58 protein-coding genes, 1 tRNA gene and 1 pseudogene (2 of these 60 cut by a window edge) are annotated in these 54,716 nt (G+C 64.9%); 10 read left to right on the forward strand and 50 right to left on the reverse strand.

Features of this window, described 5'->3' with window-relative positions; translation table 11 throughout:
• The 4 genes from QM701_RS22045 to QM701_RS22060 all read right to left on the reverse strand — a co-directional run.
• On the reverse strand, positions 1-535 hold the 5' portion of the coding sequence (locus QM701_RS22045; RefSeq protein ID WP_415169137.1) for a saccharopine dehydrogenase family protein. 545 nt of this gene lie to the left of the window's left edge; 535 of the gene's 1,080 nt are visible here — the first part of the coding sequence; the start codon lies at positions 533-535; the stop codon falls past the left edge of the window.
• A 36-nt stretch (positions 536-571) separates the two neighbouring features.
• Entirely contained in the window at positions 572-2,011 is a 1,440-nt protein-coding gene (locus QM701_RS22050; protein ID WP_415169138.1) for a coniferyl aldehyde dehydrogenase, read from the reverse strand.
• On the reverse strand, positions 1,998-2,357 hold the full coding sequence (locus tag QM701_RS22055) for a hypothetical protein (RefSeq protein WP_415169139.1): 360 nt from the start codon (positions 2,355-2,357) through the stop codon (positions 1,998-2,000). The genes QM701_RS22050 and QM701_RS22055 overlap by 14 nt, the downstream gene beginning before the upstream one ends.
• Positions 2,358-2,806: 449 nt before the next feature.
• Positions 2,807-3,196 carry a nuclear transport factor 2 family protein gene (locus tag QM701_RS22060; RefSeq protein WP_415169140.1) on the reverse strand — a complete coding sequence of 130 codons (390 nt, stop codon included), beginning with the start codon at positions 3,194-3,196 and terminating at the stop codon, positions 2,807-2,809.
• A 79-nt stretch (positions 3,197-3,275) separates the two neighbouring features.
• Here QM701_RS22060 and QM701_RS22065 point away from each other — a divergent pair, with 79 nt between their 5' ends.
• From QM701_RS22065 to QM701_RS22075, 3 genes are read left to right on the forward strand one after another with little or no spacing between them, the layout of a single operon-like run.
• Positions 3,276-3,425 carry a hypothetical protein gene (locus QM701_RS22065; protein WP_415169141.1) on the forward strand — a complete coding sequence of 50 codons (150 nt, stop codon included), beginning with the start codon at positions 3,276-3,278 and terminating at the stop codon, positions 3,423-3,425.
• A 44-nt stretch (positions 3,426-3,469) separates the two neighbouring features.
• Positions 3,470-4,183, forward strand: a complete 714-nt coding sequence (locus QM701_RS22070) for a DsbA family oxidoreductase (protein WP_415169142.1) — start codon at positions 3,470-3,472, stop codon at positions 4,181-4,183.
• On the forward strand, positions 4,180-5,007 hold the full coding sequence (locus QM701_RS22075) for a DUF72 domain-containing protein (protein WP_415169143.1): 828 nt from the start codon (positions 4,180-4,182) through the stop codon (positions 5,005-5,007). Before QM701_RS22070 ends, QM701_RS22075 begins: the two co-directional genes overlap by 4 nt.
• A gap of 169 nt (positions 5,008-5,176) precedes the next feature.
• Here the strand turns inward: QM701_RS22075 and QM701_RS22080 are convergent, their stop codons facing one another.
• From QM701_RS22080 to QM701_RS22115, 8 genes and pseudogenes are all read right to left on the reverse strand, one after another.
• A complete protein-coding gene (locus QM701_RS22080; RefSeq protein WP_415169144.1) occupies positions 5,177-8,284 on the reverse strand; it encodes a UvrD-helicase domain-containing protein in 3,108 nt (1,035 codons plus the stop codon).
• A 101-nt stretch (positions 8,285-8,385) separates the two neighbouring features.
• A complete protein-coding gene (locus QM701_RS22085; RefSeq protein ID WP_415169145.1) occupies positions 8,386-9,036 on the reverse strand; it encodes a membrane integrity-associated transporter subunit PqiC in 651 nt (216 codons plus the stop codon).
• Entirely contained in the window at positions 9,033-10,718 is a 1,686-nt protein-coding gene (locus QM701_RS22090) for an intermembrane transport protein PqiB (protein ID WP_415169146.1), read from the reverse strand. The genes QM701_RS22085 and QM701_RS22090 overlap by 4 nt, the downstream gene beginning before the upstream one ends.
• A complete protein-coding gene (locus QM701_RS22095) occupies positions 10,715-11,338 on the reverse strand; it encodes a paraquat-inducible protein A (RefSeq protein WP_415169147.1) in 624 nt (207 codons plus the stop codon). Before QM701_RS22095 ends, QM701_RS22090 begins: the two co-directional genes overlap by 4 nt.
• Positions 11,335-11,961: a paraquat-inducible protein A gene (locus QM701_RS22100; protein WP_415169148.1), complete on the reverse strand. Its 627-nt coding sequence runs from the start codon at positions 11,959-11,961 to the stop codon at positions 11,335-11,337. Before QM701_RS22100 ends, QM701_RS22095 begins: the two co-directional genes overlap by 4 nt.
• A 90-nt stretch (positions 11,962-12,051) precedes the next feature.
• Entirely contained in the window at positions 12,052-12,753 is a 702-nt protein-coding gene (locus tag QM701_RS22105; protein WP_415169149.1) for a putative bifunctional diguanylate cyclase/phosphodiesterase, read from the reverse strand.
• Between the two features lie 178 nt (positions 12,754-12,931).
• Positions 12,932-14,269: pseudogene (locus QM701_RS22110) on the reverse strand (diguanylate cyclase domain-containing protein); the annotation flags it as partial.
• Between the two features lie 29 nt (positions 14,270-14,298).
• Positions 14,299-16,362, reverse strand: coding sequence for an HDOD domain-containing protein (locus QM701_RS22115; RefSeq protein ID WP_415169150.1), 2,064 nt, complete (start codon positions 16,360-16,362; stop codon positions 14,299-14,301).
• A gap of 544 nt (positions 16,363-16,906) precedes the next feature.
• On the opposite strand from QM701_RS22115, the gene QM701_RS22120 reads away from it, so the two are divergent.
• Together QM701_RS22120 and QM701_RS22125 are read left to right on the forward strand one after the other, a co-directional pair.
• Complete coding sequence (locus tag QM701_RS22120) at positions 16,907-17,197, forward strand: hypothetical protein (RefSeq protein ID WP_415169151.1); 291 nt, start codon at positions 16,907-16,909, stop codon at positions 17,195-17,197.
• A 221-nt stretch (positions 17,198-17,418) separates the two neighbouring features.
• On the forward strand, positions 17,419-17,928 hold the full coding sequence (locus QM701_RS22125) for a universal stress protein (RefSeq protein ID WP_415169152.1): 510 nt from the start codon (positions 17,419-17,421) through the stop codon (positions 17,926-17,928).
• Between the two features lie 39 nt (positions 17,929-17,967).
• Here the strand turns inward: QM701_RS22125 and lysS are convergent, their stop codons facing one another.
• Together lysS and prfB are read right to left on the reverse strand one after the other, a co-directional pair.
• Positions 17,968-19,473, reverse strand: coding sequence for a lysine--tRNA ligase (lysS, locus tag QM701_RS22130; RefSeq protein ID WP_415169153.1), 1,506 nt, complete (start codon positions 19,471-19,473; stop codon positions 17,968-17,970).
• Between the two features lie 47 nt (positions 19,474-19,520).
• Positions 19,521-20,625, reverse strand: a protein-coding gene (gene prfB, locus QM701_RS22135; protein ID WP_415169154.1) for a peptide chain release factor 2 whose coding sequence is annotated in 2 segments (ribosomal slippage) — positions 19,521-20,543 and positions 20,545-20,625 — 1,104 coding nt in all. Because the reading frame shifts where the segments join, the coding sequence is not laid out codon by codon here.
• 143 nt (positions 20,626-20,768) lie between these two features.
• On the opposite strand from prfB, the gene QM701_RS22140 reads away from it, so the two are divergent.
• Positions 20,769-20,987 carry a hypothetical protein gene (locus QM701_RS22140; RefSeq protein WP_415169155.1) on the forward strand — a complete coding sequence of 73 codons (219 nt, stop codon included), beginning with the start codon at positions 20,769-20,771 and terminating at the stop codon, positions 20,985-20,987.
• Positions 20,988-20,993: 6 nt separating this feature from the next.
• Here QM701_RS22140 and QM701_RS22145 read toward each other — a convergent pair whose 3' ends face one another.
• Positions 20,994-21,893: a recombination-associated protein RdgC gene (locus QM701_RS22145; RefSeq protein ID WP_415169156.1), complete on the reverse strand. Its 900-nt coding sequence runs from the start codon at positions 21,891-21,893 to the stop codon at positions 20,994-20,996.
• Between the two features lie 125 nt (positions 21,894-22,018).
• Between QM701_RS22145 and QM701_RS22150 the strand changes: the two genes are divergently transcribed.
• Complete coding sequence (locus tag QM701_RS22150; RefSeq protein WP_415169157.1) at positions 22,019-22,471, forward strand: hypothetical protein; 453 nt, start codon at positions 22,019-22,021, stop codon at positions 22,469-22,471.
• A 21-nt stretch (positions 22,472-22,492) separates the two neighbouring features.
• On the opposite strand, the gene dnaQ is transcribed toward QM701_RS22150, so the two are convergent.
• Genes dnaQ through QM701_RS22165 form a run of 3 tightly spaced genes read right to left on the reverse strand, consistent with a single transcriptional unit; the run spans position 22,493 to position 24,426 of the window.
• Entirely contained in the window at positions 22,493-23,224 is a 732-nt protein-coding gene (gene dnaQ, locus QM701_RS22155) for a DNA polymerase III subunit epsilon (RefSeq protein ID WP_415169158.1), read from the reverse strand.
• A gap of 22 nt (positions 23,225-23,246) precedes the next feature.
• Positions 23,247-23,708, reverse strand: coding sequence for a ribonuclease HI (rnhA, locus tag QM701_RS22160; RefSeq protein ID WP_415169159.1), 462 nt, complete (start codon positions 23,706-23,708; stop codon positions 23,247-23,249).
• Positions 23,698-24,426 (reverse strand): class I SAM-dependent methyltransferase, encoded by a 729-nt coding sequence (locus QM701_RS22165; protein ID WP_415169160.1) that lies wholly within the window; start codon positions 24,424-24,426, stop codon positions 23,698-23,700. The genes rnhA and QM701_RS22165 overlap by 11 nt, the downstream gene beginning before the upstream one ends.
• Positions 24,427-24,453: 27 nt before the next feature.
• Here QM701_RS22165 and gloB point away from each other — a divergent pair, with 27 nt between their 5' ends.
• Complete coding sequence (gene gloB, locus QM701_RS22170; protein ID WP_415169161.1) at positions 24,454-25,218, forward strand: hydroxyacylglutathione hydrolase; 765 nt, start codon at positions 24,454-24,456, stop codon at positions 25,216-25,218.
• Positions 25,219-25,234: 16 nt separating this feature from the next.
• Here the strand turns inward: gloB and QM701_RS22175 are convergent, their stop codons facing one another.
• Positions 25,235-27,136 (reverse strand): AsmA-like C-terminal region-containing protein, encoded by a 1,902-nt coding sequence (locus tag QM701_RS22175; protein ID WP_415169162.1) that lies wholly within the window; start codon positions 27,134-27,136, stop codon positions 25,235-25,237.
• 59 nt (positions 27,137-27,195) lie between these two features.
• Between QM701_RS22175 and QM701_RS22180 the strand changes: the two genes are divergently transcribed.
• Positions 27,196-27,271, forward strand: a tRNA-Asn gene (locus tag QM701_RS22180).
• Here QM701_RS22180 and QM701_RS22185 read toward each other — a convergent pair.
• The 23 genes from QM701_RS22185 to QM701_RS22295 all read right to left on the reverse strand — a co-directional run bounded on the left by QM701_RS22185 (position 27,230) and on the right by QM701_RS22295 (position 46,060).
• Complete coding sequence (locus tag QM701_RS22185; protein ID WP_415169450.1) at positions 27,230-28,810, reverse strand: recombinase family protein; 1,581 nt, start codon at positions 28,808-28,810, stop codon at positions 27,230-27,232. The genes QM701_RS22180 and QM701_RS22185 overlap by 42 nt on opposite strands.
• A gap of 2 nt (positions 28,811-28,812) precedes the next feature.
• Complete coding sequence (locus QM701_RS22190; protein ID WP_415169163.1) at positions 28,813-29,304, reverse strand: hypothetical protein; 492 nt, start codon at positions 29,302-29,304, stop codon at positions 28,813-28,815.
• A gap of 251 nt (positions 29,305-29,555) precedes the next feature.
• Complete coding sequence (locus tag QM701_RS22195; protein ID WP_415169164.1) at positions 29,556-30,548, reverse strand: tyrosine-type recombinase/integrase; 993 nt, start codon at positions 30,546-30,548, stop codon at positions 29,556-29,558.
• A gap of 642 nt (positions 30,549-31,190) precedes the next feature.
• Positions 31,191-33,938, reverse strand: coding sequence for a toprim domain-containing protein (locus QM701_RS22200; protein WP_415169165.1), 2,748 nt, complete (start codon positions 33,936-33,938; stop codon positions 31,191-31,193).
• 239 nt (positions 33,939-34,177) lie between these two features.
• On the reverse strand, positions 34,178-34,438 hold the full coding sequence (locus tag QM701_RS22205) for a hypothetical protein (RefSeq protein WP_415169166.1): 261 nt from the start codon (positions 34,436-34,438) through the stop codon (positions 34,178-34,180).
• The gene (locus QM701_RS22210) at positions 34,435-34,845 is read right to left on the reverse strand and encodes a hypothetical protein (protein ID WP_415169167.1); all 411 of its coding nucleotides are present in this window, start codon (positions 34,843-34,845) and stop codon (positions 34,435-34,437) included. The genes QM701_RS22205 and QM701_RS22210 overlap by 4 nt, the downstream gene beginning before the upstream one ends.
• Positions 34,842-35,729 carry a DUF5131 family protein gene (locus QM701_RS22215; protein ID WP_415169168.1) on the reverse strand — a complete coding sequence of 296 codons (888 nt, stop codon included), beginning with the start codon at positions 35,727-35,729 and terminating at the stop codon, positions 34,842-34,844. The genes QM701_RS22210 and QM701_RS22215 overlap by 4 nt, the downstream gene beginning before the upstream one ends.
• Positions 35,726-36,955 carry a phosphoadenosine phosphosulfate reductase family protein gene (locus tag QM701_RS22220; RefSeq protein WP_415169169.1) on the reverse strand — a complete coding sequence of 410 codons (1,230 nt, stop codon included), beginning with the start codon at positions 36,953-36,955 and terminating at the stop codon, positions 35,726-35,728. Before QM701_RS22220 ends, QM701_RS22215 begins: the two co-directional genes overlap by 4 nt.
• Positions 36,952-37,332 carry an ASCH domain-containing protein gene (locus QM701_RS22225; protein ID WP_415169170.1) on the reverse strand — a complete coding sequence of 127 codons (381 nt, stop codon included), beginning with the start codon at positions 37,330-37,332 and terminating at the stop codon, positions 36,952-36,954. Before QM701_RS22225 ends, QM701_RS22220 begins: the two co-directional genes overlap by 4 nt.
• Positions 37,329-39,140, reverse strand: coding sequence for a DNA cytosine methyltransferase (locus QM701_RS22230; protein WP_415169171.1), 1,812 nt, complete (start codon positions 39,138-39,140; stop codon positions 37,329-37,331). The genes QM701_RS22225 and QM701_RS22230 overlap by 4 nt, the downstream gene beginning before the upstream one ends.
• Positions 39,137-39,952 carry a hypothetical protein gene (locus QM701_RS22235; protein ID WP_415169172.1) on the reverse strand — a complete coding sequence of 272 codons (816 nt, stop codon included), beginning with the start codon at positions 39,950-39,952 and terminating at the stop codon, positions 39,137-39,139. The genes QM701_RS22230 and QM701_RS22235 overlap by 4 nt, the downstream gene beginning before the upstream one ends.
• On the reverse strand, positions 39,952-40,284 hold the full coding sequence (locus tag QM701_RS22240) for a hypothetical protein (protein ID WP_415169173.1): 333 nt from the start codon (positions 40,282-40,284) through the stop codon (positions 39,952-39,954). Before QM701_RS22240 ends, QM701_RS22235 begins: the two co-directional genes overlap by 1 nt.
• A complete protein-coding gene (locus tag QM701_RS22245) occupies positions 40,284-41,396 on the reverse strand; it encodes a reverse transcriptase domain-containing protein (RefSeq protein WP_415169174.1) in 1,113 nt (370 codons plus the stop codon). Before QM701_RS22245 ends, QM701_RS22240 begins: the two co-directional genes overlap by 1 nt.
• A gap of 215 nt (positions 41,397-41,611) precedes the next feature.
• Complete coding sequence (locus QM701_RS22250; RefSeq protein WP_415169175.1) at positions 41,612-41,989, reverse strand: four helix bundle protein; 378 nt, start codon at positions 41,987-41,989, stop codon at positions 41,612-41,614.
• A gap of 26 nt (positions 41,990-42,015) precedes the next feature.
• On the reverse strand, positions 42,016-42,510 hold the full coding sequence (locus QM701_RS22255) for a hypothetical protein (RefSeq protein WP_415169176.1): 495 nt from the start codon (positions 42,508-42,510) through the stop codon (positions 42,016-42,018).
• Positions 42,511-42,533: 23 nt separating this feature from the next.
• On the reverse strand, positions 42,534-43,154 hold the full coding sequence (locus QM701_RS22260) for a hypothetical protein (RefSeq protein WP_415169177.1): 621 nt from the start codon (positions 43,152-43,154) through the stop codon (positions 42,534-42,536).
• A gap of 91 nt (positions 43,155-43,245) precedes the next feature.
• Positions 43,246-43,470 (reverse strand): hypothetical protein, encoded by a 225-nt coding sequence (locus QM701_RS22265; RefSeq protein WP_415169178.1) that lies wholly within the window; start codon positions 43,468-43,470, stop codon positions 43,246-43,248.
• A 70-nt stretch (positions 43,471-43,540) separates the two neighbouring features.
• Positions 43,541-43,744: a hypothetical protein gene (locus QM701_RS22270; RefSeq protein ID WP_415169179.1), complete on the reverse strand. Its 204-nt coding sequence runs from the start codon at positions 43,742-43,744 to the stop codon at positions 43,541-43,543.
• Positions 43,745-43,837: 93 nt separating this feature from the next.
• Complete coding sequence (locus tag QM701_RS22275) at positions 43,838-44,305, reverse strand: hypothetical protein (protein ID WP_415169180.1); 468 nt, start codon at positions 44,303-44,305, stop codon at positions 43,838-43,840.
• Positions 44,302-45,123 (reverse strand): tyrosine-type recombinase/integrase, encoded by an 822-nt coding sequence (locus tag QM701_RS22280; RefSeq protein ID WP_415169181.1) that lies wholly within the window; start codon positions 45,121-45,123, stop codon positions 44,302-44,304. Before QM701_RS22280 ends, QM701_RS22275 begins: the two co-directional genes overlap by 4 nt.
• Positions 45,123-45,317: a hypothetical protein gene (locus tag QM701_RS22285; protein WP_415169182.1), complete on the reverse strand. Its 195-nt coding sequence runs from the start codon at positions 45,315-45,317 to the stop codon at positions 45,123-45,125. Before QM701_RS22285 ends, QM701_RS22280 begins: the two co-directional genes overlap by 1 nt.
• On the reverse strand, positions 45,310-45,771 hold the full coding sequence (locus QM701_RS22290; protein WP_415169183.1) for a phage regulatory CII family protein: 462 nt from the start codon (positions 45,769-45,771) through the stop codon (positions 45,310-45,312). Before QM701_RS22290 ends, QM701_RS22285 begins: the two co-directional genes overlap by 8 nt.
• Before the next feature lie 127 nt (positions 45,772-45,898).
• Positions 45,899-46,060, reverse strand: a complete 162-nt coding sequence (locus QM701_RS22295) for a ribbon-helix-helix domain-containing protein (RefSeq protein ID WP_415169184.1) — start codon at positions 46,058-46,060, stop codon at positions 45,899-45,901.
• A 115-nt stretch (positions 46,061-46,175) separates the two neighbouring features.
• Between QM701_RS22295 and QM701_RS22300 the strand changes: the two genes are divergently transcribed.
• Entirely contained in the window at positions 46,176-46,889 is a 714-nt protein-coding gene (locus QM701_RS22300) for a hypothetical protein (RefSeq protein ID WP_415169185.1), read from the forward strand.
• A 19-nt stretch (positions 46,890-46,908) separates the two neighbouring features.
• Here the strand turns inward: QM701_RS22300 and QM701_RS22305 are convergent, their stop codons facing one another.
• The 8 genes from QM701_RS22305 to QM701_RS22340 all read right to left on the reverse strand — a co-directional run.
• A complete protein-coding gene (locus QM701_RS22305) occupies positions 46,909-47,316 on the reverse strand; it encodes a hypothetical protein (RefSeq protein ID WP_415169186.1) in 408 nt (135 codons plus the stop codon).
• 94 nt (positions 47,317-47,410) lie between these two features.
• The gene (locus QM701_RS22310; RefSeq protein WP_415169187.1) at positions 47,411-47,932 is read right to left on the reverse strand and encodes a hypothetical protein; all 522 of its coding nucleotides are present in this window, start codon (positions 47,930-47,932) and stop codon (positions 47,411-47,413) included.
• 3 nt (positions 47,933-47,935) lie between these two features.
• Positions 47,936-48,427, reverse strand: coding sequence for a hypothetical protein (locus QM701_RS22315; protein ID WP_415169188.1), 492 nt, complete (start codon positions 48,425-48,427; stop codon positions 47,936-47,938).
• A gap of 3 nt (positions 48,428-48,430) precedes the next feature.
• Entirely contained in the window at positions 48,431-51,835 is a 3,405-nt protein-coding gene (locus tag QM701_RS22320) for a host specificity factor TipJ family phage tail protein (RefSeq protein ID WP_415169189.1), read from the reverse strand.
• The gene (locus QM701_RS22325; protein ID WP_415169190.1) at positions 51,832-52,227 is read right to left on the reverse strand and encodes a hypothetical protein; all 396 of its coding nucleotides are present in this window, start codon (positions 52,225-52,227) and stop codon (positions 51,832-51,834) included. Before QM701_RS22325 ends, QM701_RS22320 begins: the two co-directional genes overlap by 4 nt.
• Positions 52,224-52,730, reverse strand: a complete 507-nt coding sequence (locus QM701_RS22330; RefSeq protein ID WP_415169191.1) for a DUF1833 family protein — start codon at positions 52,728-52,730, stop codon at positions 52,224-52,226. The genes QM701_RS22325 and QM701_RS22330 overlap by 4 nt, the downstream gene beginning before the upstream one ends.
• Positions 52,730-53,068, reverse strand: a complete 339-nt coding sequence (locus tag QM701_RS22335) for a hypothetical protein (protein ID WP_415169192.1) — start codon at positions 53,066-53,068, stop codon at positions 52,730-52,732. The genes QM701_RS22330 and QM701_RS22335 overlap by 1 nt, the downstream gene beginning before the upstream one ends.
• A gap of 1 nt (position 53,069) precedes the next feature.
• On the reverse strand, positions 53,070-54,716 hold the 3' portion of the coding sequence (locus QM701_RS22340; RefSeq protein WP_415169193.1) for a phage tail length tape measure family protein. Its footprint extends 513 nt past the window's final position; 1,647 of the gene's 2,160 nt are visible here — the last part of the coding sequence; its start codon lies off the right edge, out of view — the gene reads right to left on this strand; the stop codon is at positions 53,070-53,072.

Below are 54,716 nucleotides of genomic sequence, written 5' to 3' on the forward strand. Positions count from 1 at the left end.
CGACCGAGGTCTTGGCGGTGCCGGGCGAGAAGCCCGAGCGCGAGTCGAAGCCCAGCGCGAGATGCGTGGCATCCGGCAGCGCCTCTTTCAGCGCGGCGGCCACGCAGTCGGTGGGGATGACGTCGAAGCCCACGCCAGGGCACAGCACCACGCCGGCGTCCCGTGCGCGGGCATGGAGCGACTGCGCGTGCTCGAACACGGCAATCTCGCCGGTGATGTCCAGGTAATGCGCGCGGGCGCGCAGGCAGGCTTCCATCATCGGCGCGGCGGTGGCCGAGAACGGGCCGGCGCAGTTCAGCACCAGCGCATGGCCCTGGATCTGCTCAGTCAACCGCCCCACATCATCAAGGCCGAAAGCACGCGCCTCCAGCCCCAGCGTGCGTGCCAGCGCCTCGACGCTTTCGCGCCTGCGGCCCGCCAGTACGGGCTTGAGCCCGCGCCGCGCCGCTTCGCGGGCGATCAGTTCCCCGGTGTAGCCATTCGCACCATAGATCATCCAGCGCATGGATGTGGGGCTGGCATTGTGCTCACTCATTGCGTCGCTCCTGTTTGGGTGATGGATATCTGATCTTCATGGCGATGACGCCTTGTTTCTTCCCAACGTGAGCGAGATGGCCATGTCGGCGAGCTTCCCGAAGGGCGCATGCAGTAGGCCGGGGAAGTTCCAGCGGCCCTGCACGAAGACGCCCTTGGCATGGCTCATCGCACGGAAACCCTCGATGCCGTGGTAGGCTCCCATGCCGCTCGGGCCGACGCCGCCAAAGGGCAGATCGTCCTGCGCCACGTGCATCAAGGTGTTGTTGATGCCTACGTTGCCCGACGTGGTGCGCGCCAGCAGCCGGGCGCAGTCGCCGTCCTCGGCACCGAAGTAGTAGAGCGCGAGCGGGCGGGGCCGCGCGTTCACATGGGCGATGGCCTCGTCGATGGTGCCGTAGGTGCGCACAGGCAGGATAGGGCCGAAAATTTCCTCCTGCATGAGGGGAGCTTCGTCGCCCGCGTTGACGACGAGCGTTGGCACCAGAGTGCGCTCTCGCCCAGGCATGTGGGCGGGGCGTTCTCCCACCTCAATCACACGCGCGCCATTGCGGCGTGCGTCATCGACGAGCCAGCGCAGCCGGTCGTAGTGGCGGTCGCTGACGATGGTTGTGTGGTCGCGGCTGGCGGGACCGTCCGGGTAGAAGCGATGTACCGTGGCGGTGTATTGGGCGATAAAGGTGTCCAGGTCGTCCTCGTGCACCAGGGCGTAGTCCGGCGCCACGCAGGTCTGGCCGGCGTTGGACAGCTTGCCGTACACCAGACCCTGCATCGTGCGGTCGTTGACATGGCCGCGCGCCACGATGGCGGGGCTCTTGCCGCCCAGTTCCAGAGTCACGGGCACCAGGTTGTCGCTGGCGGCGCGCATCACCTTGCGGCCGACCTGCGTGCTGCCCGTGAACAGCAGGTGGTCGAACGGCAGTGCGCTGAACGCGGCGCCGACCTCGGGGCCACCCAGCACTACGGCCACCTCATCTTCCGCGAAAGCCTCGGCCAGCATATGCCGCAGCGCCTCGCTGGTACGCGGGGTCAACTCCGAGGGCTTGAGCATGGCGCGGTTGCCCGCCGCCAGCGCGGTGGCCAGCGGCACCAGTGTGAGGGAGATGGGGTAGTTCCACGGCGCCATCACGCCCACGACGCCCAGCGGCTGGTATTCGACGTAGGCGCGCGCCGCGCGGTAGAAGAAATGCACGTGGCGGCGCTCGCGCCTCATGAAGCGGCGCAAGTGGCTGGAGAGGTAGTCGATGGCCTGGACGACGCAGGCCAGTTCCATGATGTCGGTCTCGTGGCGCGAGCGGTTGCCGAAATCGGCGCTGACCGCGTCCTTCAGGGCCTCACGGTGCGCGAGCACGGCGGCGCGCAGCCGGGCGAGCCGGGCCTTGCGCAGCGGCAGGTTCGGTGGGCCGTCGTGGAGGAAGGTGCTGCGCTGCCGGCCCAGGAGGGCGGCCATGCGGGTGCTGTCTTCATCGAGCGTCATGGTGTCCTCCGACGGCTACGGCTTCAGCGGCTTGGGCGTGTACGACGGGCAGCTTGAGCACATAGCCCCAGAAGTGGTCGGCGAACGACTGGCCCAGCAGCGAGAGCTCCCCCCAGTTCGACGCACCCGGCTGGTTGGTGACGACGGACAGGCCGGTCTCGTTGTAGCTGTCGTTGTCGCAGTAGTGGTAGGAATAGGCGGTCAGGGCGACCACGCCCCGGCCCGGCCACACCTCAGGTACATCATAGTCACCGATCTTGATGGCGGTGGTTTCGGCCGCCTGTGCGAATGTGGTCGCGACCAATAGGCATGCGCCGAAGACGGGGGCCAGGGAAGTGCCCTTCATAGGGTTACCTCAGAGATGAAATGACATCACCGCAGAGCATAAGTTTGAAGTTAACTTCAAGGTCAACCCCCCTCTGTGTTGGCTCACGCTCAATGGAGCATTCCGCCTCAGGGATGTGCCGCCACGGGGTCAGGTCGGTCTGCGAGATGAGACGGCAGGCGGAAGTGCCAGCGCCCGCCGGAAGGGAGACTCAAAATGGTGATTGAGGCCGAGGCGCTGGCCGCTTGACCTGCGTAGAAGGCAAGCACCCCGGCTTAAACCGGGGCGCTTCGCTTTTTGTAGTGGCTCATCGAGACGAAGGAATAACAGCCATCGGCACCGCGCCCAGGCCGTTCCGTCCTGGGCGCGGCGAATACAAAATCCGGGCGCGGCGGTGGCCGCGCCCGGTGTTGAGGTCCAACGGCAAGATCAAGCTGCCCTGTGAGACGTGATCTCACAAGCAGCCCACATCATTTCATGCTGCCTATCTCGCGGTCGGACTCTGCGCCTTCGAGCATCAGCGTGGTTTCTTCGATGCACGCAAAGCGCCCTTCGGCATCCAGTTCCGCAAACAGATACACCTCCTGCACGACCTGGGTTCCGTCGCGCTTGGTGACGTGGACACGATGGCGGTCTGCATAACGGTTGCCGTCGCGCAACTCGTCCAGCACCTCGATGTGCGCCGATGCCACGACTTCGCGGAGCTTGCGCGCATGGCGGGTGAATGCCTCGCGGTCATCCCAGTGCCCGTTGGTGCGCTGCCGGTAGTCGGGACTGAAGTGGCGATCAAGCACGTCTTCGAGCGCGAGTTGCTGCTGGTTGAGGATTTCATCCAGAGCTGAGCGGATGTCGGTCTGCATGTCGGTTGTTCTTGACTGTGAATCGAACCGACATTGTAGGCAACCCAAGATGGCGTTGGTACGGTATTACGGAACCAAAATGATGGGCGAGATTCTCACGATCGCCCGGCGCAACGGATTCAATCTGCCGGTGGCGGCCATCCATGATCTGGACGATGCTGCCAAGGCAACGGGCGTCAGACACGGTGCAGGGAAGGTGCCGCCGGGCGGCGGCAATGGTGAATCCTGAACCCGGTTCAGATTCCGGTTTTCTGCATGATAGGAGAAGCAATCATGAAGATCGATATTTGGTCGGACGTCATTTGCCCGTTTTGCTACATCGGCAAACGCAAGCTGGAGGCGGCGCTGGAGCAGACCGGCATCACGGCGCAAACCGAATGGCACAGCTTCGAACTGAATCCTTCTGCACCCCGGTCGTATGGAATGCCGCTGCCGGACGTGATGGATCATCTGTATGGCTTTGGCCGCCAACGCGCGCTTGGCATTCTGAATCATGAGGAACAGGAAGCGCGCCGCATGGGATTGGATTTCCAGTGGCGTATCGCCAAGCCGGGCAACACCTTCGATGCCCATCGCCTGATTCATTTGGCCAGGCACGACGGAATCGGCGACAAGGTCAAGGAACGCTTTCTGCGCGCCTATTTCACCGAAGGGCAGGAAATCGGCGATCGGCAGGTGCTGCGTGCGCTGGCGCTCGAGACGGGGTTGGCGGCCACGGACGTGGATGCGGTGCTGGCCAGCGACCGCTTTGCCGACGAGGTGCGTGCCGATGAGCGGCAGGCGGCCGAATTGGGGATTCGCGGAGTACCTTACTTCGTGATCGACGGGCAGGTATCGGTGTCTGGAGCGCGCGACGTGGAGGAGTTCGTGCGCGTCTTGCGCGAACAGGCGCCGATCGCTTCGGACGCAGCCTCGGATACGGAGCCGGATACCGCGTCGGATGGGGCAGCAATGTGCGGAGACGGCTTTTGCAAAGTCCGTAAATGAAGACGCCGCTTCCGGCAGACGGACGCGAGGCGCCCGCGCCGGGGGAGATCCCGGTCCTCGGCGTCCGGGAATTTCAATCCGAATTCCCGGCCTCGCCGATACGTATCGGATGTGCCGGATGGGGGCTGTCGGCCAGGGTAGCGGCGCGATTTCCCGCGCAGGGCAGCCATCTTGAGCGGTATGCGCGGGTCTTCTCTGCGGTTGAGATCAACTCGTCGTTCTATCGTCCGCACCAGCCGAAAACTTATGCCCGGTGGGCGGCGAGCGTGCCCGATGCATTCCGGTTTTCGGTCAAGATTCCGCGAAGGATCTCGCACGAACTCAGGTTGCGCGACGCGGATGCCGCCGTTGGCGAATTCGTGCAAGAGGTCGCGCCTTTGGGCGAAAAACTAGGGTGCCTGTTGCTGCAGTTGCCACCCAGCCTGGCGTTGGACGAGGCCGCGGCACGAAAATTTTTTTCGCTGCTGCATAGCCTCACGGACGCACGTGTCGTCTGCGAACCGCGCCACGCGACGTGGTTTACCGAGGAAGGTGCGGAAACGATGAAAAATGCCGGGGTCGCCTGTGTGCGCGCCGACCCGCCGCCGGTTGCCGGCGTCGAACCGGCGGGTGACCTGGGTACGCTGTACATCCGGCTGCATGGTTCGCCGGAGATCTATTACTCCGCATATGACGAACCGTTCATCGAAGCGGTGGCCGCGCGGATCATCGTCGCTCGAAATTCGAATACCGAGGTCTGGTGTATTTTCGACAATACCGCGCGCGGCGAGGCGGTTCCCAACGCGCTGACGCTGATGGAAAAACTAGAAAAAACGGCCTGGTGAGACAAGCTCGCCGAAGAGCTCTTGGTATGCGTGCCGGCAGTCATTGCCGAAGGTATGGGCGGACCTGTGTTGATGATGGCGCGGGAGTGATTCGGGCTTCTTCGTAGGCTTTCGCTCACATCGAACGCTGTAGCAGCCGGCCCACGGCAAGCGCATGGCATGGCGCGCTTCAGAACAGCTTGTACTGCTGCTGTTCCGCGCGCGCCTTGCGCGGCGGGGCGTCCTGCGTGCGCAGCAATTCCGGCGCGATGTCATCCAGGAAAGGCGAGGGCGGCGGCGTGCGGCGCTGGCCGCGCCAGGCGCGTTCGCGGGCGCGGGTGAGGAACAGCCGGTCCTTGGCGCGGGTCAGGGCGACATAGAACAGGCGGCGTTCCTCGGCCGCCGCGCCGGGGTCGGCCTCGCCGGCGGCGTTCCATGAGAAGGGCACCAGCCCGTCCTCGACGCCGACCACGAATACCACCGGGAACTCCAGTCCTTTGGCGGCGTGCATGGTGAGCAGCGAAGCGCGGTCGGCGCGGGCGTCCCAGAAATCGGCCTCGGTGGATAGCGCGACCCGTTCACGCAGTTGCGTTTCGTCCGCCGCGTCGGCGGCGAGCGCACCGAGCCACCGGCGGGCTTCGGCCAGCGCTGCCTGGCCGGCGGCGTCCTGCTCCGGGCGCAATTGTTCGGCCGCGGCGGCAATGCGGGAGGGCAGGACGGCGGTCTGTCGTTCGCCGTCCTGCCCGGCCAGGGCGTCGAGCAGCGCCGTCACCAGCGGCTGGTTGGCGATGGGCGCGGGCGAGCTTTTCTTGTACGGGATGCCGGCCCGGTCGAGGGCGTCGCGCAGCGCGGCGGCCTGCGCGTCGGTGCGGTAGAGCACGGCGAAGTCGGCGAAGCCGAGCCCGCCGCCATCGCGGGCGGCGCCCTTGCGGCCGGCGGCGAGCATGTCGTGGCCGCCGAGCAGGCTTTCGATCGTGGCGGCGACGAAGTCGGCTTCGGCCCGTTCGTCCGCGGCGGCGTACAGGATCAGCGGCTCGCGCATCGGCCGGGTGACGTCGTCGGGCGTGCCGTTGCCGATGACCTGCGCGGCGGCGCCGACGATGCTGCCGGTGGAGCGGTAGTTGCGCCCGAGGCGCAGCGTGCGGGCGCCTTGGAAATCCTGGCCGAAGCGGGCGAAGCAGCCGGCGTCGGCGCCGCGGAAGCCGTAGATCGCCTGGTTCGGGTCGCCGATGGCGCAGAGGCTCGCGGCGTCGGGCGCGAGCAGTTGCAGCAGCCGGTACTGGCGCGCATCCACGTCCTGGAACTCGTCGACGCAGATGTGGCGGAAGCGTCGCCGCCAGCGGGCCGCGACGGCCGGGTCGTTTTCGAGGATGTCCACCGGCAGCCCGACTAGATCGTCGAAATCCACCCACTGGCCGGCCTGGCCGAGCCGGCGGCAGGTGGCCAGCGCGGCGGCGCTTTCCTCATCGGCCGGTGGCGCGCCGGTGCGCTTGAGCAGCGACACGGTTTTCAGCAGGCGCATCGCCTTGGCGTGGCTGAGATCGAGGTCGGCGGCGAGCGCGGCGGCGCGTTCGCGCTCGTCGGCGATGCGGAAGTCCGCCGGCAGGCCGGCGGCCGCGCCTTCGGCGTGGAGGAAGGCCAGCCCGAGGGAATGGAAGGTGTGGATCGCGCATTCGCCCGCGCTGGCCGGGATCAGCGCGGCCAGCCGCGCGCGCAGTTCCTCGGCGGCGCGGCGGGTGAAGGTGATGGCGAGGCAGGCCTGCGCCGGTTCGCCGCCTTCGAGGATCAGGTGCGCGAGGCGGTGGGTGAGCATGCGCGTCTTGCCGGAGCCGGGGCCGGCGGCGACGATCAGCGGACCGTCCACCGTCGCCGCGGCGCGGGCCTGATCGGCGTCGAGCCCGGCGAGCAGGCCGGCGTGGCCGGAGGGCGCGGGCGCCGTCGGCGGCATGGGCTCCGCTGGCGCTTCGGCTACCTCGGGGACCGGCGCCGGCGCGGCCTGCGGGGACGGCGGCAAGGGCAGGTCGAACAGCAGGTCGCCGTGGCTGAGGCGCTTCAGTTCGCCGTCCTCGAACAGGCGGATGACGCCGTATTCGCCGTCGTAGCCGGCCTGCCGGATGACGCGGCCGGCGCGCAGCCGGGCGACCGCCTCGCCGAACAGCGCGTTCACCCGGCGGATGTCCTCGACCGGCGTTTCGCCGAGGATGGCGAAATCCGGCCCGAGCGCGGCCGAGAGGCGGTCGTAGGCATGCGCCACGCGGCGCGAGGCGACACCGCTGTCGAGGATTTCGGCGAGCATTTCGGGCAGCGGCACGAGGCTGCTCACCGCGCCGGCGGTCGGCGGCGGCAGACCGGCCGCGCGGTCGGCCAGCGCCTCGACCCGGTGCGCGACGCCGACGGTCAGCGGCTTGCCGCACACCGGGCAGCGTCCGCCGCGGGCGAGGGTTTCCACCGGGTCGAGGCACACGCCGCAGGCGCGGTGGCCGTCCAGGTGGTACTTGCCTTCCTCCGGGAAGAATTCGACGGTGCCGACGTAGCCGTCGCCGGTCTCCAACGCCCGGCGCATGGCGAAGAAGTCCGGCGCGCCGGCGAAGCGCGTCGCCTCGCGGCCGAGCTTGGCCGGCGAATGGGCGTCGGAGTTCGAGATCAGGCGGTAGCGGTCGAGCGAGGATACCCGCCAGTTCATTTCGGGGTCGGACGACAGGCCGGTTTCCACCGCGAAAACGTGGCCGGCCAGGTCGCCGTAGCATTCCTGGATCGAATCGAAGCCCGACTGCGAGCCGAGCGCGGCGAACCACGGCGTCCAGATGTGCGCCGGCACGAGGTAGGTGTCCGGCCCGGATTCGAGCGCCACTTCCAGCAGATCGCGCGAATCGAGGCCGAGGATGGGCCGGCCGTCGGAAGCGATGTTGCCGATCCGCGCGAGGCTGGCCGCCAGCCGGTCGGCGCCGGCGAAATCGGCCAGATAGATCAGGTGGTGGATCTTGCGCGTGCGCTCGCCCTTCTTGTAGATGGTCGAAATCTCGGTGGAGAGCATGAAGCGCACCGGCGTCCGGCAGGCCGGCGGCAGGGTCGCCAGCACCTCGGCTTCGAGGTCCGGCCGCAGGGCGAACAGGCCGTTGCCGGCGGGCACGAGCTTGTCCTTCATCTCGGCCAGCCACGCCGGGTGCACGCAATCGCCGGTGGCGACCACCGCGATGCCCTTGCGCGCCGCCCACCAGGCGAGGTGTTCCAGGTCGAGGTCGCGGCTGGTGGCGCGGGAATGGCGGGAATGTACGTGCAGGTCGGCGTGGAACGTCATGACGAAGCTGGCCTCGTTTGTTCGATTCCCCGAATTATAGGGGCCAGTCCACTGCCCAAAGCCGCGCCGCCGTGCCGGACGGCGGACGTTTCAGGATGCCGCTAACCGGCAGCAGGCCCTGCGTCCTTGGTGGCCGCGCCGTTTCCCGAGCATGCCGCGGCGCGCGAGCGTTCCCAGTTGCGCGCGTCCGCGGCGATTCTTTCCGCTAGCGCGGCGACGAGGCGCTGCTGCCCCAGCACCAGTTCCGGATAGCCGCCCGCAGCGGCAGCTTCGAACTGGCCGCTGCATACCAGCCGGGCATCGGCCGCTTCGCCCGCGAAGCCCAGGGCCCAGTCCGCGTCGAGGCTGACTTTGCTGCCGGGCCAGGCGTCGAGCCGGCGGATCTGCACCTTGAGCCTCAACACGGGTTTGTTCGCCGGTTTGGCGAGGCCGGCGACGTCCCGGGTTTGCAGGCGATGCACGAGTTCGGCCGACAGCGCGTTGCGCACTTCCTCGCCCAGCGGCCCGGCCCAGCGTTCGCCGTCGAGCACGGCGACGCCGGTCGGACCCTGGCGTACCACCAGCTGCGGCTGGTCCAGCTGGGCCGGAATGCCGACCGCCAGGACGTCGATCGCGAATCCGGACGGAGGCTGGCCGGCCGTCGTCCGATTCTCCAGGACCGGCAGCAGGGTGTGGTAGTGCACCGGCGCGGAGGCGCAGGCGCCCAGGGCGAGCGAAACGGCGGTCAGGCCGTGTAGGATCGGGCGGTTCATCGTGATGGCTCCTGCACCGGGTCCTGCGCCGGCGGTTGGGCTGGTGATTGGACTGGCGACGGGGCCGGCATGGCGGCGCGGTCGTCCGGGCGGCCGCGCAGCAGGGATTCCGGATGGCGCCCGAGGAAATCGGTCAGCACGCGCAGCGAGCGGGCGGCGCGCTGCACTTCCTGCAGCGTCTGGCTCAGGTCGTGCTGCAGCGGCGCATCGTCGGCCAGCGCGCTTTCCGCCGTGCCGAATGTCTGCTGCGCGCGCTGCAGGGTCTTCGAGGCTTCCGGCAGGACGTCGCCGTCCAGCTGCTTGAGCGCCTTGTCCAGACTCGCCAGCGTGGTGTCGAGATTCTTGCCGATGGCTTCGAAAGGCACCTTCTCGATCCTTTCGACGATGCCGGCGACCTGTTCCTGCACCCGGTCGAAGCTGCTATTGACGGTCGGCAGCATCAGCGGGCGCGCGGATTCGTCGAAGGCGACCTTCGGCGCGTTGGGCACGTGCTCGATCGAGATGTAAAGCTGCCCGGTCAGCAGGTTGGCCGAGCGGGCCTGCGCGCGCAGGCCGCGCGCGACCATGTCGCCGAGGAAGCGGGTGGCCTGCTGCTGCGGATCGTTGCCCGCCACGGGCACCTTCTTCAGCACCCGGCTCAGCCGCTGCGGATAGACCAGGATGCCGACCACGGTGGAGAAACTGTGCCTGGCCTGATCGTAGTCCAGGCTGATCGACACCACTTTCCCCAGGTCGACGCCCGAAAACACCACCGGCGCACCGACCGACAGGCCTCGCAGCGGCCGTTCGAAACGCAGCTGAAAGAACTGCGCCGGGCCGTCGGGCGGCGCCATCGCGGTCGTCTGGTCGCCGGCCAGGACGTACAGCGAGTTTTCGGCGGCGGGCTCGCCCGGTTCATGCTCGGGCGCGGCGAAGGCGATGCCGCCCGAGACGATGGTCGCCAAGGACTGCGTCCTGAGCTTGAGCCCGTCCGTCCCGAGCGAGACGTCCAGGCCGCTGGCATTCCAGAAGCGGGTGTTGGTGGTGACGAAGCGGTCGTACGGCGCGTCGACGAAGATTTGCAGCCGGACGTATTTGCCGTCTTCGTCGAGCTGGTGCGAGGCCAGCCGGCCGACCTGCACGCGCCGGTAATACACCGGCGAGCCGATGTCCAGCGAACCCAGGTCGGGGGTGCGCAGGATGAAGGACTTGCCGGGCATGTCGCCGGCCACGGTGGGCGGCGTTTCCAGGCCGGTGAAGGTCTTGCTGGTCGCCGTGGCGGAACCCTTGTCGACGCCGATGTAGGCGCCCGAAAACAGGGTGTCGATGCCCGACACGCCGCTCGTGCCGATGCGCGGGCGCACGACCCAGAAGCGGGTGTCGGCGCGGGTCAGGTTGGCGGCGCTCTTGTCCAGCGAAATCGTGGCGACGATGCGCGAACCGTCCTCGTCCAGCGTGATGCCGGAGACCACGCCGACCGTCACGTCCTTGAACTTGACCGGCGTCTTGCCGGCTTCCAGCCCGGCGGCCGTGCGGAAGGTGACCGAGATTTCCGGCCCGATCGACAGCCAGGCGTGCACCAGCATCGATATCCCGATCAACGCGGCGACCACCGGCACCAGCCAGATCAGGGAGACGCGCCAGCGGGGGCGGATCACGGCGGGCTCGCCGGGTTCGGGCATCTGTTCGGATTCGTCGTTCATTCTCTGTCACAGTCCCAAATCAGGCGTGGATCGAAGCTCATGGCCGAGAGCATGGTCAGGATCACGACCAGGCCGAAAAACAGTATGCCGATGCGCGGCTCGATGTCGCTCAGCGCCTGGAACTTGACCAACGCGGAGACGATCGCCACGACCAGCACGTCGAGCATGGACCAGTAGCCGACCAGTTCGATCAGGCGATAAAGCTTGGCGCGTTCGCGCATGGCCCGGCGGCTTTGCCGCCGCGAGCTGGTCAGCAGCAGGCCGAGGACCAGGAACTTGGTGCAGGGCACGGCGATGCTGGCGATGAATATGATCAGCGCGATTTCGTAGGAACCTTCCCGCCAGAACTGGATGACGCCGCTCATGATGGTGCTGTCGATGCCGTGGCCGAACATGTTGGTATACATGACCGGCAGCACGTTGGCGGGGATGTAGAAGACGAGCGCGGCGACGAGCAGGGCCCAGGCCCGTCCGATGCTGTCCGGGCGGCGGCGGTGCAGGGCGCTGCCGCAGCGCGGGCAGGCGGCGTGTCCGGTCCGGTCCAGCGTGTCCTCGCACACCAGCCCGCAGCCGTGGCAGCCGATGACGCGCAGCTGGGATGCCCGGGGTATCTCGCTCATGTCACGGTCCGCGGCGGCGGGTCGGCCTCGGTCAATTCCCACAGCCGGTGGGTGTCCCGGTTGGCGATCAGCGTGATCAGCACCATCAGCCCGGCCGTCGCCCAGATGCCGGCGCCGGGCGCCACCTGCACCAGGCTGGAGAGCTTGATGACGGCCACCAGGATGCCGAGCAGGCAGACTTCGATCATGCTCCACGGGCGCAACGCGGCCAGCATGCGCATCGCCGGCGCGAAGCCGGGCGCGCGGCGGCCCGCGCGGGCGTGGACCAGCACCCAGGCGAGCAGGGTGATCTGCAGGAAGGGCACCACGATGATCGACAGCGCGGTGGGGACGGCGATGACGGCGATCGGGCCCTGCGCCAGCGCGGCGGCCGATTCCCAGAGCGTGGTCTCGTTATGGACGCCCTGCAGGCTGATGCGGATGACCGGGCAGACGTTGGCGATGACGAAGGCGATGGCGGCGGCGAGCGTCAGCGCCAGCCAGCGGTTGACGTCGATGCGGCGGGCGCGGTAGAGGATCGCCGCGCAGCGGGCGCAGCGCGCCGCTTCGCCCACGGCCAGGGGCCGGCGCCGATAGACGCTGTCGCAGTGCTCGCAAACGATCAAATCGGAAAAAGTTCTCATACGCTCTCCGCCCGCCGTTCACTATAGAACGAAACCGGCGTCTCCGGCCGCGACCGCCGGGCCTCGGTCCATCCCGGCCGGGCCGTCCGGCTAGACGCAGGCGGCCCGCTTGCGGTTCAGCGTTTCGCACAGGGCCGCCGGGGAGAGCGGCCGGTAGTAGTAGTACCCCTGCATCGTGGTGCAGCCGGACTGCTGCAGATAGCGCGCCTGGAGTTCGGATTCGACGCCCTCGGCGACGAGGTTGAGCCCCAGCCCGTGGGCGATCGAAATGATCGCCAGGATGACCGGGAAATGGCCGTCCTCGCGCTGGATTTCTTTGACGAAGGATTGATCGATCTTGACGGTGTTGATCGGAAAGCGGTGCAGGTAGGAGAGCGACGAGTAGCCGGTCCCGAAATCGTCGATGGCGACGCTGACGCCCAGTTCGCACAGGCGCGTGAGTTGGTCGTTGACCTGCTGCGGATTGCGGATGCAGATGTTCTCGGTGATCTCCACCTCGATCATTTCCGGGGCGATGTCGAATTCGGCGAGCGTCCGGCGCATTCTCGCCGAGAAATCGCCGCGTTCGAGGCAGTGCGGCGAGATGTTCATCGAGATGCGGATCGGCTCGATGCCGAGCCGGTTGCGCTCCTGGATGTCGCGGCACACGGCGTCGAGCATCCAGTCGTTGATCTGGATCATCAGCCCGTTTTCCTCGGCGGATGGCAGGAATTCGCCGGGGGAAAGCAGGCCGCATTCGGGATGGTTCCAGCGGATCAGCGCCTCGGCCCCGGCAATCCGGCCCGTCGTCACGTCGACCTGCGGCTGGTAATAGATGATGAACTCGTTGCGTTCGAGCGCCCGGTGAATGTTCTTTTCGAGTCTCCATTTCCCGATAGGTGGCGTCGAACATCGCGCCTTCGTAGAAGGAGTGGCCGTTCTTGCCCTGCGCCTTGACGTGGTACATGGCCATGTCCGCGTGGCGCAGCAGCTCGTCGATCGACTCGCCGTCCTCGGGATAGACGGCGATGCCGATGCTGGCGGAAATGTGGAACTCGGCGTTGTCCAGGACGAACGGCTGGCGGAAGGTTTCGAGGAACTTGCCGGCGATGACTTCGGCATCCGTCTTGTCGTGCAGCTCGGGCAGCACCACGGTGAATTCGTCGCCGCCCAGGCGCGCCAGCGTGTCGCCGCGGCGCAGGCAGTTCTTCAGCCGCGTGGCCACCTGCTGCAGCAGCTCATCGCCCTTGACGTGGCCGAGCGTGTCGTTGACCAGCTTGAAGCGGTCCAGGTCGATGAACATCACCGCCAGCCCGCTCTGGTTGCGCTTGGCCTGGATCACCGCCAGCCCGAGCCGGTCCTTGAACAGCACCCGGTTCGGCAGATCGGTCAGGATGTCGTGATAGGCCTGGTACGAGATCATCGCCTCGGCCCGCTTGCGGTCGGTGACGTCCCTGGCCACCCCGTAGGTGCCGAAGAATTCGCGCTGGGTCGGCTCGCTGCCCACCGCGTACATGCCCATCGAATTGAAGGAGATGGTCATCAAGGTGTTTTCGAAGGTCAGCTCCTGGTCGTTGCCCGACTGGCCCTTGAGGCGCAGTTCGACGTTGCGGGACGCGCGCTGTCCGACGCGGCGCTCGTTGAAGACGTAATGCGCGCGTTCGATGTCCTCCTCGTGCACCAGCTCCGAATAGTGCTTGCCGATCAGTTCGGACGGCGCATAGCCGAGCAGATGCTGGGCGCGGTCGTTGACGAAGGTGAACCGGCCTTCGTCGTTGAGCGTGTAGATGATGTCCGGGGAGCTGTCGACGAGGTAGCGGTAGAGCTTTTCCGAACATTCGAGCTGCCACGCGATGTTGCGGTTTTCGTTTTCCAGGCGCTTCTGCCGCAGCGCGTTGTCGACCGTCGTCAGCAGCTCCTCGCGGGTGTAGGGCTTGCGCAGGTAATCGTAGGCGCCGCGCTTCAGGGCGCCGATCGCCGCGTCGATGCCCGTGTCGCCGCTGACCACGATGACCTTCGTGTCGATGCCGCTGGTGTTGATGAAGTCCATGATCTCGTGCCCGCTGTAGTCGGGCAGGCGCAGATCGAGCAGCGCCAGGTCGAACTTCATCTTTTCGAGATGCGCGATGGCCTCGCTGCCGGTCGCCGCGGTGACCAGCTGGTAGCCGCGCCCCTTGAGCAGTTCGCACAGGCTGTTGAGCAGCATCGGCTCGTCATCGACGAGCAGCAGGCGGGGGCTCGTCGCCGTCAGGGCGAACGCCGTGGCGGCCGTATTGTGGTTCAAGGCGAAAACGAGAGCGGCGGAATCGTTGGCGGAAATTAAACTCATCGTCTCCTCGCGCTGAACACGTCTGGACCCTAATGGCCGGCCGGCTTACGGATGGGCAGCAGTATTTCGAAATGCGTCCCCCGCGCGTTGCTGCGGCAGGTGATCAGCCCCTGGTGCTTCTTGATCAGCCCATGCACGATGGACAGGCCGAGGCCCTGGTGGCCTTCGCCCTTGGTGGTGCGCACCGGCTGGAACAGGTTGGACAGAATCTCGGCGGGAATTCCCGGACCATTGTCGATCACGCAGATTTCCACGAACAGCGCTCCGTCCTTGTTGACGTGGCCGTTGTTGACGATCTGGATCTCCCCGCCCGCGCGCACGGCCTCGACGGCGTTCTTGACCAGATTGACCAGGATCTGCTTGAGCGTATCCGGGCTGGTTTCGACCTCGGTTGGCAGATCCTGCGTGTGCACTGTGATCTTCACTGTATCGGGCACGAACTCCGTGTCGCGGAACAGCCGCACCACTTCGCGGATGACCCGGTTGGCCTCGGCGCAGTTTTCGCGCACGGCCGGCTTGAGGTTGGAGAGCCCCTGGATGATCGCGCCGACCCGGTCGATCTCCTCGTTGAGGATCGAGATCTCGCCGGACACCGGTTCGCGGCGTTCGAGCTTGGTATCCAGGACGCTCAGATAGTTCTTGATGATCGACAGGGGATTGTTGATCTCGTGCGCGATCTTGCGCGAGGCCTCGCGGTAGTCCTCGACCACGGCGGCGACCCGGCGCGACGCTTCGCTGCGCTCGCCCAGCGCGGTTTCGAGCGCCATCGCCGCCTGCTCGCCGAACGATCGCAGGAAGCGTTCCCGTTTGCGCAGACCCTCCGTCTGCCAGGCGGCGATCCCGCCGATCAGCAGGCCCAGGCAGCGGCCGTGGGCGGCCAGCGGCAGGCAGACCAGCGCGTCGCATTTGAGGATGTGCAGCAGTTGCTCTTCGGTGACGCCGAGCGGATTGCCGTCGTCCACGATGAACGCCGTGCGGCGCTGCAGCGCTGCTTCAGCCACGATGCCGCCGCTGGTCAGGGCGACCGTGAATTCCTTCAGGCGCTGCTTGTTTTCGCCGATGGGCACGCCGACCAGCGCGTTGCCGGTGCCGTTGGTGAGCAGGATGAGCGCATCCTCGAAATCGAACAGGATGCGCGCCGACCGGCTCATCGCTTCCAGCAGGGTCGCTTCCCCCTGCTGCGGGGCCAGCGCGCGGCCGGCTTCGGAAGACAGCACCAGATGCAGCACTTCGTCGGAGAGCTTCCTTTGCGCCGACTGGCCGGCCGGTTCGGCGGCCGGATCGACCGCGGTCGGAATGTCCAGTTCGTCGACGCCGGTCAGGTCGATGCCCAGATAGTCGGCCGCCTGCTTGACCTGCGCCGAGGCGCCCGCGGCGATCTTCGTCAGGTCTTCGTCGTCGATCCCGCACAGGGCGGCGGCCGCCTTGACGGTGGGGTCCTCCGTGTCGTTGTCGCTCAGCAGGTGCGCGAGCAGGACGATGCGGATCAGCGGATGCGTATTGCCCAGCCGGGTCACCGACTCGTGGTGGTAGAGCACGCTGTCCGACAGGAAGGAGTCCAGGTTCCAGCGTTCGACCAGCCAGGCGCCGGCCTCCTGGTGGGTGATCTTCAGCGTCCGCTCCTCGATTTCGCAGAGAATCTCGTCGTCCCTGGCGAGGAAATTGGTGCCGTATTCCCGGGGCGCGGTGGCCAGCAGCGCGAGCCGGCCGACGTCGTGCAGCAGCCCGGCGAGGTAGGCCTCCTCGACGTGCGGATAACTGATCAATCCGGCGATCTCGCGCGCCAGGACGGCCGAGGACAGCGAGTGCTTCCAGAAGGCGCGCAGGTCGGTGCTGTTGGCATGCGAGAAGTTGTTGAATACCTGGAACACCGATTCGCTGATCACCAGCGTCTTGATGATGCCGACGCCCAGCGTCATCAGCGAATGTTCGAGCCCGAGCTTGCGGTTGCCGCGGTGATAGGCGGAACTGTTGGCCACCGAGAGGATTTTCCCGGTCATGCCGGGGTCCTTGGCCACCAGCTCGGCCAGGGCGTTCATGCCGACTTCTTCCGTCTGGCATTGCTCGATCAGTTTCAGCAGTATCTGGGGCATGGCTGGCAGCCGTGCGACCAGCAAGCGGTGGCGAATATCAGATTCTTCTTGGCGCATCATGTCCAGCCCCGCCGCAAGACAGCCGCGAGAAGTCGTCGCACATCCGAATGCAAACGCCCATCGCCGCTTCCCTCGGGCAGAAAGCCTCTCCCTTGTCGATATTCCAGATGCTACTGAATGAAACTTATAACTTAAGTCATAGCCAGGGAAATAATACAAAAACGGTTAAGCCTTAGCCAGCGATCCGTAAGTCAAGATTCAATTTACTGTCCCATCTGTATCAAACTGCGCCGAAATCCTGCGCGAAAGCGCCTTTTTTGCTCGTTCGGGCGATTCGCCCGATTCGGCAGAACGCGCGGAGAGGCGTCGGGATCGCGACTTGATGTACGCTATGCACCTCTTTGTCCATGCGCGGCGAAGGTCCGACAGAAAATCGGCGGCGCAGGGAATCCGAATTGTCTCCAGGGAGGGTGGAAGATCGATGTTGCCAAGAAGGTCGATAGCGCTTTGGGTCCTGCTGCCGGTGCTGGGGATGGCGAGCGGCATGGCCGCGGCCCAGCCCAGGATGCTGGGGTTCGACGACAATTCCTGCCAGGCCTGGGTCGGATCGAAAGACGATGCGGATCAGCGCAGGGAATATGTGTCGTGGGCGCGCGGCTTCCTGAGCGGCCACAACTACGCGAATCAGAAACAGCAGGTCTCGGACGTTTCGCGCGGCACGGTGGAGATGTTCATCGAGCGTTTCTGCCGCGACAAACCGACCGCGCCCTTCACCGAGGCCGTGTATCGCATGAGCGACCAGTACTCGGGGCGGGGAGCGCCCATCGCCAAATAGCCGGGCCGGCGCGCCAGCATCTTTATGACTTTGGCGTTGCGGCGGACGGGAATCCAAAGGGGCGTGGCCGTCGGTTCGAGGGTTCGATTTTTGGCTGAACTATCAGTGGCTTAGCGGGAGCAAGTCGTCAGTTTACGTCGAACTGTCCATCAGTTTATTCCGATCATCGCAGCCACCGATTGGCAGTATGCTTGGCGCACACCAAAAACCGTGGGGGCGCCGTGAGAAGACTGCTCATACCTGTCGATGGCTCGGCCAATTCCCTTTGCGCCGTTCACCATGCCCTTGGCGAGTACAGGAAAAATCCGCAGACCAGCATCCATCTGCTGAACGTGCGGCCCAGGATGTCGCGTTACCTGGCCCGGCATGTGAGCAAGCGGGATCGCGAGCAATGGCGCCAGGGCGAGGCGGAGAAGGCGCTGCGCCCCGCGCGGGAACTGCTCGACAAATCCGGGATTCCCTACGCCGCCCACGTCGAAACGGGCGACACCGCGGAAGCGGTCGTGACCAAGGCCCGTGACCTGCGCTGCGACTGCATCCTGATCAGCACGGCCCGCAAGGATTCGCTGAACCGCCTGCTGGCCGCTTCCGTGACGAACCGCATCCTGGCGCTGACCGACATTCCGGTCGAAATCGTCGTCGGCCGCGACGTGTCGAACCTGGAGAGCATCGGCATCCCGGCCGGCGTCGGCCTGGGCATCGCCGGGCTGATCATGCTCGTCCTCGACTGAGCGGACGCGCGGCCCGGCTGCCGCGCATCCCGGCGCCCGCTATTCCGGGCGCATCTGCGGGAAGAGGATGACGTCGCGGATGTTGGCCGAATCGGTCAGCAGCATGACCAGGCGGTCGATGCCGATGCCGCAGCCGCCGGTCGGCGGCAGGCCGTATTCCAGGGCGCGAATGTAGTCGGCGTCGTAGTACATCGCTTCCTCGTCGCCCGCGTCCTTGGCCTTGGCCTGCGCCAGGAAACGCTCCGCCTGGTCTTCCGGGTCGTTCAGCTCGGAGAAGCCGTTGGCGATTTCGCGGCCGACGATGAACAGCTCGAAGCGTTCCGTGATCTCGGAATTATCGTCGCTGCAGCGCGCCAGCGGGCTGATCTCGGCCGGGTAGTCGATGATGAAGGTCGGGTCCCACAGTTCGGCTTCCGTGGTTTCCTCGAACATCAGCAGCTGCAGCGTGCCGAGGCCCATGCCGGGCTTGAGCTCGGCCTTCATCGCGGCCAGCTTCTGGCGCAGCCAGTCGGCGTCGGTCAGCTGTTCCAGCGTGTACTGCGGGCGGTACTTCATGATCGCCTGGACCATGGTCAGGCGGTCGAACGGCTTGGACAGATCGAGCGGGCGGCCCTGATAGACGAAGACCTCGGTGCCGAGCGCCTCGCGCGCCGAGTGGCGCAGCAGGCCCTCGGTGAAGTCCATCAGCTTGTGGTATTCCGAGTACGCCTCGTAGAACTCCATCATGGTGAACTCAGGGTTGTGCCGGGGGCTCATGCCTTCGTTGCGGAAGTTGCGGTTGAGTTCGAACACCTTCTCGAAGCCGCCGACGACCAGCTTCTTGAGGTACAGCTCGGGCGCAATGCGCAGGAACAGCTCCATGTCCAGCGCGTTGTGGTGCGTCTTGAACGGGCGCGCCGAGGCGCCGCCGGGGATCGGATGCATCATCGGCGTCTCGACTTCCAGGAAGCCGTGGCTGCACATGTAGTTGCGGATCGACTGCACGATGCGGCTGCGCGCCATGAAGGTGAAGCGCGACTGCTCGTTCATGATCAGGTCGAGATGGCGCAGGCGGTACTTCTGCTCCTGGTCGCTGAGGCCGTGGAATTTTTCCGGCAGCGGGCGCAGCGATTTCGACAGCAGGCGCAGTTCGGCGCACTGCACGGTCAGTTCGTTGGTGCGGGTGCGGAAGAGGGTGCCGACGGCGCCGACGATGTCGCCGATGTCCCAGCGCTTGAAGGCGGCGTAGGTCTCCTCGCCGACCTTGTCGCGCGCGACGTAGAGCTGGATGCGGCCGCCGACGTCCGAGATGGTGATGAACGACGCCTTGCCCATGACGCGCTTGAGCATGATGCGGCCGGCCACCTTGACTTCGACCGGATTGGCCTCGAGTTCCTCGCCGGTCTTCGCGTCGTACAGCTCGATGATCTTGCCGGAGATGTTTTCGCGCTCGAAATCGTTCGGGTAGGCCTTGCCGGCGGCGCGCCATTCGGCGAGCTTGGCGCGGCGTTCCGCGATGATGTGGTTTTCGTCCTGCTCCGGGGCGATGGGGGTCTGGTCAGACATGTCGTCTCTCTGCATGGGTTTGAATTCTTGGTTCGCTGCGGCGGTGCCTACACGCCCTGCTTGAGGCTGGCTGCGATGAAAAGATCGAGGTCGCCGTCGAGCACGCGCTGCGTGTCGCCCACTTCGACGTTGGTGCGCAGATCCTTGATGCGCGACTGGTCCAGCACGTAGGAACGGATCTGGTGGCCCCAGCCGATGTCGGTCTTGGCATCCTCGAGTTTCTGCTGTTCGGCCTGGCGCTTGCGCATTTCGGCCTCGTACAGGCGCGATTTCAGCATGGCCATCGCCTCGGCGCGGTTGCGGTGCTGCGAGCGGTCGTTCTGGCACTGCACGACGATGCCCGACGGCAAGTGCGTGATGCGCACCGCCGAGTCGGTCTTGTTGATGTGCTGGCCGCCCGCGCCCGAGGCGCGGTAGGTGTCGATGCGCAGGTCGGCGGGGTTGATCTCGATCTCGAACGAATCGTCGATTTCCGGGTATACGAACACCGAGGCGAAACTGGTGTGCCGGCGGGCGTTCGAGTCGAACGGCGACTTGCGCACCAGGCGGTGGATGCCGGTTTCCGAGCGCAGCATGCCGAAGCAGTATTCGCCGGAGAGCTTGATGGTGGCGGTCTTGATGCCGGCCACGTCGCCTTCGGATTCTTCCAGCACCTCGACGGCGTAGCCCCTGCGCTCGCCGTACTTCACGTACATGCGCAGGAGCATCGACGCCCAGTCCTGGGCCTCGGTCCCGCCGGCGCCGGCCTGGATGTCGAGAAAGCAGTTGAGCGGGTCGGCCGGGTTGTTGAACATGCGGCGGAATTCGAGGCCGGCGATCTCCTTTTCGATGCCGTCGATGTCGTCGGCGACTGCGAGCAGGGTCGCGTCGTCATCCTCGTCGCGCGCCATGGCGAAAAGCTCCTCGGTGTCCTTGAGGCCGTCCGCCACGCGGTTCAGGGTCAGCACGACGCCTTCGAGCGCCTTCTTTTCCTTGGCCAGTTCCTGCGCGCGCTCCGCGTTGTTCCAGACCGCGGGGTCTTCCAGTTCGCGGTTGACCGCGCTCAGTTGATCGAATTTCTGATCGTAGTCAAAGATACCTCCGGAGCTCGGTGGCGCGCTGGGCGATGTCCACGAGCCGGTTGGCGATCTGATTGAGTTGTTCTGCTTCCATGATGTTCCGGAGAAAAAAGCGTGAAGCGAAGGATTATATACGCGGAGCGCCGCTTGGATTCAGCGCCTGCAAGTCATTTCCGACGGCGCCCGCGGCACCGGAAGCTGCTATGATGCCGCGTCGCTATTGCCTGGTCGTCGAAAATGGCACGAAAAAAAGCCTGGCTGCCGCAAATCGGGATTGTCGCCACCTACGTCGGCCGTTCCAGCCGGATGGCGAAGGGCGGGTACAACGTGCGCGTGGTGGCCGAAGCGTGCGGCGGGCGCATGGTGGTGGAAGGCATCGGCCGGCGCGGCGTCGCGGTGCGCTTCACCATCAAGCGCGAAAACCTGGCGCCGCTCCAGCCGGGCCTGTTCGACTGAGCCGCCTCAAGCGGCGGCCGGCTGTTCCCCGCCGAGCGCGGCCGTCAGGTCGTCGAGCAGGTGGGCGAGTTCGCCCGTCATCAGCGCGAAATCCAGGTCGAAGCGTTCTTCCTCGTTTTCCGCCTGTCCGTCCGTCGATTCCTTGAGGATGTCCAGGAAGCCCAGGCGTTTGAGCTGCAGCTTGTCGTCCAGCACGAACGAGATCTTGTCTCCCCAGGTCATTCCCAGGCGGGTCACCACCTTGCCGGCCGCGATGTGCCCGGGGATTTCCTCCCCGTCCAGCGGGTGCTTGGCGTAGCGCACGACCGCGTTTTCCGCCGAACGCAGCTCCATGTCCTGATCGATGGAGAAGCCCGCCGGAGCCGCGCCGTCGGCGATCCAGCCGGTCATCGCCGAGGAGGGCGACTGCATCACCTTCAGCGGCGAGATCGACAGCTTGTCCACCGACTTGTGCAGCAGTTCAATCGCCTCGTCGGCCTTGGCCGGGGCGGCGGCATCGATCACCAGCCAGCCGTGGACCGGGTCGATCCAGCAGTAGGTCGTGCGTTTGCGGACGAAGGCGCGCGGCAGCAGTTCCTGGGTGACCGCTTCCTGGAGGTCCCGCAGCTCCCGGCGGCCGACGCGGCGTCCTTCCTTCTCCTCGATGAGCTGCGCCCGATCCTTGACGTGCTGCTTGACGACCGATGCCGGCAGGAGCTTTTGCTCGATGCCGAGGGCGAGCAGCCATTGCCGGTTGACCGCATGCACCAGCGCCCCGTCGGCGCACGGAGGAATCCAGCCGAGACTCGACGGCAGGCTGCTGCTGCAGGGCTGGAGGGGACTGCGCGCAAGCTGCTCCTCGATCGCCTCGACGGCCAGGGCGTCGGGCTCAAGCAGGCGGAATAGTTGGAGATTTCTGAACCACATACCCATCGAATCCGAAAAGTGGCAAATTATAGGTTAGAAGCGCCGGCCGTTTGCTTCGGGATTCATTTTTCCGGCCGTGCATCGCCGGGCGGAGTTTTCCGCGAATTATTGTATGGGGAGGGGCTGTGGTTCATAATATTCAAATGGATGATATGCAACCAATCGATATGCGTCGCCGGATTCGCGAACTCCTTTCCATTCCGGAGCGCGATCGCACCGATGCGGAATGGGACGAGTTGAACGAACTCGAAATCCGGACGGCGCCGGGCAATCGCGATTACGACCGTACGCAGGACCGCCAGGGCCAGGTGGACCGGCGCCAGGGCGCCGTCATCGGGCAGGGCAGGCGGCCCGAGCGGAACAACAAGCCGCAGGGCAACAAGAACGGCAACATCCTGCGGCAGCAGCCCGAGGGTCGGCCGGAAGGGCGCATGCTCAAGCGGCAGCACCGGCGTCCCAAGCGGCAGGGAGAAGGTCAGCCGGGCGCCGGCGGGGCGAATCCGAATGGCGGGAATGCCGCGTCTGCGGCGCCGATCATCGTGGAAATCCCCGCCAACGGCGACAAATCGGAAGGGTGAGCGCCGGCCTGGCGGCCGCGCTCAGGCAGGCGCCGTGTCGGCCAGCCACAGACACTTTCCCTTGCTTTCCTTCTGAATCGAAGCCAGGAGTTGGTCGTGCTCGGCCAGTTCCTGCCCGGTCGCCCGCAAGACCGTGTGCGCGTGCCGGATCTCCTCGTGCATGCCCTGGGGCAGCGGGCTCAGGATCGTTTCCTGGGCGCTCGCCTTGTCCTGGTCGATTTCCATGATCAGGCTTTCCTGGCCCCGCGTCATGGCCACGTACACTTCGGCGAGAATCTCGGCATCCAGCAGCGCGCCGTGCAGCGTGCGCTTCGAATTGTCGATCCCGTAGCGTTCGCAGAGTACGTTGAGGTTGTTCTTCTTGCCGGGATGCAGCTCTTTCGCCAGGCGCAGCGAATCGAGCACGCCGTGGCAGATGGTCTCGATCGGCGCCATGTCCAGCAAGGCCAGTTCGGCGTTCAGGAAGCCGATGTCGAACGAGGCGTTGTGGATGATCAGTTCCGCACCGCGCACGAAGTCGAGGAACTCTTCGGCGATCTCCGCGAAACGCGGCTTGTCCTGCAGGAATTCGAGGCTGATGCCGTGCACCGCCAGGGCGCCGGCATCGATGTCGCGGTCGGGGTTCAGGTAGTGGTGGAAATGGTGGTTGGTCAAACGGCGGTTGACCATTTCGACGCAGCCGATCTCGATGACGCGGTGCCCCAGCTTGTGTTCCAGACCTGTCGTTTCGGTGTCGAGAAATATCTGACGCATGCTTCGCCTTTGCGGAAAGTGTTCAATTGCAGTTCGCCGGCGCGCTCAATTCGTCGATGCCCCGGTTGGCCAGACGGTCCGCGCGCTCGTTGCCGGGATGTCCGGCGTGCCCCCGGACCCAGAACCAGGAGATCTCATGGGCGCCGGTCAGGCTGTCCAGCCGCTGCCACAGATCGGCGTTCTTGACCGGTTTCTTGTCCGCGGTTCGCCAGCCGTTCCTCTTCCAGTTGTGAATCCACTGGCTGATCCCTTTCTGCACGTATTGGGAGTCGGTGTGGATATGCACGGCGACGGGGCGCGTCAAGGCCTCCAGCGCGCGAATGACGGCGGTGAGCTCCATCCGGTTGTTCGTGGTGTTCCGTTCGCCGCCCCAGAGCTCCTTTTCGGTCGTTCCCGCCTGGAGCAGCGCGCCCCAGCCGCCGGGTCCCGGATTTCCGCGGCAGGCGCCGTCGGTGAAAATAATCACGGTCGATTCAGTGGACACGTTTTTCGCTTCCTTCTTTATGGATCAGAGGGCGGAGCGCCTTCGTCGCGGGTTTCGCCGCGTTCCAGGCGGGCATGATCAAACGCATGCCGCGGACGCGCTTGATGGCGCGCAGCAGGTAGACGCCGCCGGCGAAACTCCACCACCGGTCTCCTGCCGCCTCCATGAAATGCCATCGTTTGAGCCACCGCGCCTGCACGCACGGCGGGGCATAGCAGCCGAAGTTGCCGCGGTCGACCTCGAAATTCAGCAACTGCAGCCAGTCCTTGAGGCGCAGGACGGAAAGATAGCTGCCGTTGAACGGAAATGCCGGCGGGCAATTCGGCAGTTTCTTGCGCAGCCCCCATAGCGAGATCGGGTTGAACCCGGTGAGCACCAGCTGCCCGTCGGGGATGAGGATGCGCTCGACTTCCCGAAGTATCTGGTGCGGATCGTCGTGGAACTCCAGCATGTGCGGCATGACCACCAGATCGATGCTGTTGGCGGCGAACGGCAGTTCCCGGAGGTCGCACAGGACGTCCACGTCGCCCGATTCCCCGGCGATCTGGCGCAGCGGTATCCGGTTGCAGGCGAGCAGCTTCAGCTGGGGCAGGCCGAGCTGCAGCGCGTTGTACCCGAACAGATCGTCGACCACGGCATCGATTTTCTCCTGCTCCCAGGACATGACGTAGCGCCCCTGCGGCGTGTCAAGCCAGTCCTCGATCCCGCGTATTGACATTTCTCGCTATTCTTCCAAAATCGCCCAATGTTCGATGTGATCCGGATTCCGGCATTCAAGGATAACTACATCTGGCTGTTGCGCAAAGGCGCGGCGGCGGTCGTGGTCGATCCTGGCGACGCAGCGCCCGTCCTCGAGGTTCTGCGGCGGGAAAGCCTTTCGCTGGCTTCGATTCTGATCACCCATCACCACCACGACCATCAAGGCGGCGTCGCGGGTCTGCTGGAGTTTTCGCCGTCCGCGGAAGTTTTCGGTCCGGCGCAAGAGTCTATCACAGGCGCGACGAGACCCTTGCGGGGCGGGGAACGCATCCGCCCGGAGCCGCTCGGCGTCGACCTGCAGGTCATCGCCGTTCCCGGCCATACGCTCGGGCATCTGGCGTACTACGGCGAGGGCTGCCTGTTCTGCGGGGATACCTTGTTCGCGGGCGGCTGCGGGCGCGTCTTCGAGGGCACGCCGCGTTCGATGTACGAATCCCTGGCGCGGCTGGCGGCGCTTCCCGACGACACGCTGGTCTATTGCGCGCACGAATATACCGAGGCCAACCTGCGCTTCGCGCTGGCCGTCGAGCCGGGAAACCGCGCGTTGCGCCGCCGGGCCGACGAAGTCGCGGTGGTGCGCGCCAAGGGCATGTCAACCGTGCCGTCCACGCTGGCGGTCGAAAAAGCCACCAATCCCTTCCTGCGCTGCCGGGAGCCGCAAATCGTCGACTCCGTGCGCGCGAGGGGGAGCATGGAAAGCGATCCCGTCGCGGTGTTCACCGCCCTCCGGGAGTGGAAGAATTCGTTCTGATCGGGGCCTGTTTTAGTTATTGGCGCCCCACGGCCTGCACCGCCGGCGTGTCGAGCGTTCCCGAAACCAGCACCGGCATGCGCGTCTGATTCACGCTGCCCTTCATCTGCAGCTCCAGCTTGCCGGCTACCCGTCCCTTGCCGGCGACATCGACGTAACCGGTGGACTGCATCAATCCCGAAGCGATGTTCAGGTCGTAGAACTGGTTCTTTTCCCGAGCCAGCCGCATCCGGCCGGACATCTGTTCGAAGGCGGTCGTGCCGCCTTGCACGGGCGTTCCGGAGACCCGGCGCGCCGCTTCAGCGAGATCGATGCCGTAAAGACTGCCGCGCTGGATGCTGAATTCGCCCTCTCCGTCGATCGCCGAGAAGATCGCCGGCCATGTTTCCGCTCTCGCCGTAAACCGCATCTTGCCGGCGATGCCGCCGGCCAGCCGCTTGCCGATCCCCAGGACGTCTCCCAGCGCGGTCCCGCTGATCCGCTCGAAGGCGACGTTGCCGGAGAGGTTCGGCTTCGCGCCGCCAGCGCGAACGACGGCGTTGCCGCGGACAAGGCCATCGAGCGCGCGGATTTCCAGGCTGGAGATCGTCAGAGTGTCCTTTTCCAGCCGGCCCTTGAAGTTCAGCGAATCGGCACGGAACTTCGAGTCTGCGCCGGGACGCCAGTCGAAGCCCTCCACCGTCAGGTTGATTCCGCCGGCGGCCGGTTCGGCAACCAGGATCAGGCTTTTGTCCTCCGCGCGCATCTCCAGGGCCTGCATGGCGCCTTTCCCGTCCAGCCGGATTTCCGCTTCCGCATCTTTCAAGGTCATGCCGCTGAACGAGACGTCGCTGTGTTCGAGCAGGATATAAGCGATCTTCGGGGATTTTTCAGGGTCGGAAAGCGAAGCGAAAATGGCCGGCATGCCCGCGATGCGTTCGAGCCGCAGTTGCGCGCCGCTGACGACGACCTTGCGCAAGCTCTGCCGTTCCGAGAACAGGCTGGCCAGATCGGGCTGCAGGCGAATTTCGCGCACCGAGATCGCCTCATCGCCTTGTCCGAGCCGGACTCCGTCCAGAACCAGCGCGGGTGCGGGGGAGAGGTCGACGCGCAGTTCCTGGATGCCGACCGGGCGACCGATGGCCGAGGAGACGGCCGTCTCGACGCGCGGCACGAAAATGCTGAAAGGAAACAGCCGTATCCCCGCGTAACCTAAAACGAGCACTCCCGCCAGGCCGAAAAACACCCACGCCAGCCAACCCGCGCCTCCGCCCGACCTGCGCCGGACGGGTTTCAGCTTTACCGGCTCGTCCTCGATCAGGCGATCCGCGCCGGCCCACATGGACTTGAATTGCGCGACGAAGGAGGGCTTGGCGGCCGGAGGATCGTCCTTCCTCGCGGCGCGCCGGCGCTTGTCGGCGTTTTGCCTTACCTCGTCCCCCGGGATGGACTGTTTGAGCGTACCGAGGCCGGGCGGCAGCGAAAAGCGGGAGGTTGAGAATTCCGCTGCGTCCTTGGCATCGAATATCGAGTGCAAGGAAATCGGCATGTCCGAGGCCTGATTCTTCGCGTCGTCGGACGGGCGCGAGGGCACGCTCTGCTGGAAATCCGGATATTCTCCGCGGCTTTCCCTGGCCGCTGAAAACTGGGTGACCTTTTCCACCGCGGCGGAGCGGATTTCCTGCGCCACCCGCTTGCTTTCCTCCCACAGCGAATCGTGCTGTTCCACCTTCAGCTCGATGAATCCGCCTTTCTCCAGTTCGGCCAGGGCGTTCTCGGTCAGTTGGAGATTTCCGGTCTTGCGGGCCAGGTCGGCCACCGAGGACTGTCCGTCGACCAAAATGAGCACCATGCGGATGTTGCGCTGGATGACGCGGGTGCGCTGCTGAATCGCGTTTTCGCCCGCGGCGGTTTTTACGTAGATGAGATTCGGGTCCATTTTGTTGGCAAAAACGTTGACGGGATAGGCCTCAGTGTCTAAAATGCGCGCTTCGCTGTTCCCCGATAGCTCAGTCGGTAGAGCGCCGGACTGTTAATCCGTAGGTCCCTGGTTCGAGCCCAGGTCGGGGAGCCAACACTCCTTACTATGAACCACCGAGAAGCCTCTCTGGTTCACTAATTTTTCCCTGAAGTACTCAACGTGCACACTCGTGTCGTTGAGTACGATTTTCTCGATGAACTGGGAGAAAAAGGATCGTAGTTTGGCTGGATCGTCCGACGAAATCACCAGGTTACGAAAAAAGGAAGACGCCTCGGCAATCTGTGCCTCGTCGATTTCAATCTCAGGAATCACTTCTTCCTCCAACTTCGTCAGGCTTTTTTCCGCCATTTCGATCTGTTTTTTTAATTGACGCAGACGATCGGTAAGGTCACCCAGGTTTGGCGCGGCCTTTCCATGCAGCTCCAGCGTCTCGAACAAATTGTTGCGGCGTCGCTCAGCATCCCGAATTTCTGACACCAAGGCATCTCGCCGTCGTTCGCGCTCAATATACCATTCACCTCGAAGTTCATAGATTTCTTTGATGATTTCTGCAAGTCTATCGGGCGTCAAAACCTTGTCCAAGATCGCGGAAATCATCCAGTCGTCGAAGGCCTGGGCGGGAATTCTGCGATTTTTACATCCCACCCCTTTGAGAGCCGACCGGCAGTTGTAATAGCGATAGACCCCACTTCTTCCGGTCGCGCTTTCAGTCTGCATCGCCGCCCCACAAGAACCGCAACGGAGCAGCCCGCTAAAAACGAAGCGGCTATGAGGAGATCCTCCTCCTTCACGGGGCGCTCGATTTGCCATGAGCTTCTGGACGGTCATAAAAACCTCCTCCGTAACAATTTCAGGATGGCTTTTTGTCATTACCCATTCCGGTCTGGGGCGGGTCAATCGATCCACGTGAGACACGCGGTTGAAGACCAAGAAGCCGGCATAAACAGGGCTTTTCAGAAGTAATCCAAGCGTGTTTTTATTCCAGCGAACCCCCCGTTTCAGGCGACCTTCGGCATTGAATCGCAACGACAGTTCTTTGCAGCCAGCACCAGCCAGGTAGGAATTGAATATCTCGCGCACCAGTGGGGCCTCGTTCTCGTCGATGGCCAGCCGCTTCCTCTTCCCGTCGGTCACCGTCTTGTATCCGAACGGTATACGGCCACCATTGAAGAATCCATCCTGCGCGTTTTTCATCATGCTGCGCCGCGTGTCTTTCGAAATTACCCGGCTGTAGTGCTCATCGACAATTTCAAAAAACGACTCAAGCAACCATCCTTCGTCTGTCTGCGCATCAATGTCTCCTGAGACATAAACGACATTGGTTCCACCGAGCCGAAGCTGCTTTTTATAGTTCGCGGCGTCGATCTTATTCCGTGCGAAACGCGATGTATTCCATACGATAAAAAAATTGACTTTGTAATGTTCGCAAAAGGCAATTGCCTCTTGAAACGATGTCCGGTGAGAGGTTCTTCCTGAAACCCCCTCGTCCTTGAAAATACGAAGAACAGTGGCGCCGAGCTGCTCAGCTTTTTTCTCCGCCTGTTCGATCTGGCTTTCGATAGGCAGCCCTTCGTCGGCTTGTTTTTCCGTCGATACCCGTACGTAGATAATCGCTGTTGTTTTTTTCCCCATCGTCACAGTCTATCCCCGTCAGCGATCCGCGAAATGTGACGCAGGCTCACGGATTCACGAAGTTGCCGGTTCAGATGCCACTGAATTTCGAGGGGCCTGAGCCCCTTTCTGGCCAGCGCCTCGATATAGCGGTTTCGCTGGAAGCGTAGATACGAGCGGTACAACTTCAAATTGAGCTGCAGGCGGCCTTCCTTATGGTGTGACGCCGGCTCGGCGTCGAGAATGCGCCACATGGTCAGAAAGGCGTCAACGCCGATTGCTTCGGCCACCTCCAGCCACACGCGCTGAATGCCCATTCGCGCCAACTCGTCGAGGCGCGGATCGGCATTTTTTTTTGCTTCGGGCGGGCGCGCCGAAAATTTCAGTACCGTGCATGTCTCCTGGTACCCACCCCCCGGGGGGGATGGCGGGGGGCAGGCCTGCCGAGCCCCCACCCCTTCCTCGAAGAGGGAGAACTGTGCGTTTTCCTCGATTGAGCTTCGTTTTTCGTTCATCTGTTCCCCCTGTGAATGCCGGTGGTTGCGTGCCTCTACTTCGTTTTATGGCAAAAAGCGCAGTTGTGGGCGCCTATCGATTTAGCCCGATCTTGATAAGAGTTTGCTTATGTAGTGCGACCATACGCCGCCGCCTCATACCACAAGGGATTCATCCCTATCCTTTCTCCACATCTACCCCCTACACAGTGCGTTGTGGGCGGCAATGAGAACCCGGGCGCGGGCATGGCTGGATCCTCCAGGAAGTGGCGCTACTTGTTCAGGCGGGAAAGCAGCTCGCTGACCGGGGTCCTGATCTTGGCCAGCGGGCCGCCTCGATCGAGGTCCTCGAGCTTCTTGCGGGTGGCGAGGTGCGTGTAGATCTTGGTGTGCTTGACGTCCTCGTGGCCCATGAGGTCCTGGCGCACGAGCAGGTCGACGTCGGACTCGGCTAACTCGGTGCCGAAAAGGTGGCGCATGGCGTGCGGGTGCAACTGCTCGACGGGGACGCCGGCCGCCTTACCGTATTGGCGGATCATGTCGCGGATCGATCGGGGGTGCATGCGGCGGGCCTCGCCGATGTACTCGTGCGGCGGGATTGATCGGTTGCCGGTCGAGACGAACAAGACCTGGTCGCCGTCGGGCAGGGTGCGGTCGATGTCCTTGAGCTCGGGGTGCTCGAGGTAGAGGCGCAGGACCATCTCGGCTTCACGCGGCACGGGCACCAGGCGTTCCTTGTCGCCCTTTTCGCGGGTCTTGATGACCATGCGCACCTGGCCCTGGTGCTCGACGCCGGCGAGATTACGCTGGTTGAGCCCGGTCAGGCCGCTGATGCGCAGGCCGCAGCCGATCAGCACCGAGAGGATCGCGGCGTCGCGCACGCCGCGGAAGGTGTTGAAATCCGGCGCCCACATCAGGCGCTCGGCGTTGGTCAGGCTGAGCACGCGCGGCAGTTTCCGGCCGGTCTTCGGGTAGGAGAGGCCGGCGGCGGGGTTGTCGCGGGCGCGTTTGGTGTGGCGCGCCCACTTGAAGAATTCGCGCACCGCGGCGATGTACGGCCGGCGCGCGACGGCCATGACGCCTTGCTTGTGCAGCCAGGGGCCGCAGAACATCTCGAGCTCGTCGGGCTGGGCGGAGAGCAGATCGCGGCCATCGAGGAAGAGCTGCAGGCGGCGCAGCGCGTCGCCGTAGGCCGCCGCGGTGCGGGCGCCGCGGCCCTGGTTGCGCTGCTTGAAGGTCAGGAAGTCCTCGATGATCACAGCCACCACCGCCTCCCTTCGCCGCCGCAGTACTCGCATGGGGTGGAAAAATCTGTCAGCGGGTCGCCGCCGCTGCCGTCACAGCAAGGGCAGATATCGTCCTCGTCGAGGAGCGCAGCGAGGTCGAGTTCGAGGTCCTCAGGTAAACCACACGCAGAACAAGGGGTGGACGCGTGGATGGGGGTGTCCATTGCGCTTATCTCCATGATTTGCAATCAGAAAACGTTCCACGTGTATCCACGGAAAAGGGGTGGAACGGGTGAATAACACGTGGATTAAAAAATAGGCACTCTGGAAAACACGTGGATGCCCGTCTCTCTTCTCCCTGCTCTTCTCTTCTTCTTTTCTTCTTTAAATAGAGAGAGATAGAGAGAAAAAGACACGGACGGCCGAAAAACCGACATGTGGAAAAAACGGGAAAACATGTGGAATATGCGCTGCGACAGGTGGAAAATTGCATGCAACCTGTGGGGCCATAGTTGTACACAATCAAGGACTTAGGCGAGGCTGACCAGGAAATCCACGTGTCAGGTGTACACCGCCCGGCAACCTTTTGGCGAAAACGCCCTGGCCGCCCCCCGCCTTTCTTTGAAGAGCCCGAAGGGCTTAGGGGCGGCAGCTGACACTCTTGGGGGGTGCGGGGGGCGTTCATGCGGGAGCGAGGTCCGTTTCGAACAGGGCGTTGGGCGCCGCGTAGAGGCTGTAGTCGGCCAGCCTGGCCAGGCTGATCGCGGCCATGTGCGCGACGCGGCGCATACCGATGGTGCGCTCGACGCTGTCGTTGATGATCACCTCGGCGTCCAGCAATTGGCGCTTGAAGACGCGGTCGCTCTTGATCGGCAGGGCGTTCCAGGCCTCGCGCAGGGCCGGCGTGCTGGACAGGTGGTGCATGATGTCGCTGGTGCGGATGATCAGGCATTCTTGGTCCGCCACCAGGCCCCACTGATACGGCGCCTTAAAGTTGCTGGTGGCCAGCTCGTTCAGCAGGGTCTCCATGATCCACACCCACGGCTCGCGGTCGGCGCTCGTCTCGTTGATGTGGGCGTTCATGCCGGCGACCAGGTCGGTCGGGAAGTTGCCCTGCTTGACGTCGATGTCCGCGAACTCGCACAACAGACGCCAAGCGGTGAGCAAGGCGGCGTAGTTGCCGGCCATGCGCGTGGCGCCCTCATCAGCCTCGGTGGCGCGGCTCATGCGCAGGCACTGGGCGCGAAAAGCGCTGTAGATCCCGCGGACCTGCGCCGGCGAGAAGCCGGTGAGGAATTCGAGCCACTCGCGGACCGGGAAGCGCGGCAGATCCTCCGGCATCAGCGGCCCCTTGACCTTGAGCTCAGTGCGCACCAGCTTGCCGATAATGTCGCGCATGGGGACGTCCTCGCCGGCGAGCAGCACGGGAGCGGACAACAGGAACTCGGTCATTTCCGAGCCGCGGCGATTGACGGTGTACTGGTAATTCTCCTGCAGCAACGCGGTTGCCTTATTCAGGATTTCCTGGCGTCGCGCCGATATTTCTTCCCAGCCGATCGGATGCGAGGTATGCGATATCGATGTCAGCAGCCGGAATTCCGTCTGCAGTGACTGTCCAGAGAACATGGTGAAGCCGATGCTGCGTTCGAGGCGCTTGATCAGGGTCGACTTGCCCATGCCCTTCTTCGCCTGCATCTGCATGTGGGGCCAGAAACCGAGCAAAACCTTCAAATGCCCGCCAAGGCCCCAAACGAGCGCCAGAAGCGCGGCGGACCGCTCAAATGTATGTTGGTATGCCTCGATGACTTTTCTCGCGTCCTGGCGCGATCCTGAGGGGAAGGTCAGATTGTGGTACGGGCACTGCTGGTCCGGGTTGGTGAAGTAGCAGTCGGGGCCTTCGTTGACGATCAGGCGGCCCTCGCGCCAGCACAGCCCGACGAAGTTGGCGGCGTGCCGCGCGCCGAGGTGGGCGGCGTTCTCGAGGATGTTGATCATGCGCAGGAACTGCGCCTGGTTCCAGACCGGGCCGAAGCGCTTCCAGGTGTCGATGTTGTGCAGCTTGTCGTCGTCGACCACCTTGCGCAGCAGCTGCGCGCCGTGGCGGGTGGTCTGCACGCTGACGGCGAACATGGTGTGCGCCTGGCTGTCCTCGTCGCCGGACATGGTCGCGGTGGCGCTGGCGATGGTGACGCGCGAGATCGAGGCGACGCGGAAACCGGCCAGTTCGGTGTATTCCATCTGCACTTCGCCTTCGGCGCCCGACTCGACCTTGGCCACGTAGGAAGTAAACTCCGGCCGCACGCGGTAGCGCCAGTACTTGAGATCGTGGTGGTACGGCAGGTAGATGCGGCGCTTGACGGCGCGATCGAAGAGCTCGCCGTCGCGGCTGGCCGGCATGCCGGGGATCAGCCAGGGTTCGAGCTTGACCATGTGGCGCTTGAGCACGTCGGCCCCCTCCTTCTTGAGGATGTCGTTGACGTCGTTGTATTGCCACTCTTCCTGATCGACCAGGAGCGCGGAGATGTCCATCGCGGTCAGGCGTTCGTGCAGCTGCCACGCGGCCTTGAGCCCGGGCCGGAAGCCGGCCTGCGCGTGGCCCTCGGGGAAGGGCTCGTCGTTGTCCATGACGATGATCATCTGCTTGCCGCGCGCCCAGGAGAAATCGATGTTGCCGGCGTTGCCGGTGCCGCGGATGGCGAAGGCCGCCGAGTCATACAGGTGGCAGCACTCGATCGAGAGGGCGTTGATCGGGGACTCCACCAGGTAGATCGTTTTGGCGGCAAGCAGCCGCTTGATGTCGCTGGTCCAGCCGTAGCCCTGTTTCTCGCCCTGGCACTGGGTCTTGGTGCCGCCATTGATCGCGGGATTCAGGTAGCGCATGTCGACGGCAACGACGTGGCCGGGGTTCAGGGTCTTGACGACGAAGGCCACCGCGGGGCCGCCGTGGCCGTGCTCGCCGGCCGGCACCTTGGGGCTGACGTAGTCGTTGTAGCCGACGGCGCCCTTCTCGATGGCGCGGCGCGCGACGTCCTCGTGGATGCCGCGCTCGCCGGCGAGATAGTCGATGGCCTTGAGGCGCTCGGCCATGCAGCGGTCGGCAATGAACTCGGCGCGGGACTTCTCGCGCTGCTCGCGCGGCGCCGGCGTGTCGAACGGGATGCCGTAGAGCTCGTGCAGACGCTTGATCGCGGCCGAGGTGTCGCAGCCCTCGACGTACATCACCAGATCGATGCAGGTGCCGCCGCGGGCGGCCGAGTGATCCTTCCAGCCCTGGCTGCCTTTGCGCGTGAAGACGGAGAGCGACGGGGATTTGTCGTCGTGCGCCGGCGAGTGGTAGTTCGCCAGCTTGCCGACGCCGCGCTTCAGGCCGAGCTTCTCGGCCAGGTCGTGCAGGTCGATGCGGGATTTGAGGTCGTCGATTGAGGCCATGAGGCATCCACAGTTCTAATTACAGGAGTTGCGGAGGGTCTTGAGTTCTCTCAGTGCCCCGAGAACATCGCCAGGGTGTCCGAGCTCGGCGAGGAGGGAACGGGTCCGGTCCTCGCGTCGAGCGGCACGAGCGGCGGCAGCGTCGGACCGCTTCTTCTCCGCGCACGGATAGGAACGACCGTCCGCCAGCCAAGGATCGTCGCCGCAATAATTCAGGCAATCGCAGGGTTCGGGCATGATCAATCCCTCTTTTCGCCTTTCTCTCGATCAGTCCATTCCAACCCGGCCCAGATCAAGGACGAGACAAAAACGATCGCGATCGCGTAGAACGGCCAAAATTTGTAGGTTCCATCCGTCCATAGCGCGTCCCACCAGTGCCCGTATGTCAGCCACTTTCCGGACGCGACCATCCAGGCGAGATCGAGGCAGCGCAACAGCCAGGGCCAAAAAATGAAGAACACAAGAACGACAGCGAAGATGGTCCGAGCCACTGTTTTCATTGGTCGCCTCCCTGGTTTTTGGTCTCAACCCGCACGTAACGTACGCCGGACGGATGCGATAGGCGCTCGATCGTTTTCCGCTGCCCCTGGCTGTTGCCGAGGCCGATGAAGTCGAGGGACCAGTCGCGGGGGAACAGCGCAGCGAGCTGGGGCCAGCGGGCATGCAGGCCTTCCTCGAGGATTTCGCGCGCGTCCTCGACCGGCGTGTCGAGCACCGCCCATATCTCGTCCCAGGGCAGCGGGCAGCGGTCGATTACCTCGTTGAGGTTGCACAACACCTGCGCGACGGGGATAAACAGCAGGCCGCCGGCGAAGGGCGCGATCAGATGGTCGAAGGCGCGGTAGACGATTCTTCCGCGGGACAGAGGGGCGACGATTTCGAGGGGAATCAGCGGGTAGTTGATCATCGCTGGACCTCTGGATATCCGTCATGCAGCACGCCGTCAAGCAAGCGGCCGGCGGCTTTCTTACCGACGCGGGCGACGTGGGTGATTGGTCCCATGTTTTCCGTGCTGCCAGCTTCCGTCAGGGTTCGCCCGGAGCGGTCGATCATTTCCCATTTGTGAAACGGCGCGCGGAAGTCAAGATCGCCGCAAAACTCGCCCCACTGTTTGAAGAGAAATGGGATTTCGGAATCAGCGCACTGGTCGCGCAGGCTGCGTACCCAATCCGGATGCATCGGCCGCGCCGAAGGGCCGGACTCGCCGCCGACGACAACCCAGTCCAGACCGAACGCGTCATGCAGACTGCCGCCGATGTAGAACTCCAGGTATCGCTCTACATCGATCGCGCCGAGCAAAGGTTCGGCGCTGATCCAGCGTACGGCGGCCGGGGTCTCCAGCAGCAGCGGAATACGCGCGTCGGCGATTTCCTGATTCTCGACGCTGACGCCGAGCCAGACGTTCGGCAGCGGTATCCAATCGAACTCGGACCACAACAGGAACTGCATGCGTTCCGCCCGCTTGGTCAGAATCTGGAAGGTGTGCTGCGGGCAACGCGCCATGACCTCGAATACTGCGCGGATAAAGTCGACGGGGACATCCTCGTGGAACAGGTCCGACATGCTGTTGACGAAGATCCGCCGCGGCCTCTTCCAGAGCAGCGGCTGCTCAAGCCGTTCCGGATGGCAGCGCATGTCGGTGAAGGCCCGCCCGGCGTAGGACGGCACCAACTTGGTCATGCGCGGCCATTCGCGCTCGGCGTAGCAGTGCTTGCAGCCGGCGCTGATCTTCGTGCAGCCCGTTACTGGATTCCAGGTCTCGTCGGTCCATTCGATTTTCGATTTGCTCATACAAATTCCTCCAGTCCGAAAAGGTCGTGCTGCTCGGCACCGTTGGCGTAGATGGTCACCGGCAGGAAGGTATCGGCGGTCGGTTCGTCGCCGTCCCAGCCTTCCGGCCACGTCTCGGCGGCGATCAGCTCGCGGATGCGGGATTCTTCGATGTCGTCGATGAGCAGGAAGGGTGCGTGCCGACCGGCGGCGCCGGCGTTGATCCGGCGCTGGATGTCCAGCACGCGCTCCAAGGCTTCCGACCGAGCTTCGAGGGTGAGCGGCCCCATGCGCTGCGGGTTCTTACCGATCGACCCGTCTTTCAGGCGCTCGATGCCGGATTTCCTGAGGCGCTGCGCCGGCTCGCGCAGCCAACGGTAGAGCGGCTTGAGTTCGCGCAGCGGCGCAAGGTGCGACCAGCGCGGCATGGCCAGGATCGACTCCAGGGCTTTTTCCTCCTGAGCCAGTGGGCAACCGACACAGCCGGTGCGGGCGTTGACCTCCTCGGCCTCGTCGCCGCCGTAGGCGTCGGCGATGATCTCGGTCGGCCAATCGCCGTATTCGGCGCGGGGCGCCCAATGGCGCAGCCACTCCCATACGTGGCAGACGCGCCAGTGCAGGAGCGGTGCCAGCGTGGCGATGCGGCCGCGCACGCCCTTGCTCTCGGGCAGCACCTGCTGATACCAGCCCTGGCCGCATTCGGCACCGTCCTTGCTGCAGCTCATCTCGATGCGGCGGTCGCGGATCGCGCTCTCGCCCTGGCGCACGCCGGTAAGCACCAGCGCCGTACCGTCGCCGAGCGATTCGGCGATGGCGGCGGTCATCGGATCGACTTTAATCTGGCGCGTGCACCATCGCAGCGTGTTGTTGTTCGGCGGCGGCACGCCGCGGCCGAGCATGTAGGGCATGAAGCGCTTGTCGAGCGGGGCGCGGACGATGCGGAACTCGATGCCTCGCTCGGCCAGGCAGTCCATAATTTCCATGGCGGCGATGGCCAGCGGCGGCAGTTCCTGGCGGGTGTCGGCGTAGAGGACGGTGATGCGCCGGGGCGCTTTGACGAGCCCGGCCGCGATCAGGTAGAGGATGATGGTCAGCGTGGCCGTGCTGTCCTTACCACCGGACCAGGCGATGACCCAGTGATCGTGCGCCGGGCCGTAGGCCTGCAGGCTCTGGATGGTGAGCTCGATGGACTCGGTCATCTGCAGGCGGGCGCCACCTACGAAGAGGGAGAGGTCGCGGACGGTCATGAGACGATCTCCGGCACGTCGAAGAAGCGTCGGCGGCCTTTATATAGGACGAATGGCATTGGCCTCGGATCGCGAAGCACGAAGCCGAAGCGGCCGAAGAACCAGGGCGAGTCCGAGGCCGTCACGCAATCAACGATCTCGACCGAGCCGACGATGCCGCCGCGCTCCAGTTGCTCGATTGGAGGCAGTTCTATCGTTGGGCCGCCGCTGGCCCACAGCGGGTCTTCTCCGTCCTCGTATTCATCCCGCGTCATGCCCTTGCTGGCATGGATCAGCACGCGTCCGCGAATGCGCGTCGGCCAGCCGCGGTTCTCGATGTCCTTCCCGCTGTTCAGGATGTGCCAGGCCCAGGGCTGGCGGATGGATAGGGCGATCATGCCGCACCTCCCTGCGCCACGGAGAGCGCCACCGCAACCGGCCGCACCCAGATCGGCGTGGCCGAGAGCATGAAGGTCTCGCCCGACCAGGCCAGCAGCAGGGTGTGGAACATCGTGCTGGCGATCGCCTCGGCGGCGGCCGGCGGTACGGCGTTGCCGATACGCTCGCGCCAAGCGCTGTCGGAGAGGCCGTCCAGTTCAAGAACCTCCTCGGGATCGACCAGCGACTGGATCGCGGCGAGCTCGAGCGTGGTGAATGGCCGGTGCCAGGTGCCATCGAGGGCGCGGATGACCGCGACCAGCTTGTCGCTGGCCTCCGGCAAGCGCGGGTCGGCCACGGACCAGCGGCCGTTGTCGTGGCAGGCGGCCGACGATACGGCGCCGCTCGATTGCTCCCACTTGCAGACGCCGTAGTGGCCGCCGGTCAGGTAGTGGTCGCCGGGCTGCGGGATGCCGTTCGGGCGGGGGTCTGCAACGGCGTAAGCGCCGGAGTCATCGCTGCTGATCACCGTCCCGGTGCTGCCGCTGAATTTCGCCACGGCGTATTTGCCGAACGGTTTGCGGTCTTGTGGCGGCCGTGGATCGGCCACGCATTGCCCGGAGCCATGCGCGCTGGTGACGGCGACCGCCGAACGCTGCCACGGGACGATACGAAACTCGTTCGAATGCTTGGCCGGGCCGGCGTGCCGCGGATCGGCGACGCAGAACGTGCCCTGCCCGGGCGACTTGATGTTGATGATCGCGCCGGACGTATCTTCCATGCGCATCACGCCGTACTGCGAGTATTCCAGCATGCCTGCCGGCGGACGCGGATCAGCGATCGAGAAGGCGCCGTTGCTCGGGCTCGATCGGCCCTGGATCGTGCCGCTGGTATCCTCCCAGCGCTGCACGCCGAGATAGCCGTGATGATAGCCGGGAACGATCAGGTAGTCGCGCAGATAGCCGTCCTCGACCGCCAGCCGGTTCAGGCTGCGCCAGTCGCTGCCGGCTTCGACGAAGGCCAGCCGGACCCACGTTTTCCACTGTAGCGAAGGAATCCGGTGCATCGGACCGCCGGCGGGATCGCCCGGCAGCGGCATGCGGCCGAGGACGGTGCCGACGGCCTGCAGGCGCTTCTTCGGCGGCTCGTACAGGAACGGCGGCACCTTGGCGGTGTTGCGCGCGACCAGCAGGAAGCGCTTACGGCTCTCGGCCAGCCCGCCGAGCTCGCCGCAGTCGTGCGTCGTCTCGGCCACGGCGTAGCCGTAGGCGCGCAGCAGGTCGCCGATCTGGTCGAGCAGGTGCCGGCCGCGCGTCGCGATCCTGGGCACGTTCTCGAAAACGATCAGCTCGGGCAGATTGTCCTTGAACGCCACGAGCATCAGCCAGACGCCACGCAGCGTCAGGCGGTTGAGCGCCTGGTATTTGTCCGTCTTGCTCCGGGTCTCGTTGAGCAGCCCGGAGAAGCCCTTGCACGGTGCAGAGAGGAAGACGATGTGCGGGAATTCGTGGCCGGCGGCCTTGCGGATGTCCTCGGGCGTGGCCTCGCACCAGCCGGCCGGCGGCTCGCGGCCGTGGAAGGCGATGTACTGCGCGCGGTCGAAGAGGTCCAGCGTCGTGGCCTCGACGCCGACCAGGCGCTTGAAGTCGCGGTTGGCCGCGGCGTCGACGTCGACCGAACCGATGCAGCGCGAGCGCGCGATCATGTTGCCGACGCGCGCCTTGCCACGCATGAAGCCCTTGGCGCCGCCGCCGATAGCGCCGAAGAGGTGAAAATGGCGGATCTCGCGGACGTCCGGCGCAGCGAAGGTAAAGGCGTCGCGTTTCATGCGGCACCGTCCTGATCCTTCGTTTCGAGGGCCGCCGCCGCTTTGCCGGACTGCCGGATCTCGCCGCGCAGGCCATGCAGCACTTCGGTCAACCGTCCGAGCTTAGTGCCATAACCCCAGTCACCGGGAGAGCCGAGGTAGCGCAGCAGCGGCATCAGCTCGGCTTCCATCCGCACGGCCTCGTCGTAGCTCAGCGGCGACGAGCACAGCGCCATGTCGGCGTATTTCGTTGATGCGGGTTTAGTCTGTCGATCGAGAGGGATGCGTGCCGGGCCGTCCGGATCGGTCAACTCCCAATACCGGTCGAGGAAGTACTCTTCCGCCTCGTCGGGTGACCACGCCACGATGCTGTCCGGCAGCGGGTCGACGTGCGCGATGAGGGACCATTCGTCGTCGTGCTCGGGCATCAGGTCGCGCTGCTCAGTGGCCAGCAGGATCAGGTCCGCATGCTTGACCTCCGCGGGGATCTGCGCGGGCAGGCCGAGCTTGCGGAAGATGTCGGCCTGCAGGCGCGCTTCGATGACGCGGTATTCGGGCAGCAGGTTCTTCAGCGGCCGGGTGACGTCGCCGATGTAGGCCTCGACCGCGTCGTGGAAGAGCGCGATCAGGGCGTTCTCGGGGGAGACGACGTCGCTGACCAGAACGCTGTGCTGCGCGACCGAGTAGAACTCGCGGGTGTGTCCGGCGAAGCGGCAGACCTGCGACAGCGCGTGCGCGATGTCGGCGACCTGGACGACGTTGTGCGTCGGGTCGAGGAAGTCGAAATAATGGCCCGAGGCGGTGAGGATGTCGGGGCGGATGGAGATGGTCATCAGAAAACCCCTCCTTCGTCGTCCGAGTCCGGCAGGAAGGACAACTCCTTTTGGCCGAGTAATTCACGCAGCTCGGGCAACTCGTAGAGCGACACCGGACGGGCATTGAACTGCGCGGCGGCGGCCCGGGCGATCGGCTCGGCGACCGGGTTGATGGCGTAGATCGCGCCGTTGCCGAAGAAGCGTGTGTATTCGGGCACGTCGCCGCAGGATGGCACGTTGACGCGCACGAAGCTGCTGCTGCCGATGGTCTGCTCGGTGACGAGCCCGGCGATGCGCTGGTGGCCGAACAGTTCGACGATGCACCAGGATTCGAATTTCGAGTTTTCCATTACGCGGATCTCCTGTAGGTTTTGGTGAGGTTGGTTTTGACGCAGTGCCCGCGCCGGCGCAGCAGGTTGGTCAGCTCGGCGCGGTCGTGGTGGCTGTGGGAGGCCTGCCGGAACAGGCCGAAGTAGCTGTTGGCCGTGGCGAACAGGTCGTCGTCATCGACCTCGTAAACCCGGCAGATGGCTTCGTGGAAGGTGCGCCGGCGCAGGGTGCGGTGCCATGGCTTGACGACCTGGCCGACGAAATCGATGCCGCGGGCGATCGGCTGCAGGACGGTCTTCTTCGGGTTCAGCCGGGCGTGCAGCCTGTCCTGCAGCACGGCCTCCATCTTTTCCTTCGCCGCGTTGAGCCAGTCGGGCGATTCATGGAGCAGAACGAAGTCGTCCACGTAGCGGATGAAGTGGCGGCAGTGCAGGACGTGCTTGGCGAACTGGTCGAGCACGTCGAGGTAGACGTTCGCCCCGAACTGGCTCGGCAGGTTGCCGATCGCCATGCCGATGTGCCCCGGCTGGCTGGCCAGGCGCTTGTGCGGCGGCACGCGCTCGATCAGGCGGGCGTTCCCGCGCAGCTCATAGTTCTGGCGCGGGTCGTGGAACATGATCACCTCGGCGAGCCACAACCACCACGGATCGTCGATGTGCGGGGCCAGCAGGCCCATCAGGATGCGCTTGTCGATCCGGACGAAGAAGTTCTCCAGGTCGCATTTCAGGTAATACGCGGGACGGCTCCAGTTCTGGGTGATGCTGCGCACCTTGGCCTCCAGGCGCTCGGCGGCGTACAGCGTGCCGCGGCCCGGGATGCAGGCGCAGGAATCGGCGATGAAGCGGGCGTGAAAATAGGGCGCGAGGCGGTTGTGCAGAAGGTGATGAACGATGCGATCACGGAAATCTGCTGCCCACACCTCGCGCGGCTTCGGCCGGGTGATGACGAAACAGATGGATTTGCCGGGAGCGTAGCTGCCCTCGGTCAGTTCCTCATGGAGTTGCCACAAGTTGCGTTCCAGATCCTGCTCGAACGCCAGCGCGCTTGCCGTGTTCCGCTTGTTCTTGCGGCAATCGATATAGGCGCGGAGCAGGAGCTCGAAGGAGTAGTTGGATGAATCTGCTGACGGCACGGACGCGGACCTCCGACGAGAGGTTGTTGTTGTTCTGATTGCCGTTGTCGAAGTTCTGGACGAACGCCGTGTGTTCGCACTTTCCACGTCGCCCCGCCGACTGTTCGGCAGGGAAACTGCACCGGACCGGCGGGAGCCGGGCTCCCCGGTATCCGCGGTGTGCATAGCCGTGCCCTCGTGAGGCAGGGGTGCGACCAGATTCATAATGCGCACGGTCATGGGAGCCTTGGCCCCGATGAATCAGACGCGGTTGCTGACTTCTTCAACCAGCCGCCGGCCTGTCTGTTGAGGATGTTCGTCATTTCGATGGCCCTGGCCCACAGCTTCCAGGACACAAAACCTTTGTCGGCACTGACGCGCATCATCAGCGACACCACCTCCAGCCCGCGGAGGACGTTGCGGATGTGCTCGCAACGTTTTTCCCCGCGGCTGGCATTGGCGTAGCCGATCTCCAGGAGCAGGTCGACACACTCGTCATGGACCCGCCGCCCCAGGCTTTGCTTGAACGTGCGCGGCATGTTCAGGTGCACGTCGGCGGCCAGGGTGAGCAGGTCGTACCCTTTCTTGTAGATCGGCAGGTCGGTATGCAGCATGGCTGAAGGACTAAAGGATCAAAGGGTCAAAGAGGAATCTCGCTGACGGCACGGACGCGGACCTCCGACGAGAGGTGGCTGTAGTCCTGACTGCCGCTGACGAAGCTCTGGACGAACGCCGCCTTGCCGCTGAGCGTCTTAGTGAGCAGCCAGTACCAGGGAGACGTCTCGAAGCGATCGCGCAGGTTGTCGAACAGCGTGAGGCCCTGGTGGCGGGTCGGCAGGTGGCTGTCCATATCCGGCTTGACGTTCTCGGCGTGCTTGACGGCGTCCTCGTAATTCATTGCCACCTGCGGATCGTCGTCCCACAGGATCAGGTGCACCAGGCGGTCGCCGGTCTTCGAGAGCGAGACGCCGGCGTAGGTGGCGGCGAGGCCGGGCCACTTGTCGCCGACGGCCGGGACGGCCCGGGGGGCGGACGAGGCCTTGGCGGCGGAGGCAATGGCCAGCGCGGCGAACAGGCCGACCGGCGGTTGCGCGTGGGCCAGGGTGATGTTGACGTTTTCGATGTGAAGTTTCATGTTGGGGGATTCCTGATGAAGGATTAAAGGACTGAAGAACCGAGTTGAATCAGCCTGACGGCACGGACGCGGACCTCCGACGAGAGGCCGTCGTCGCACTGAAGGCCGTTGTCGAAGTACTGGACGAACGCCGTCATGCCGCCGGGGAAAAGAGTCGAAGAGCCGTACCACGCGGCGTCGAACGCCTCCGAACCGCCCGCCTTGAAGGCCTTCAGCGTCGTCTGCGCCGGGTTGTCCTCGGTGTACAGCCAGCCGGGCGGCACGCTGTTGGGGTTCTCGCCGTCGCGCCATGAGCAGCAATTGGGATACGCGGTCGGCTTAAAGTGGCGGTAGCCCAGTTCGAGCACATCGCGGCTGGGGACGAGCCAGTCGCGGTAGCCGTTGATATCCAGCTCGGCGACGCGCTTGGCGGCTTCGCTGCCGGAGGCGATCAGGGCCGTGGTGTTGGCGGCGCAGTCGTGGGGGCTGTACTCGCCCTGAGCGGTCTTGCCGGTGAACAGGAGTCTGGCGATGATCTGTCCGGCCGCTTTCGGCGCCCAAACGAAGCCTTTGTGGGTGCCATTGATGTTGATGACGCCGCCGAAATAGCCGCCGTCGATGAAGGTGCCGATTCGCGGGGTTGCTGAAGGGGTGAATTGGTGCATGGTCGCTCCTAGGTGGTGGTGGGGTGGTCGGGGTGAAGGCAGAAGACTCGTATCCCGTTCGCGTTGCGGCGGACGATCTGCTCCAGCGCGATCAGGGTGTTGAGTGATGCAGCGTGCTGTCCTTGCTGAAACCGGTGGCCTCGGCGCACTGCCGCGCGGTCAGCGGGCCGTGCTGCGAGATCGCGTCGAGCAGCCCCTGCCGCCGGGCGAGGCTGATCGCGTCCCGTTGGGAGTTCGCCAACGCTTCCGCCCGCCGGGCGGCCTCGGCGGCCACGGCCAATTCGAGCGCGCGCATTTCGTCGGCGAAGGTCAGCATGTCTTTCGCCTCCCCGCCGACGACGGGTGGATGAATACGGCATTGATCATGATTTTTCGCTCCTGATGGGTTACTTGCAGGCCGCGCAGCGCGAGACGAGCTGGCTCAGCGCGGAGGGGGTCGAGCGCCGGCCGAGGAAGACCGGGCGCGTCGGGGTGCGGCGGAAGAGGGCGAAGGCCTCGCCCTGGCGGGTGAAGAACATGTTGTGGCGGCTGGCGAGCCGGCGGGCCTGCTCGAGCAGGTCGTCGGGGTCGAGCGGATCGCGCTGTCCCATGGCGGCCTCAATCGCCCGCATACCGGGCGATGCAGGCGCCGGCGAGCAGGCTGACCGGCACGGACAGGACCAGCCAGAGGAGCAGCGCGGTGATCATGCCGCCTTCCTCCGCCGCTTCTCGAAGCCCCAGGTGGCGATCATCCGTTCGAACAGATCGCCGCCGTCGACGAAGAAGGTGTGCGGCTCGCGGCGCGTCTCGTAGCACAGGCGGATGACGTTGAGCGCGTGCTCGAGATTGGGGCCGTCGAGCACGAAGACCAGGCGCGAGGCATCCATCTTCACGCGGTCGCCGTTGTACAGGCTGGCCAGCAGGCGCGCGAAGACGGCGGCGGCGGAGCAGTCGTGGTGCATCGCCCAGTCCATGGCCACCTGGATGGACTTGAGGCAGGTCTGCAGATCGGCGTTGCGCAGGGCCTGGCGCTTGTCCCAGTCGTCCGAATGCATGGCGGCCTGGAACCTTTCGAACTCGGCGTAGCGCATCGTGGTGGTGACCGTGAGCCAGTGATCGTTCTGGCCGTTGCCGTCCTCGAGCGGCTTGACCTCGATCTTGAAGTCGCTCATGCCGCGGCCCTCCCATAGAACGCGCGGCGCAGGGCCGCCAGGGTGACGCGGCCGGCGGCGCCAACGTCGATCTCGTCGAGCGCGGCCTCGACCTCCTCGCGCGGGGTCTGGGTGTAGACGCCGCTGGAACGGATGTCGGCGTGGCCGAGGGCCTTCTGCACCACGCCGCGCGGGTCGCGCGCGGTGCTCGACTGCATGATCGCCATGGCGCGGGTGTGGCGCAGCCAGTGCGGCGAGACGCCCGGGGGCAGCCCTGCCTTCTCGGCCCAGGCGGAGAGGCGCAGCTGGTAGCTGCGCACGCTCATCGCCGTGCCGTGGCGCGAGACGACGAGCGGATCGAACTCGCGGCAGTCGGCGCCGGTAAGCTCGAAGCGGCACTTCAACAAGTCCTGCAGCGCGCGGCGCAGGGCGTCGGTGAGGTAGACGCTGTGGTCCTTCGGCGGCTTGCGCAGCTTGCCGTCCTGCGTGGGCTTGCGGTTCCAGCCCTTGCGGTGCTCGCGCGGGACGAAGAGATAGCCCGAGCGCAGCGCGGCTAGCGCGTCGCCGACGCTGATGTGCGAGAACTCCTGGATGCGCAGCCCGGAATGGCGCAGTGCGCGCACCCAGGCGTAGTCGCGTGCGGCCAGCGGGTCGCCGCTGTGCAGCTTCAAGGTCCAGAGCAGCTTGGTCTGCTCCTCCTCGGTGAGATACCGGTTCATCGTTCGCTCCTGTCCGATCCGGGGAAGTTCGGCCGGCGCGGCGGGATCGATCGCCGACGTGACCGTGGAGAAGACGAGGACGGCGGCCAGGGCCTGCAGCCAGTCGCGGAACGTGGGCATCAACGGTCCTCCTGCGGCAGGCGCCGGGTGACTGCCGGCGCGGGCTTGGTCCAGCCGTAGAGGCGCTGCTCGAGGTCGGCGCGGAAGATGCGGACGAAATCTCGGGCGATGTCCAGCGAAACGCCCTCGGGCAGGTTGTCGGTCAGGTGTTCGAGGCCGGCGCGGCGCAGCGGCTCGGGGAGGGGGTTAGTCATCGACCAGTCCCTCGATGCGGGCCATCGTCTCGGCGATGGCGGCCATGTATTCCTGGCCCTCCTTGCGGATGCGGCCGTAGTCGGCGCGGGAGAAGCGCGCGCCGGAAAGGCCGGCGTTGATGGCCCGGTAGAAATCGCCGCCTTCGTCGCCGATGCGGCAGACCAGCTCGACGAGCGCCGTGTCGGAGACGTTCGAAAGGTCGGGGACCGGGAAACAGACTTCGCCCAGGGTGGCCCCCATGGCGTGCAGGATGCGATGATCCCGGGACACGACCTGCATGCGCACCGAGGTCGCCAGCCAGAGTTTGTGCGTTTCCTGCTCGGGGTTCAGGCGGTTGAGGAAGGTGCCGGGGTTCTCGCCCAGGTCCTGGGCCATGCGCACCGCGCCACCCTTGTTCGCGGCGCCGCCCTTGTAGTCGTGCGCGACGCGATATGCCGCCTCGAAGACGTCCATTGTTGATCGCTCCCTTCCATCAACTTTCTTGTGGTCGGGCGGCGACGGATACTGGGCTTGCGAAGTCCGGCGGTATCCATCCCGCACCGCCGCCGACGGGCGCGCCAACGCCCGCCGGCGGCACCTGTCATGCCGCGGCGCGCTCGCGCTTCTCCATGGCCTTGCGCAGCAGCATGCCGGCAAGGTTGGAAATGGTTCGCTGTTCCCTCTGGGCCAAGGCCTTCAGGCGCGCCTTGTCGCGCGCCGGAAAGTGGATGGTCAACAGGGATTCGCTGCGTTTTTCGCTCATGTGATACCCTCAGCATGTGTAGTACATTGTATGTGCTTGTAAGCACATGAATACATACTAGTGAGCTTATAAACACATGTCAAGCGGTTCCGCGACAAATTTTTTCGAACGGCTGATGGCCCTGCTCGAGGACCGGAAACCCAACGTCTGGGTGGTCGAAACGGGCCTGGACCGGAGCGTGATCAGGAACGCCAAGGAGAAAGGGGCGATCCCCGGCTGGGAGACGCTGTTCGCCATCCGCCGCGCCGAAGGCGTGCGCGTGGAATGGCTGACGGAAGGGCAGGGCGAGCCGTTCGAGGTCTGGCGTTTCGTCGACGAGGATGAGTGCGCCGAGACCCTCGACACGCATCTGCACGACGAGCCATGGACGGTGACGATCGCGACCGACGGGCAGCGGCACGCGGCGGTGCTCAGCCAGCCGATGGAGAGCGAGGTACACGGCCGCGCCGGGCGCGTGACGACGTACCGCTACCTGGCGACCGAGATCCTGCTCGGCGTACGCAAGAAATCGCTCGATGCGATCATGGCGCGGGGGCGGGACATCCGCCTGGCCAAAGTCAGCGCCGAGCGAATTGACGCGATCTACGGCGGACAGGCGGGAACGTACCGCCTGCTACGGGCGCGGGATGCCTGGCTCGGAGATGCGAAACCCATCGACGCCCGGCATGCGATCTTCACGCAGGCCGAGCCGGAACCGCGAGTGCTGACGAACGACGAAGAGCAGTTGATTCAGATCTACGGGAGTCTCGCCGCTGAAAAGCGCGCGACCTACAAGGCGATTGGGCATACGCTTGCTCAACAAGAGCCTTCTGGCGAAGCAGCAGACTGAAACCGTGGAATGAGGAGTGCTACCGCCGGCACATCGGCGTGCCCGACTCCGCAAAGCCCCGCACCCGGGCGAAGCTCGAGCTCTGCCCAGGCTTGTCCATGACGTCGATACGCGCCGTTCCGCTACCCGCGTCCAGGACGTCGACCACCAGCAAGGTCGTGGTAATGCCGCTCAACACGGTGACCTCGATCACGCCCTTCTTCAGGTCCTGGTGGAGATCGCCCTGCACCAGCCAGGTCGAACCGATCGATCCAAACTGGAAACAGCGCCGCATTTCCTCGAGCAGCGAACGATAGGCCGCCTGGTAGTCCTGGCCTACGGAAAAGCTCTTGGGCGCTGACTGTTCCCGGATTTCACGGGCGGTCATCGGCGCACAGCCGGCGACGACGAAGGCCGCGACAACGATAAACGATGATGTGATTTTCATGGATACCCCTTTTTTCAAGGAAGCCTAGCATCGTCGAGCAAACCTCTCAATCGTCGAAACATGCGGCGCGCCACGGCCTTGGTGCGGGTGAAGCTCAAACCGGCCACGCCAGCGCGGGCAGATCGGCCTCGATATCGGCGATCGAGGACGGTACCGGGCGCTCGCCGCTCAGAACTTCCGCTGTCAGGATCTCGCCCTTAGCCCAGGTCTCCGCGGTCTTCACTTTCAGATACCTCGTCTCCGCGCGATACCGCGTGACGATCGCCTGCAGAACGTCCGGCAGCGAAGCGATCTCGGCATCCGTGAGATCGTCGTACTTCGGTCCGGAGCCCACGTTGTCGTAACGCCTGGTCTTTGCGAAATTATCCAGGCGCTTCTGGATCTGCGCCGATAGCCCCGCGATGATCTCGTCGCTGGTCGGCACATGCGGCGCGAATGTGCCGTCCACCTGTTTTTCCCACCCGACCTTGACATTGGCTGGCACACCATAAGTGTTCGGCTGCGGAGGTTCCTCAGGGTCGAATCCGGGAACCACCTCGAGCGGCAGGACGACTACGATACGCTCGATGCCATCAACGAGCCTTGTACTTGCGTATTGCGTGATTTCCTGTTGCATGTTCTAGCCTCCTCCCTCCCCACCACCGCCAGCGCCGGTCTGGGTGACTTGAAAATCGAATATCCCTCCATTGGCGCGCGTAGCTCTACAGAAGTCAGTTCCGTTAGAGTCTCGATGCAACCAAGCTATATTGACCACGGCAGTCATCGGGGCGTTGTTCGATGCAGTACCGGCATACGTGGCGTAATTGACAGAGAAATTCGACGGACTCCAAACGTAAAAATTGCTCCCGTCGTTGCTGCCCCAGACGTACGTCGGTTGACCTGTTTGGCCGGCCCACTGCCAGTTCCCCGCGATATTCGGTGTCGTCGGCTTGCCGGTGATATTTCCCCAGGTCAACGTCGCGACGCCCAGCGCGTTGCGGGCATCGGCGGGTAATCCGGTGGTCCCGAGCAGTCCCGCGAGAAACTCGCGCAACGCCGTGAGGTAGGTTTTGACGTCTCCCTCGCTCGCCGCGGCGTTGGTGGCATTTGATGCCGGTGGCAGTGCGGTCATGGCTCAGTACCTCCACATCAGATTGCTGTCGTTGGTCCACATGGCGTTCGCATCGTTGGTCCACATGTAGTCCGACGACATGGAATAATTGACTTGCACCCAGGGGCCGGGCTCCAGGCCGACGGCACAGACGCGGATGATCGTGGCGGCGCCGTACAGCGCGGTCGCGGTGTAGTTGCAGGCCGACGGCTCGCCCGAGCGCACCCAGTTGATTCCGTCGCTGGACTGCTCGATCAGGTAATAATTGGCCCAGGGCGACGGCTGCCACGAAAGGATCATCCGTTCCGAGTGCCCGGGCATCGAACGCGCGGTCAGCCCCTTGAGCAGCGGCGCCACGGTGTAGGTCGGCAGCTGCGACGACTTCACCGGCGGCGCGACGACGCCCTGGTCGGCGGTATGCACCGATGGGTCCTCGTTGATCGCCTCGATTTCGACGGTGTTCATCGAGCGCGGACGGATCGCAACGACGCGCGCCAGCTGCGCCCAGGTGTCGCCCCAGCCGAACGAGCCTTGCGTGCGCTCCGCGGCCAGACCGGTGTACGGCGCCTCGTCTGGCTCGTCCGCCAGGATCAGGCTGCGAGGGTCGGTCTTCTTGAGCGATAGGGCATCGACGTGCAGCGTGTCGGGCGTGGTGTAGTTCGCCAACACGAGCATCCGTACGTATTTCGTCCCAGCCCGCAGGGTGCTGCTGCCGGGTTCAACGGAGAAATCAAGCTGCCGCGACATCGAGCCGGAAAACTCGGTCCACGTCGATGTAACCGGACCGGCCAACAACGCATAGGTATACGTGCTGCCCGCATGGCTGTTGCCGACAGGGGTTCCGGCCGCCCAGGCGCGGACCAACGGCGCCCCCAGCACCAGGACCCAATACGCCGGATTCGACGTGTCGATGGCGGTGATCGGGGGGCAATCAAGCTGCGGCAGGTCAGAAAATCCCAATTCGATGCCGAGTTGCAGAAAGCTTCCCGCCGGCCACGAGGGCGATGCCGGGGCGAACCAGGCTTCCGCCGCCGGCAGAATCTTGACGGAGGTCGATCCCTCCGCCGCCGGTTCGTAAAGGGTGGTGGTCTTGCCTGGATCGCGCCAGGAGCCTTGAATCGGGATGACCCGTTTATCCGCGTCGTAGCACACCACGCCGGCGTACGTGAGATTGCTGGCGGCTTCGCAGCGGAAAGCGCCGCGCAGTTTGTACGTGGGATCCGCTTCAATCGGAATCCAGTCATCGCCGAGGATCTCGCCTGCCGGCCCCGTGTAGGTGAAATGGGGGCCGCCGCCGTATCCATCGGAGGTTGCATAAGTCAGCTGCGAAAAATGCGCATTGCTGCCCAGCGAAGCATCGCCGTTCTCGAGGATTTCGGGGCTCAGTCCAGGTGTCACCGCGATCGGGCCGTCAACGCTGCCGTCCCGTCGGCGCAACGCCACGTAGTTGATCGAGTACTCCCAGGTGATCGGCTCGCTGACGCGCAGCGTGCGCGTGCCGGCGTCCCACGCGACGCACTCGAACGACTGGCCCCATTGCGGCATGTCGTGGCTGACTGCGATCAGGTCGGCGAAGGAGGGGATGAAGCCCTCCATCTCGGTCTGGAACTTCATGACCGTGCGCCGGTAGCGGTTCGCCGCGGCGAAATACAGTCCCTCGTGGTGAGCTTGTTCACGGTCAGTGACGCCGAACAGGTCGATCTTGGCCGGCTTGCTCGAAGCGCTGTCCGGCAGCGTGCACGGCACTCTGCGCGTGGCCCAGGCGTTCTCGTCGTAATAGCTGACCGAGACGCTGTCGGCGGTGTCGTCCGAGGGCGTGATGTATTCGAGGCTGAACGATCCCTTGACGATGTTGCGCATCGAGTACATCGCCACCGGCACCGAGACAGCCTGGTCGCGAGCAACGTAGAGCAGCCCGCCCTGCATATAGGGCTTGGAGCGGCCGGCGCGGCCGATCTGGGTCAGCGCATCCCACAACGTGCCAAGCGTGTCGAAGCGCGCGTTGTACCGGTCGCCGCGCGCCGACCAGACGCCGTCGAGCGCCAGCAGACCGTCGAGATCGAGGCGTGAATCCGCCAGGCCGCCGCCGTAGTCCGCATCGCGCGCGGCGTCGGCCAGCGCCCAGGCGATCGAACGCGTGGCCGTCGGTGCGCTCCAGGACGACCCGTTCCAGATCGGCAGCTTGCGCGTGGAAATGACGTTGATCTTGCGCGAGGACTGCGACGAGAGGTTGTTCGTCGCGCGCATCTTGACCGCCAGCAGCGTGACGTTGCCGTAGTCGTCCGTCTCCGGCAGGTAGGCGCGCAGCCCGGACCAGTCGAGTTCGTGGCCGTAGCGCGTCGAGGTCTGCTTGGTGTCCGTGCGCTGCAGGCGCACCTCGTAGCGGCCGGCGTTGACCGCGTACTTGAAGCTGTAGCGCTGCGCCGTGGCGGTGGCGCCCGGCAGCGTGTGCGTACCCAGGGTCGTCCAGCCGCTGGTGGCGTTGCCGTTGGCGTCGATCGCGCGCGCCTGGACGGTGAACGTCATGGATACTTCATTGAGTCCGCCGGAGTCGTTGGCGTAGTAGATGCCGCGCGGCGCCACCACATCAACGCCCAAGAAATTCGCCGTGGTCTCGGCGGCATTGGCCGTAAACGGCCCCAGCCAGGTGCCGGTCAGCGCTTCCTGTCCGGCCACTTCCTCGGACGTGACGACGTTGGCGGGGAACAGCGTCAGCGTGCCTCCCGGCGGGACGATCTGTGTCTCGACGTCCTCGAAATTGGTGATCGCCGTGTCCGCGATGCGGATCGTCTCGATGTCGTACTGCCCGGCGCCGATGCACAGCAACTGGTAGAGATACTGCTCGTTGCCGGCATACTCGACGAACGGCAGCGCGGCGAAATCGGGGAAACTGAGCATGCGGCCGTACTGCACCGGGATCGGCGCTTCCAGGCGGGCGGCGTTGCCCTGCGCGGTCAGCGAGTAGGTCGGGGACGATGAATAGGAGGCGGCCGCCGCGCTTGAAGCGGAGGACGATGCCGTCTTGACCGGAACGATGGCGTTGACCAGCGCCGCGCCGATCATGCCGACCGCAGCATTGGCGATCGCCACGCCGACGCTGCCAACAGCGGCCGCGCCATTGACGCCGAGCAGCGCCCCGCCGAGGCCCGCCGTGAAGTACGCCACGACGATCATCAGCACTAAACGCAGCGGGTTCGAGCCGCCGCCCCCGCCCTGCGGCAGCATTACCACGGCGACCAGATCGCCGCGCTCAATAGCCTGCCCCCAGTCCTTGCGCAGCACGGCGACGCCGTTGCGCATCAGGATGTGCGGCCGATCCGTCTCCGGCACGATGGCCGAGAGCGGCCCCGGTGCGTCCAGTCCACGTACTTCCCGATGCCGCGCCGGGTGGTACGGGTCATGCACGATGACCAGCGTGGCGTAGCTCACGCCCGGCTCCGGTGGCGCAGGACGCCGACGATCTTCCAGCCCGTCTTGCGCAGCGACTGGCGCGAGGACAACACCACGCCGGCGCCCTCGACGCAGTGCAATACGCCGCCGCCGTCAACGTCAACCCACAGGCCGACGTGGTGCGGGTACTTCGAGTGGCTCATGCGGATGCAATCGCCCTCGCGCGGGACATCGACCGCGATCCAGTTGGCGAACTCGGGATGCTCGCCGTTGAGCGCGCGGATGCACGAGCGCAGGCTCAGCGCGTCGGCGTCGATCACCTGCACGTCCAGGCCGAACTGCTCACGCTGCACCGTGCAGAAGAAATGCCCGCACTCGTGCTCTTTCTCGATCCACGGCCGGCCGATGTACTGTTCCGCCCAATGGCTCATGAGACGAGCCCCGGAAAGCGTTCCGACGTGTATTCCTGCGCCGGGAATTTTTTGTTGACCAAGTCCGGGAAACCGGCCGTCGCGGTGATGCGGAACACGTCGGCCTTGATCGACAACACGGTCATGGTCAGCGGCGGGTCGTTCTGCGGGCCGGACAGGTCGGTCGAGAGGTACTCGCGATAGGTGATCGTGATCTTGTCCAGGCTCTGCAGCGCCAACTGGATGTTGGCCAGGATCTCGCGGCTGACGTTGTCGATGGTGATCGTGCATTGCGGCACGCCGTTGGCGGAAACCTCGGGCTTGACCAGGTCGAAGGCGTAGCGCACGAAGGTCACCGGCGCGCCGGTCTCCAGGTGGGCGACGAGGTCGACGGTGTCACGCACGACGTAGATCGGCTGAGTGAAATTCGGGTGGTCGAGCGCCAGGGTGTGATAGACGATCACGTTCGACGGCGCGGAGGCGTAGGCCTCCTTGATCGCCTGGGAAAGGGTCGGATCGGGCATCAGCGCACCTTGACCGACGCCTTGACGGACCACATCAGGCCCGGGCGCGTGGCCTTCCACATCTCGGCGAATTGCGCCTCGCAGGAAACAATACCGGCGCCGAGGTCCAGATCGACGGCGAACCAGGCGACACCGCCGCCGAGATCCGTGTCGTACCAGTCGCGGAACGCCGCCATCTGGTAGGGGGTGAGCCTCCACTCGATCGCCACGACGTCCAGGCGGGCGGCGGTGCGGCGCCGGACGCGGGCGGCGCCGACTTCCATGTCGGTACGCAGGCACGGGTCGGCCGGCGCGAGCTCGTAGGCGGCACGGAGGGGCGGCGGCGGCGTCCAGGGCATTTCAGAAGGCTCCCGCCGCGCGGTTGAGGCCGTAGGTTTGCTCCAAGGACGAGGCCAGCACGCCGCTGCCGCGCGCAATGCCGCTGGCAATGCGGTTCTCGACCTGCGCGAACAGCACCTCGATGATCGTGTCGCCGTTACCGTCCTGGCGCGTGCTTTGGGTGGCCTGGGCGCCGGGCACGGTGTTGTTGATGATCACCTGGACGTTGCCGCCTGCCGGTCCGGCAACGCCGAGTTTGCCGTCCTTGCCCTCCTTGAGCGGCAGGATGGCTTCGGGACCGTCCTCGCCCATGAGGCCGACCCCTTTCGCGAAGGGAAAAAACGTCGGCCGATCGACGATCGTCCCCGAATAGGCCGAGAGCCCCGGCGAGCGATAGACGCCGCCGTCGGCGTTGGCGGAAAACAGCCCGGCGAAAAAGCCGGAATAGTCGAATTCCGCGATCGACTTGGCGAACGGCGTGGTGATGTTCTGCTGCACGACGATACGCGCGATGTCCTTGATGATGGAATTGGCGAGATCGGTGAAGGATGCCTTGCCGTCGACGACGAAATCGACGATGGCATCGGCCGAGGCCTTGCCCCACTGGTTGATCGCGGAGGTGAGCTCGCCGAAGGTGTCCTTCCCTTCCTTCTTGACCTCGCGCAGGTTTTCGAGGATCTCGTCGAAGGTCTTCCGGTCGATCTGTCCGGAGAGCAGGGCAGATTCCGCCAGGGCTTCCTTCTGCAGGCGATCCTGGATCTTCCCGGTCGGCGTGGCGCCGATCAGCTGCTGCAGCTGCCGTTCCTGCGCGGTGTATTCCGCGCTCACCTTCTTCACCGCGGCGAGTTCGTCGTCGAGCTGCTGACGGATCAGTTCACGCTGGTCGATCTGTGCGGCGAGGGAGAGGGCGATGTCGGTCTCTCCGGCGGTGATCTTGGCGTACTTGCCGTCGGCGAGCTGAGCCTGCAGCTTTTCCACCTCGGTCAGTCGCTCGGCGGTGTAGAGCCGGCCCTGCAGTTGCTCGATCAGGCGCTGGCCGTCGCTGATCTCGGCGGCGTGCGCCTTCTTGCGCGTCTCCTCCTTCTCGCGCAGCTTGGCGATGCCATCCTGCTGGGCAGCGTTCCAGGCCTGTATCGATGCCGTCGATTCTTCTTGCGCGGCGAGGGCGGCGAGCAGCCCGGCGCGCTGCTGGCGCAGCTGCTCGACCTGCGCGGTGTTGCCGAAAAACCCCTTGAACGCCGCGTTCGACTCGGTGACCTTGTTCACCTTCTCGGCGATGGCGATCTGCTTGTCGAGTTCGGCGATCTGTTCGCTCAGCGTCTGCGCGCGGCCGAGGTCCATCAGCGCCGACTTGGCGCGGGTGATCGCCGAGGTGACGGCGTTCCAGCCGCGTTCGAGGAGGCCGAGGTTGTTGCTGACGCCGGCGGCCATGGTCTCGGCGGCTTCGGCGAAGGTGCGCTGGGCCAGCGCGGCCGCGTCGCGCTGCCGGCCCTCGTCGGTCAGGGCCTTGATCTGGGCGTAGATGGCGGCGGTGAGGTAGTTGTACTGCTGGTTGAGGCGGTAGGAGGCCTCGACCGGGTCCTTGCCCAGGGCGGCGAACTGCTCGGCGGTCTTGGCGACGGCCTGCACGCCGGATTTTTCCAGGTCGAGCGCGGCCCGGGCGGCCAC

Origin of the sequence: Propionivibrio sp. (genome assembly GCF_047602565.1) — a bacterium.
In the GTDB taxonomy this organism is placed as follows: Bacteria; Pseudomonadota; Gammaproteobacteria; order Burkholderiales; family Rhodocyclaceae; genus Propionivibrio.

Coding starts and splice junctions, on each gene's coding strand:
- QM701_RS22335 (WP_415169192.1), bottom strand. CDS start 53,068: ATGCCCTGGACGCCGCCGCCGCCCCTCCGTGCCGCCTACGAGCTCGCG.
- gloB (WP_415169161.1), top strand. CDS start 24,454: ATGTTCGATGTGATCCGGATTCCGGCATTCAAGGATAACTACATCTGG.
- QM701_RS22070 (WP_415169142.1), top strand. CDS start 3,470: ATGAAGATCGATATTTGGTCGGACGTCATTTGCCCGTTTTGCTACATC.
- QM701_RS22260 (WP_415169177.1), bottom strand. CDS start 43,154: ATGCACCAATTCACCCCTTCAGCAACCCCGCGAATCGGCACCTTCATC.
- QM701_RS22200 (WP_415169165.1), bottom strand. CDS start 33,938: ATGGCCTCAATCGACGACCTCAAATCCCGCATCGACCTGCACGACCTG.
- QM701_RS22175 (WP_415169162.1), bottom strand. CDS start 27,136: ATGGACCCGAATCTCATCTACGTAAAAACCGCCGCGGGCGAAAACGCG.
- QM701_RS22310 (WP_415169187.1), bottom strand. CDS start 47,932: ATGCAACAGGAAATCACGCAATACGCAAGTACAAGGCTCGTTGATGGC.
- QM701_RS22100 (WP_415169148.1), bottom strand. CDS start 11,961: ATGAGAACTTTTTCCGATTTGATCGTTTGCGAGCACTGCGACAGCGTC.
- QM701_RS22205 (WP_415169166.1), bottom strand. CDS start 34,438: ATGAAAACAGTGGCTCGGACCATCTTCGCTGTCGTTCTTGTGTTCTTC.
- QM701_RS22165 (WP_415169160.1), bottom strand. CDS start 24,426: ATGTCAATACGCGGGATCGAGGACTGGCTTGACACGCCGCAGGGGCGC.
- QM701_RS22305 (WP_415169186.1), bottom strand. CDS start 47,316: ATGAAAATCACATCATCGTTTATCGTTGTCGCGGCCTTCGTCGTCGCC.
- QM701_RS22300 (WP_415169185.1), top strand. CDS start 46,176: ATGGCCCTGCTCGAGGACCGGAAACCCAACGTCTGGGTGGTCGAAACG.
- QM701_RS22290 (WP_415169183.1), bottom strand. CDS start 45,771: ATGGACGTCTTCGAGGCGGCATATCGCGTCGCGCACGACTACAAGGGC.
- QM701_RS22220 (WP_415169169.1), bottom strand. CDS start 36,955: ATGACCGTCCGCGACCTCTCCCTCTTCGTAGGTGGCGCCCGCCTGCAG.
- QM701_RS22235 (WP_415169172.1), bottom strand. CDS start 39,952: ATGACCATCTCCATCCGCCCCGACATCCTCACCGCCTCGGGCCATTAT.
- QM701_RS22325 (WP_415169190.1), bottom strand. CDS start 52,227: ATGAGCCATTGGGCGGAACAGTACATCGGCCGGCCGTGGATCGAGAAA.
- QM701_RS22085 (WP_415169145.1), bottom strand. CDS start 9,036: ATGAACCGCCCGATCCTACACGGCCTGACCGCCGTTTCGCTCGCCCTG.
- QM701_RS22210 (WP_415169167.1), bottom strand. CDS start 34,845: ATGATCAACTACCCGCTGATTCCCCTCGAAATCGTCGCCCCTCTGTCC.
- QM701_RS22265 (WP_415169178.1), bottom strand. CDS start 43,470: ATGCTGACCTTCGCCGACGAAATGCGCGCGCTCGAATTGGCCGTGGCC.
- QM701_RS22230 (WP_415169171.1), bottom strand. CDS start 39,140: ATGAAACGCGACGCCTTTACCTTCGCTGCGCCGGACGTCCGCGAGATC.
- QM701_RS22190 (WP_415169163.1), bottom strand. CDS start 29,304: ATGAACGAAAAACGAAGCTCAATCGAGGAAAACGCACAGTTCTCCCTC.
- QM701_RS22270 (WP_415169179.1), bottom strand. CDS start 43,744: ATGGGACAGCGCGATCCGCTCGACCCCGACGACCTGCTCGAGCAGGCC.
- QM701_RS22225 (WP_415169170.1), bottom strand. CDS start 37,332: ATGATCGCCCTATCCATCCGCCAGCCCTGGGCCTGGCACATCCTGAAC.
- QM701_RS22275 (WP_415169180.1), bottom strand. CDS start 44,305: ATGAGCGACTTCAAGATCGAGGTCAAGCCGCTCGAGGACGGCAACGGC.
- QM701_RS22095 (WP_415169147.1), bottom strand. CDS start 11,338: ATGAGCGAGATACCCCGGGCATCCCAGCTGCGCGTCATCGGCTGCCAC.
- lysS (WP_415169153.1), bottom strand. CDS start 19,473: ATGTCTGACCAGACCCCCATCGCCCCGGAGCAGGACGAAAACCACATC.
- dnaQ (WP_415169158.1), bottom strand. CDS start 23,224: ATGCGTCAGATATTTCTCGACACCGAAACGACAGGTCTGGAACACAAG.
- QM701_RS22140 (WP_415169155.1), top strand. CDS start 20,769: ATGGCACGAAAAAAAGCCTGGCTGCCGCAAATCGGGATTGTCGCCACC.
- QM701_RS22075 (WP_415169143.1), top strand. CDS start 4,180: ATGAAGACGCCGCTTCCGGCAGACGGACGCGAGGCGCCCGCGCCGGGG.
- QM701_RS22215 (WP_415169168.1), bottom strand. CDS start 35,729: ATGAGCAAATCGAAAATCGAATGGACCGACGAGACCTGGAATCCAGTA.
- QM701_RS22315 (WP_415169188.1), bottom strand. CDS start 48,427: ATGACCGCACTGCCACCGGCATCAAATGCCACCAACGCCGCGGCGAGC.
- QM701_RS22065 (WP_415169141.1), top strand. CDS start 3,276: ATGATGGGCGAGATTCTCACGATCGCCCGGCGCAACGGATTCAATCTG.
- QM701_RS22185 (WP_415169450.1), bottom strand. CDS start 28,810: ATGGGGAAAAAAACAACAGCGATTATCTACGTACGGGTATCGACGGAA.
- QM701_RS22080 (WP_415169144.1), bottom strand. CDS start 8,284: ATGACGTTCCACGCCGACCTGCACGTACATTCCCGCCATTCCCGCGCC.
- QM701_RS22050 (WP_415169138.1), bottom strand. CDS start 2,011: ATGACGCTCGATGAAGACAGCACCCGCATGGCCGCCCTCCTGGGCCGG.
- QM701_RS22060 (WP_415169140.1), bottom strand. CDS start 3,196: ATGCAGACCGACATCCGCTCAGCTCTGGATGAAATCCTCAACCAGCAG.
- QM701_RS22285 (WP_415169182.1), bottom strand. CDS start 45,317: ATGACTAACCCCCTCCCCGAGCCGCTGCGCCGCGCCGGCCTCGAACAC.
- QM701_RS22330 (WP_415169191.1), bottom strand. CDS start 52,730: ATGCCCGATCCGACCCTTTCCCAGGCGATCAAGGAGGCCTACGCCTCC.
- QM701_RS22255 (WP_415169176.1), bottom strand. CDS start 42,510: ATGAAACTTCACATCGAAAACGTCAACATCACCCTGGCCCACGCGCAA.
- QM701_RS22280 (WP_415169181.1), bottom strand. CDS start 45,123: ATGCCCACGTTCCGCGACTGGCTGCAGGCCCTGGCCGCCGTCCTCGTC.
- QM701_RS22055 (WP_415169139.1), bottom strand. CDS start 2,357: ATGAAGGGCACTTCCCTGGCCCCCGTCTTCGGCGCATGCCTATTGGTC.
- QM701_RS22250 (WP_415169175.1), bottom strand. CDS start 41,989: ATGCTGCATACCGACCTGCCGATCTACAAGAAAGGGTACGACCTGCTC.
- QM701_RS22295 (WP_415169184.1), bottom strand. CDS start 46,060: ATGAGCGAAAAACGCAGCGAATCCCTGTTGACCATCCACTTTCCGGCG.
- QM701_RS22240 (WP_415169173.1), bottom strand. CDS start 40,284: ATGGAAAACTCGAAATTCGAATCCTGGTGCATCGTCGAACTGTTCGGC.
- QM701_RS22115 (WP_415169150.1), bottom strand. CDS start 16,362: ATGCCCCAGATACTGCTGAAACTGATCGAGCAATGCCAGACGGAAGAA.
- QM701_RS22145 (WP_415169156.1), bottom strand. CDS start 21,893: ATGTGGTTCAGAAATCTCCAACTATTCCGCCTGCTTGAGCCCGACGCC.
- QM701_RS22090 (WP_415169146.1), bottom strand. CDS start 10,718: ATGAACGACGAATCCGAACAGATGCCCGAACCCGGCGAGCCCGCCGTG.
- QM701_RS22120 (WP_415169151.1), top strand. CDS start 16,907: ATGGCCGCGGCCCAGCCCAGGATGCTGGGGTTCGACGACAATTCCTGC.